This window comes from Allobaculum sp. Allo2, from assembly GCF_022701175.1.
In the GTDB taxonomy this organism is placed as follows: Bacteria; Bacillota_I; Bacilli_A; order Erysipelotrichales; family Erysipelotrichaceae; genus Allobaculum; species Allobaculum fili.
In genome coordinates this window covers 1,702,875-1,758,927 of the sequence record NZ_CP078088.1, presented here as the reverse complement: position 1 = coordinate 1,758,927, position 56,053 = coordinate 1,702,875, and the positions used below count along the sequence as shown (strand labels likewise).

The 56,053-nt window shown below is 50.1% G+C and carries 61 protein-coding genes and 10 pseudogenes (1 of these 71 running past the window's edge); 34 read left to right on the top strand and 37 right to left on the bottom strand.

The features are described from left to right. The 5 genes from KWG61_RS09855 to KWG61_RS09835 form a co-directional block, all read left to right on the top strand. Positions 1-1,236, top strand: partial view of a hypothetical protein gene (locus KWG61_RS09855; protein WP_242743603.1) — the 3' portion only. It extends 189 nt beyond the left edge of the window; 1,236 of the gene's 1,425 nt are visible here — the last part of the coding sequence; its start codon lies beyond the left edge, outside the window; it ends in the stop codon at positions 1,234-1,236. Continuing rightward, positions 1,233-1,412 (top strand): hypothetical protein, encoded by a 180-nt coding sequence (locus tag KWG61_RS09850; RefSeq protein ID WP_242743602.1) that lies wholly within the window; start codon positions 1,233-1,235, stop codon positions 1,410-1,412. Before KWG61_RS09855 ends, KWG61_RS09850 begins: the two co-directional genes overlap by 4 nt. 188 nt (positions 1,413-1,600) lie before the next feature. Further along, the gene (locus KWG61_RS09845) at positions 1,601-2,368 is read left to right on the top strand and encodes a hypothetical protein (RefSeq protein WP_242743601.1); all 768 of its coding nucleotides are present in this window, start codon (positions 1,601-1,603) and stop codon (positions 2,366-2,368) included. Between the two features lie 94 nt (positions 2,369-2,462). Further along, positions 2,463-2,777, top strand: coding sequence for a hypothetical protein (locus KWG61_RS09840; protein ID WP_230267041.1), 315 nt, complete (start codon positions 2,463-2,465; stop codon positions 2,775-2,777). Between the two features lie 491 nt (positions 2,778-3,268). Continuing rightward, positions 3,269-3,799, top strand: a complete 531-nt coding sequence (locus KWG61_RS09835) for a hypothetical protein (RefSeq protein ID WP_230267040.1) — start codon at positions 3,269-3,271, stop codon at positions 3,797-3,799. Positions 3,800-4,642: 843 nt separating this feature from the next. On the opposite strand, the gene KWG61_RS09830 is transcribed toward KWG61_RS09835, so the two are convergent. Further along, the gene (locus KWG61_RS09830; protein ID WP_230267039.1) at positions 4,643-4,876 is read right to left on the bottom strand and encodes a hypothetical protein; all 234 of its coding nucleotides are present in this window, start codon (positions 4,874-4,876) and stop codon (positions 4,643-4,645) included. A gap of 119 nt (positions 4,877-4,995) precedes the next feature. Here KWG61_RS09830 and KWG61_RS09825 point away from each other — a divergent pair, with 119 nt between their 5' ends. The 3 genes from KWG61_RS09825 (at position 4,996) to KWG61_RS09815 (ending at position 6,708) form a co-directional block, all read left to right on the top strand. Continuing rightward, a complete protein-coding gene (locus KWG61_RS09825; RefSeq protein ID WP_242743600.1) occupies positions 4,996-5,433 on the top strand; it encodes a hypothetical protein in 438 nt (145 codons plus the stop codon). A gap of 232 nt (positions 5,434-5,665) precedes the next feature. Further along, positions 5,666-5,917, top strand: coding sequence for a hypothetical protein (locus tag KWG61_RS09820; protein WP_242743599.1), 252 nt, complete (start codon positions 5,666-5,668; stop codon positions 5,915-5,917). 53 nt (positions 5,918-5,970) lie between these two features. Beyond that, positions 5,971-6,708: a flavodoxin domain-containing protein gene (locus KWG61_RS09815; protein ID WP_242743598.1), complete on the top strand. Its 738-nt coding sequence runs from the start codon at positions 5,971-5,973 to the stop codon at positions 6,706-6,708. Between the two features lie 144 nt (positions 6,709-6,852). Here KWG61_RS09815 and KWG61_RS09810 read toward each other — a convergent pair whose 3' ends face one another. The 6 genes from KWG61_RS09810 to KWG61_RS09785 form a co-directional block, all read right to left on the bottom strand. Continuing rightward, on the bottom strand, positions 6,853-7,059 hold the full coding sequence (locus KWG61_RS09810) for a hypothetical protein (protein ID WP_230267035.1): 207 nt from the start codon (positions 7,057-7,059) through the stop codon (positions 6,853-6,855). A gap of 204 nt (positions 7,060-7,263) precedes the next feature. Then, on the bottom strand, positions 7,264-7,875 hold the full coding sequence (locus KWG61_RS09805; RefSeq protein ID WP_242743597.1) for a zinc-ribbon domain-containing protein: 612 nt from the start codon (positions 7,873-7,875) through the stop codon (positions 7,264-7,266). Beyond that, positions 7,872-8,225: a hypothetical protein gene (locus KWG61_RS09800; protein WP_242743596.1), complete on the bottom strand. Its 354-nt coding sequence runs from the start codon at positions 8,223-8,225 to the stop codon at positions 7,872-7,874. The genes KWG61_RS09805 and KWG61_RS09800 overlap by 4 nt, the downstream gene beginning before the upstream one ends. A gap of 95 nt (positions 8,226-8,320) precedes the next feature. Then, the gene (locus tag KWG61_RS09795) at positions 8,321-8,467 is read right to left on the bottom strand and encodes a hypothetical protein (protein WP_242743595.1); all 147 of its coding nucleotides are present in this window, start codon (positions 8,465-8,467) and stop codon (positions 8,321-8,323) included. Positions 8,468-8,600: 133 nt separating this feature from the next. Further along, the gene (locus KWG61_RS09790; protein ID WP_242743594.1) at positions 8,601-9,269 is read right to left on the bottom strand and encodes a Fic family protein; all 669 of its coding nucleotides are present in this window, start codon (positions 9,267-9,269) and stop codon (positions 8,601-8,603) included. Next, entirely contained in the window at positions 9,254-9,703 is a 450-nt protein-coding gene (locus KWG61_RS09785) for a helix-turn-helix domain-containing protein (RefSeq protein ID WP_242743593.1), read from the bottom strand. Before KWG61_RS09785 ends, KWG61_RS09790 begins: the two co-directional genes overlap by 16 nt. 437 nt (positions 9,704-10,140) lie before the next feature. On the opposite strand from KWG61_RS09785, the gene KWG61_RS09780 reads away from it, so the two are divergent. The 4 genes from KWG61_RS09780 to KWG61_RS09765 are packed head-to-tail and all read left to right on the top strand — an operon-like array spanning position 10,141 to position 12,487. Continuing rightward, the gene (locus tag KWG61_RS09780; protein WP_242743592.1) at positions 10,141-11,025 is read left to right on the top strand and encodes an amino acid ABC transporter substrate-binding protein; all 885 of its coding nucleotides are present in this window, start codon (positions 10,141-10,143) and stop codon (positions 11,023-11,025) included. Between the two features lie 9 nt (positions 11,026-11,034). After that, positions 11,035-11,217 (top strand): hypothetical protein, encoded by a 183-nt coding sequence (locus KWG61_RS09775; protein ID WP_242743591.1) that lies wholly within the window; start codon positions 11,035-11,037, stop codon positions 11,215-11,217. Beyond that, the gene (locus KWG61_RS09770) at positions 11,217-11,684 is read left to right on the top strand and encodes an amino acid ABC transporter permease (RefSeq protein ID WP_242743590.1); all 468 of its coding nucleotides are present in this window, start codon (positions 11,217-11,219) and stop codon (positions 11,682-11,684) included. Before KWG61_RS09775 ends, KWG61_RS09770 begins: the two co-directional genes overlap by 1 nt. A gap of 14 nt (positions 11,685-11,698) precedes the next feature. Then, positions 11,699-12,487, top strand: a complete 789-nt coding sequence (locus KWG61_RS09765) for an amino acid ABC transporter ATP-binding protein (protein WP_304504422.1) — start codon at positions 11,699-11,701, stop codon at positions 12,485-12,487. A gap of 117 nt (positions 12,488-12,604) precedes the next feature. Here KWG61_RS09765 and msrA read toward each other — a convergent pair whose 3' ends face one another. The 10 genes and pseudogenes from msrA to efp form a co-directional block, all read right to left on the bottom strand. Further along, entirely contained in the window at positions 12,605-13,168 is a 564-nt protein-coding gene (gene msrA / locus KWG61_RS09760) for a peptide-methionine (S)-S-oxide reductase MsrA (protein ID WP_242743589.1), read from the bottom strand. 270 nt (positions 13,169-13,438) lie between these two features. Further along, entirely contained in the window at positions 13,439-13,651 is a 213-nt protein-coding gene (locus tag KWG61_RS09755; RefSeq protein ID WP_242743588.1) for an HU family DNA-binding protein, read from the bottom strand. 86 nt (positions 13,652-13,737) lie between these two features. Continuing rightward, positions 13,738-14,733 carry an NAD(P)H-dependent glycerol-3-phosphate dehydrogenase gene (locus tag KWG61_RS09750; RefSeq protein ID WP_230267028.1) on the bottom strand — a complete coding sequence of 332 codons (996 nt, stop codon included), beginning with the start codon at positions 14,731-14,733 and terminating at the stop codon, positions 13,738-13,740. A 2-nt stretch (positions 14,734-14,735) separates the two neighbouring features. Next, positions 14,736-16,039, bottom strand: a pseudogene (der, locus tag KWG61_RS09745) (ribosome biogenesis GTPase Der). A 93-nt stretch (positions 16,040-16,132) separates the two neighbouring features. Next, positions 16,133-16,771, bottom strand: a pseudogene (cmk, locus tag KWG61_RS09740) ((d)CMP kinase); the annotation flags it as partial. 50 nt (positions 16,772-16,821) lie between these two features. Next, on the bottom strand, positions 16,822-17,082 hold the full coding sequence (locus tag KWG61_RS09735) for a hypothetical protein (RefSeq protein WP_242743587.1): 261 nt from the start codon (positions 17,080-17,082) through the stop codon (positions 16,822-16,824). Next, positions 16,988-17,209: a hypothetical protein gene (locus KWG61_RS09730; protein WP_242743586.1), complete on the bottom strand. Its 222-nt coding sequence runs from the start codon at positions 17,207-17,209 to the stop codon at positions 16,988-16,990. Before KWG61_RS09730 ends, KWG61_RS09735 begins: the two co-directional genes overlap by 95 nt. 235 nt (positions 17,210-17,444) lie before the next feature. Continuing rightward, the gene (locus tag KWG61_RS09725; RefSeq protein WP_242743585.1) at positions 17,445-17,651 is read right to left on the bottom strand and encodes a hypothetical protein; all 207 of its coding nucleotides are present in this window, start codon (positions 17,649-17,651) and stop codon (positions 17,445-17,447) included. A 101-nt stretch (positions 17,652-17,752) separates the two neighbouring features. Continuing rightward, positions 17,753-17,920 carry a hypothetical protein gene (locus KWG61_RS09720; RefSeq protein ID WP_242743584.1) on the bottom strand — a complete coding sequence of 56 codons (168 nt, stop codon included), beginning with the start codon at positions 17,918-17,920 and terminating at the stop codon, positions 17,753-17,755. A 118-nt stretch (positions 17,921-18,038) separates the two neighbouring features. After that, positions 18,039-18,602 (bottom strand): elongation factor P, encoded by a 564-nt coding sequence (gene efp, locus KWG61_RS09715; RefSeq protein ID WP_230267024.1) that lies wholly within the window; start codon positions 18,600-18,602, stop codon positions 18,039-18,041. An 18-nt stretch (positions 18,603-18,620) separates the two neighbouring features. Here efp and KWG61_RS09710 point away from each other — a divergent pair, with 18 nt between their 5' ends. Further along, positions 18,621-18,989 (top strand): hypothetical protein, encoded by a 369-nt coding sequence (locus KWG61_RS09710; protein WP_242743583.1) that lies wholly within the window; start codon positions 18,621-18,623, stop codon positions 18,987-18,989. Here the strand turns inward: KWG61_RS09710 and gltA are convergent. The 6 genes and pseudogenes from gltA to KWG61_RS09680 all read right to left on the bottom strand — a co-directional run bounded on the left by gltA (position 18,976) and on the right by KWG61_RS09680 (position 25,219). Continuing rightward, complete coding sequence (gene gltA, locus KWG61_RS09705; RefSeq protein ID WP_230267023.1) at positions 18,976-20,361, bottom strand: NADPH-dependent glutamate synthase; 1,386 nt, start codon at positions 20,359-20,361, stop codon at positions 18,976-18,978. The two genes, KWG61_RS09710 and gltA, sit on opposite strands and share 14 nt — an antisense overlap. A 2-nt stretch (positions 20,362-20,363) precedes the next feature. Then, on the bottom strand, positions 20,364-21,206 hold the full coding sequence (locus KWG61_RS09700) for a sulfide/dihydroorotate dehydrogenase-like FAD/NAD-binding protein (RefSeq protein ID WP_230267022.1): 843 nt from the start codon (positions 21,204-21,206) through the stop codon (positions 20,364-20,366). Between the two features lie 317 nt (positions 21,207-21,523). Beyond that, positions 21,524-22,237 (bottom strand): hypothetical protein, encoded by a 714-nt coding sequence (locus KWG61_RS09695; protein WP_242743582.1) that lies wholly within the window; start codon positions 22,235-22,237, stop codon positions 21,524-21,526. Between the two features lie 304 nt (positions 22,238-22,541). After that, positions 22,542-23,056, bottom strand: a pseudogene (locus KWG61_RS09690) (DUF2779 domain-containing protein). Next, the gene (locus KWG61_RS09685) at positions 22,990-23,964 is read right to left on the bottom strand and encodes a hypothetical protein (protein WP_242743580.1); all 975 of its coding nucleotides are present in this window, start codon (positions 23,962-23,964) and stop codon (positions 22,990-22,992) included. The pseudogene KWG61_RS09690 and the gene KWG61_RS09685 overlap by 67 nt, the downstream one beginning before the upstream one ends. A 301-nt stretch (positions 23,965-24,265) precedes the next feature. After that, the gene (locus tag KWG61_RS09680; RefSeq protein ID WP_230267019.1) at positions 24,266-25,219 is read right to left on the bottom strand and encodes a YafY family protein; all 954 of its coding nucleotides are present in this window, start codon (positions 25,217-25,219) and stop codon (positions 24,266-24,268) included. A 752-nt stretch (positions 25,220-25,971) separates the two neighbouring features. Between KWG61_RS09680 and KWG61_RS09675 the strand changes: the two are divergent. Then, positions 25,972-27,589: pseudogene (locus KWG61_RS09675) on the top strand (CTP synthase). A 694-nt stretch (positions 27,590-28,283) separates the two neighbouring features. After that, positions 28,284-28,514 (top strand): hypothetical protein, encoded by a 231-nt coding sequence (locus tag KWG61_RS09670; RefSeq protein ID WP_242743579.1) that lies wholly within the window; start codon positions 28,284-28,286, stop codon positions 28,512-28,514. Positions 28,515-28,743: 229 nt separating this feature from the next. Here KWG61_RS09670 and KWG61_RS09665 read toward each other — a convergent pair whose 3' ends face one another. The 5 genes and pseudogenes from KWG61_RS09665 to KWG61_RS09650 form a co-directional block, all read right to left on the bottom strand. Next, positions 28,744-30,045 (bottom strand): alpha-amylase family glycosyl hydrolase, encoded by a 1,302-nt coding sequence (locus KWG61_RS09665; RefSeq protein ID WP_230267015.1) that lies wholly within the window; start codon positions 30,043-30,045, stop codon positions 28,744-28,746. 239 nt (positions 30,046-30,284) lie between these two features. Next, on the bottom strand, positions 30,285-31,328 hold the full coding sequence (ybaK, locus tag KWG61_RS09660; RefSeq protein ID WP_242743578.1) for a Cys-tRNA(Pro) deacylase: 1,044 nt from the start codon (positions 31,326-31,328) through the stop codon (positions 30,285-30,287). Between the two features lie 4 nt (positions 31,329-31,332). Next, the gene (locus KWG61_RS16300; RefSeq protein WP_256460864.1) at positions 31,333-31,647 is read right to left on the bottom strand and encodes a glutamine synthetase; all 315 of its coding nucleotides are present in this window, start codon (positions 31,645-31,647) and stop codon (positions 31,333-31,335) included. Positions 31,648-31,766: 119 nt separating this feature from the next. Then, positions 31,767-32,225, bottom strand: a pseudogene (locus tag KWG61_RS16295) (type I glutamate--ammonia ligase); the annotation flags it as partial. 591 nt (positions 32,226-32,816) lie between these two features. Next, a complete protein-coding gene (locus tag KWG61_RS09650; RefSeq protein ID WP_230267011.1) occupies positions 32,817-33,050 on the bottom strand; it encodes a hypothetical protein in 234 nt (77 codons plus the stop codon). Between the two features lie 270 nt (positions 33,051-33,320). On the opposite strand from KWG61_RS09650, the gene KWG61_RS09645 reads away from it, so the two are divergent. Beyond that, positions 33,321-33,605: a hypothetical protein gene (locus KWG61_RS09645; RefSeq protein ID WP_242743577.1), complete on the top strand. Its 285-nt coding sequence runs from the start codon at positions 33,321-33,323 to the stop codon at positions 33,603-33,605. Positions 33,606-33,812: 207 nt separating this feature from the next. Here KWG61_RS09645 and KWG61_RS09640 read toward each other — a convergent pair whose 3' ends face one another. From KWG61_RS09640 to KWG61_RS09615, 7 genes are all read right to left on the bottom strand, one after another. Continuing rightward, positions 33,813-34,691 carry a MurR/RpiR family transcriptional regulator gene (locus KWG61_RS09640; protein ID WP_230267010.1) on the bottom strand — a complete coding sequence of 293 codons (879 nt, stop codon included), beginning with the start codon at positions 34,689-34,691 and terminating at the stop codon, positions 33,813-33,815. Positions 34,692-34,727: 36 nt separating this feature from the next. Then, entirely contained in the window at positions 34,728-34,997 is a 270-nt protein-coding gene (locus KWG61_RS09635) for a hypothetical protein (RefSeq protein WP_242743576.1), read from the bottom strand. After that, positions 34,994-35,455, bottom strand: a complete 462-nt coding sequence (locus KWG61_RS16290; RefSeq protein WP_256460863.1) for a family 1 glycosylhydrolase — start codon at positions 35,453-35,455, stop codon at positions 34,994-34,996. Before KWG61_RS16290 ends, KWG61_RS09635 begins: the two co-directional genes overlap by 4 nt. Further along, the gene (locus tag KWG61_RS09630; RefSeq protein ID WP_256460663.1) at positions 35,455-36,405 is read right to left on the bottom strand and encodes a glycoside hydrolase family 1 protein; all 951 of its coding nucleotides are present in this window, start codon (positions 36,403-36,405) and stop codon (positions 35,455-35,457) included. Before KWG61_RS09630 ends, KWG61_RS16290 begins: the two co-directional genes overlap by 1 nt. Before the next feature lie 200 nt (positions 36,406-36,605). Then, positions 36,606-37,373 (bottom strand): glucose PTS transporter subunit IIA, encoded by a 768-nt coding sequence (locus tag KWG61_RS09625; protein WP_242743575.1) that lies wholly within the window; start codon positions 37,371-37,373, stop codon positions 36,606-36,608. Next, complete coding sequence (locus KWG61_RS09620; protein ID WP_242743574.1) at positions 37,340-38,098, bottom strand: PTS transporter subunit EIIC; 759 nt, start codon at positions 38,096-38,098, stop codon at positions 37,340-37,342. The genes KWG61_RS09625 and KWG61_RS09620 overlap by 34 nt, the downstream gene beginning before the upstream one ends. Then, a complete protein-coding gene (locus tag KWG61_RS09615) occupies positions 38,022-38,468 on the bottom strand; it encodes a PTS transporter subunit EIIB (RefSeq protein WP_242743573.1) in 447 nt (148 codons plus the stop codon). The genes KWG61_RS09620 and KWG61_RS09615 overlap by 77 nt, the downstream gene beginning before the upstream one ends. A 645-nt stretch (positions 38,469-39,113) precedes the next feature. On the opposite strand from KWG61_RS09615, the gene KWG61_RS17490 reads away from it, so the two are divergent. From KWG61_RS17490 to KWG61_RS17480, 3 genes and pseudogenes are all read left to right on the top strand, one after another. Then, complete coding sequence (locus KWG61_RS17490) at positions 39,114-39,242, top strand: hypothetical protein (protein ID WP_367614187.1); 129 nt, start codon at positions 39,114-39,116, stop codon at positions 39,240-39,242. Between the two features lie 25 nt (positions 39,243-39,267). Then, positions 39,268-39,978 (top strand): glutamine synthetase III, encoded by a 711-nt coding sequence (locus KWG61_RS17485; RefSeq protein WP_367614186.1) that lies wholly within the window; start codon positions 39,268-39,270, stop codon positions 39,976-39,978. A 37-nt stretch (positions 39,979-40,015) separates the two neighbouring features. Beyond that, positions 40,016-40,132, top strand: a pseudogene (locus tag KWG61_RS17480) (hypothetical protein); the annotation flags it as partial. On the opposite strand, the gene KWG61_RS17475 reads toward KWG61_RS17480, so the two are convergent. Next, positions 40,103-40,237, bottom strand: coding sequence for a hypothetical protein (locus KWG61_RS17475; RefSeq protein WP_367614185.1), 135 nt, complete (start codon positions 40,235-40,237; stop codon positions 40,103-40,105). The pseudogene KWG61_RS17480 and the gene KWG61_RS17475 overlap by 30 nt on opposite strands. A 120-nt stretch (positions 40,238-40,357) precedes the next feature. Here KWG61_RS17475 and KWG61_RS17470 point away from each other — a divergent pair, with 120 nt between their 5' ends. The 12 genes and pseudogenes from KWG61_RS17470 (at position 40,358) to KWG61_RS09555 (ending at position 53,333) form a co-directional block, all read left to right on the top strand. After that, positions 40,358-41,203 (top strand): hypothetical protein, encoded by an 846-nt coding sequence (locus KWG61_RS17470; RefSeq protein ID WP_367614184.1) that lies wholly within the window; start codon positions 40,358-40,360, stop codon positions 41,201-41,203. Positions 41,204-41,258: 55 nt separating this feature from the next. Further along, positions 41,259-42,838, top strand: a pseudogene (gene asnB, locus KWG61_RS09605) (asparagine synthase B). 13 nt (positions 42,839-42,851) lie between these two features. Next, positions 42,852-44,062 (top strand): annotated as a pseudogene (locus KWG61_RS09600) (glutamate synthase subunit alpha); the annotation flags it as partial. 75 nt (positions 44,063-44,137) lie between these two features. Next, on the top strand, positions 44,138-44,737 hold the full coding sequence (locus KWG61_RS17465; RefSeq protein ID WP_367614362.1) for a glutamate synthase central domain-containing protein: 600 nt from the start codon (positions 44,138-44,140) through the stop codon (positions 44,735-44,737). Next, positions 44,619-47,344, top strand: a pseudogene (locus KWG61_RS09590) (glutamate synthase-related protein). The gene KWG61_RS17465 and the pseudogene KWG61_RS09590 overlap by 119 nt, the downstream one beginning before the upstream one ends. Positions 47,345-47,360: 16 nt before the next feature. Further along, a complete protein-coding gene (locus KWG61_RS09580; RefSeq protein ID WP_230267004.1) occupies positions 47,361-48,806 on the top strand; it encodes a glutamate synthase subunit beta in 1,446 nt (481 codons plus the stop codon). 354 nt (positions 48,807-49,160) lie between these two features. Then, complete coding sequence (locus KWG61_RS09575) at positions 49,161-49,496, top strand: RNA polymerase sigma factor (protein ID WP_242743569.1); 336 nt, start codon at positions 49,161-49,163, stop codon at positions 49,494-49,496. Continuing rightward, the gene (locus KWG61_RS17460) at positions 49,406-49,633 is read left to right on the top strand and encodes an RNA polymerase sigma factor (RefSeq protein WP_367614183.1); all 228 of its coding nucleotides are present in this window, start codon (positions 49,406-49,408) and stop codon (positions 49,631-49,633) included. The genes KWG61_RS09575 and KWG61_RS17460 overlap by 91 nt, the downstream gene beginning before the upstream one ends. Beyond that, the gene (locus tag KWG61_RS09570) at positions 49,630-49,917 is read left to right on the top strand and encodes a zf-HC2 domain-containing protein (RefSeq protein WP_242743568.1); all 288 of its coding nucleotides are present in this window, start codon (positions 49,630-49,632) and stop codon (positions 49,915-49,917) included. The genes KWG61_RS17460 and KWG61_RS09570 overlap by 4 nt, the downstream gene beginning before the upstream one ends. Positions 49,918-50,321: 404 nt before the next feature. Then, positions 50,322-50,726, top strand: coding sequence for a hypothetical protein (locus tag KWG61_RS09565; protein WP_242743567.1), 405 nt, complete (start codon positions 50,322-50,324; stop codon positions 50,724-50,726). 388 nt (positions 50,727-51,114) lie between these two features. Further along, complete coding sequence (locus KWG61_RS09560) at positions 51,115-52,011, top strand: NAD(P)/FAD-dependent oxidoreductase (protein WP_230267001.1); 897 nt, start codon at positions 51,115-51,117, stop codon at positions 52,009-52,011. 422 nt (positions 52,012-52,433) lie between these two features. After that, the gene (locus KWG61_RS09555) at positions 52,434-53,333 is read left to right on the top strand and encodes a VWA domain-containing protein (protein WP_242743566.1); all 900 of its coding nucleotides are present in this window, start codon (positions 52,434-52,436) and stop codon (positions 53,331-53,333) included. Here the strand turns inward: KWG61_RS09555 and KWG61_RS09550 are convergent. Next, positions 53,305-53,598 carry a hypothetical protein gene (locus KWG61_RS09550; protein ID WP_242743565.1) on the bottom strand — a complete coding sequence of 98 codons (294 nt, stop codon included), beginning with the start codon at positions 53,596-53,598 and terminating at the stop codon, positions 53,305-53,307. The two genes, KWG61_RS09555 and KWG61_RS09550, sit on opposite strands and share 29 nt — an antisense overlap. An 18-nt stretch (positions 53,599-53,616) precedes the next feature. On the opposite strand from KWG61_RS09550, the gene KWG61_RS09545 reads away from it, so the two are divergent. The 3 genes and pseudogenes from KWG61_RS09545 to KWG61_RS17455 all read left to right on the top strand — a co-directional run. Then, on the top strand, positions 53,617-54,384 hold the full coding sequence (locus tag KWG61_RS09545) for a hypothetical protein (RefSeq protein WP_242743564.1): 768 nt from the start codon (positions 53,617-53,619) through the stop codon (positions 54,382-54,384). Beyond that, the gene (locus KWG61_RS09540) at positions 54,324-54,971 is read left to right on the top strand and encodes a hypothetical protein (RefSeq protein ID WP_242743563.1); all 648 of its coding nucleotides are present in this window, start codon (positions 54,324-54,326) and stop codon (positions 54,969-54,971) included. The genes KWG61_RS09545 and KWG61_RS09540 overlap by 61 nt, the downstream gene beginning before the upstream one ends. Beyond that, positions 54,902-55,963: pseudogene (locus tag KWG61_RS17455) on the top strand (FctA domain-containing protein); the annotation flags it as partial. The gene KWG61_RS09540 and the pseudogene KWG61_RS17455, both read left to right, overlap by 70 nt. Between the last annotated feature and the right edge of the window lie 90 nt (positions 55,964-56,053).

The window sequence follows — 56,053 nt, the reverse complement described above, 5'->3', positions numbered from 1 at the left end:
GCCGAAAGCGAAGGTCTCAAATCGGCGGCAATCACCCTGAGGACCACGGGCGACTCCACAGGAGAAAGCGAGGCGGATATTTCCACACTGTACGGTTCCTTCATGAACAATGACGGCATTATTCTGACCGATATTGAAGAGGCATCTGCCTACGAACTGCGCGATCTCAACGGCGTTCCCTGCGAAGCGTCTTCCAACGAAGCCGATCGTCAGAACGTTCTCGATCAGGATCCAAAACGTCATGGAGAGCTTCCACAGCCGGGCCTGGCCAGTACGTCAACGCGACCATGGAACATGGAGAAGTCATTCTCTATAAAGCAGCCGTACTCTTTGACGGCAAAAGCTGCCCTATACGCTGCAGGGAAAACCGCAGATGCAGTCAGCGAAGACGACTGGGAAACGCTTGTTTCCTACGATGCCTCCACCATTGAGACAGCCCCGGATGAAATCACATTCCTGAAAACCAGACCGTATCGAAACATCCGCGTTCTGTTTGATTCCATTCCAGAAGACGAATACGCCTCGTTCTCCGAACTGAAGCTGTATTCGCTCAAGTCGGTCAATGAACCGATCAAAACCGGATATCAGTACCTGTGCGATCTGGACGATTTGCCCGAAACCATCATTAAAAATCGCACAGCAGACGGTCAGCCGCTCAAGCACGGAAACACCCGCTATTCCAACGGCGTTTCCCTGCCGGCCCAGACGGAACTGACTGTAAATAACTTCACCAGAGAAGACGGCGGCTATGGCGCTTTCGAAGCTGAAGCCTTCAACCCCTCTTCCCAGACGGTCCTTCTGCGCCTGATCGCGAAAAATCAGACGATTTATGAAAAGACGTTTGAACCGGGCGAATCAGCCGCTATCCGTGTTTCTGTTTATCGGTGCCCCGATGTGAAGCTGGAAACCGAAGGGCACGGTTCGATTTCCTTAGGCAATGCCCGTCTTTCCGGCGTACGACGCAAGCTGACACAGGATGGTAAAACTGACCTGAGTGCCCAGTTTATGGCCGCTTATGAATCGCTTGTACCAGGCACTGTGTATGAAGGTGAGCTGGATCTGACGTCCAAAACGGCTCAGAATCTGATGATCACCACATCTCTGATTGCCCCCGACAATACTCTTGTCGATGTCCAGAGCAAACCGCTCACGCTCAAAGCCAAAGAAAAGTCTCCCTTCCCGTGTCCATGTCGATTCCAGAAGATCTCAAAGACGGCAGCGTTTTACGGCTTATGATCTGGAACACGGATACCCTTGCTTGTGGGGGCGACTGCGTCTTTACGACTACGCTCAAAGACGATCAGGGACAGGATGCCGAAGCCGGCAAATATCCACAGCGCAAAACCGCCCTGGAACGTCCAGCGCAAACGGTCGTTGTTCCTGGCGATGAAATGGAGAAAACCGGAACCTGAGGCCGCTGGCCGGCTTCTGGCACGCAGGCAGGAACGCTTTCCGGCTACGAAACGTATGTCGAATCGAATAACTGGCAGAACACTTCCCTCTCCTATACCTTCACAGGAAGCCGCTTTACTCTCTATGCGAAAAAGACGGCAGCCAGAGCGGCTGTGAAGTCTTCGTAGACGATCAGTCGCTTGGAACAGTGAGCACAAAGCGAAACGACGGACAAAATACGTATGAAGCGGTTTTCTCCCATTCATTAGAAGAAGAAGCCGAACATACCGTAAGACTTGTCCCTACCGGCAAATTTGGCTTTGACGCCCTTGAAATTCGTCAAAGCGGCCTCGTTCCCAAACCGGAATATGTGGAAGGTACGCCCGATACGACCCTGTATGGCTCTTCCGATCAGATTCAAAAGAGCAGCGGATGGGGGCAGTGGAAAGATGAAGCGGCCGGCGATTACGAAACGTACAATAACAGCGCCAATGCGACGCTGAGCTACGCCTTTACCGGTACCGGCATTTCCATGATGACCAAGTTTGACGGCGGCAAAACCGGTGCCCATATTTACATCGATGACAAGGACTATGGCGTTGTAAACTGCACAGACAGTACAGATGCCTATCGCAAAGGAATCGATATTCAGTCTCTGCCTTTGGGAACTCACACGGTCCGTCTGGTTACCACCGGCAAATTCGGTTTCAAAACGATTACCACAACGTATGGAACGCTTGAAGATCGCAGCGCGCTTTCCAAAGCCGTTGAAGCTGCGAAAAACCTCAAGGAAAGCGATTATGTAAGCGGCTGGAATTCCCTGCAGGAAGCCCTGAGTGAAGCCGACTTCGCGCTGCGCTCTTACAGCTTCTCTCAGTCAGAAATTGATGAACTGACCGATACGCTCAATGCGGCTATTGAGGCTTTGCGCAGACCGTCTTCCCTTTTGGATCGGATCTTGGAAACAGTGTCGTAAAGGCAATTACCGTTTTGCGCACCAAAGACTACGATCCAGATTCGACGCATAAAGCGCAGTTTACCCAGGCTTTAATGAAGCCGTTGCGGGTCTGTTGGAAGACAATGCCACCCAGGCCAAGACTTTAAATTCAGCCCTTCTTGCCGGTATTGCGGCTATTCAGTATCCCAAAATCGACTTTGTTCTGGACGCCCTGGAAATGACTGTTACTAAAGCAGAAAGCCTGCTTGAGAACCGTACGGAATTCCCAGAGTCTTCGATGGATAAACTGGAAGAGGAACTCTCTAAGGCCAGATCCATTCTTTCTGCACCGCAAAGTCAGATCCAGATCGATGAACAGGCCCAACACATGAACCGCCTGCTGCTGAGTCTGCGCAAAGTCCCGAATTCGAATAATTCTTTGTTCTAGTCTCTCTTGCAACGTTCGCTCAGGATTCAAAACAGCCGTTTCCGATTCTGATCGGTTTTTGAACGGCTTGAGCAGATGGTTTAAAACTTCTGTCTGAACGCGGGTGGACTAAGCCATCCAGAATATGGATTTACCCAGTATTTCTAAGAGTAACGCCGCAGAACAAACGGAATTCCGTTTGTCTGCGGCGTTCTTTCGTGACAAGCGAACAGGGGATCCCCTTCCTCCAGGCGGGTTACGAGGGCGTCATCCAATGGATTTGCGCAGATTTCGATCATGAATGGAAAGAGAAGCAGTCATCCTGATTCGCCGGAACGCCTGTAGACCTTCCATTCGTCTGTACAAAATTGCCCTGTTTTGTGTACATTCCGGCACGGATCGAAAGACCTCCAATCCTCCATATATAATTCGACATGTCTGCTACCCGATTTTTGAAGACGCAAGTCCTTTCAGACATCGCAGGCTGATCGAGATCAAAGGAGAATGGAACAATGAAAACAATTCCGAAAAGTGCTTTACGATTTATGCGGCTGCAGCAAGTCGGTTATGAACATGCACAGGCCGCATTTGAAGAAGATTTTGAAATTGAGGTTCTCACAGGCCGGATTGCCTGTCAGTACAAAAAGCCGTATGACAGCGATCTTCCCAGCGATGAGCGGGCGATTTATTACATTCGACTTCCTTTTGATTCTTCCAAAGTGATTGTTTCCCGCCATCCCGGAATTGTGGAATGGTTTCGAAAGTACAAAGGCATTGTGGATGCCCCGATTGTAGCCACAGCAAGACCAAAAGATGTAAAAGGAAAAATTGTGTATACCTCAGGAATCAATGTCGGTCTGCTCAAATACGCACAGGGCGCCTATATTGTCCGGATTCATCGAATGGCGGATATTGACTTTGATACTATCACCGCTGAGGAAATTGAAGAACTTGGACCGCAGCTCGTGTTTGTACGGGCCGCTGAGACAGAAATTTCAATTGACGCGGATATTTCCACTGCTCCAGAGCTGCCGGCTTTATAAATCGATTCGGATACGCCAAAAGCTGAAAAGCGAATCAGCCCATTCACTCTTTTCAGCTTTTTGTCTGTTAAACTATGGATTTGAAAGCCCGTTCTGCCGAACTCCTTACCGTCTGTATCTCAGAAAGAATAGAGTTTTCAGGGCCTTACCAGTTTTTTATAGAAAGTAAAGGCTGGTCCAGGTTCAGAACGCGGATCGTTTATCAAATGAAAAGTATCCTGACCTGTTCAAGATGTTAACGCACCTCGAAGTTCGTCAAGTAAGGGAAATTGCTGAAACTGATCAGGATTTATACGAGGAGTCCATATGAGTCAAAAGAAAAAGTCTTCCGCAAAGTCTTCCAAAAGAAAAAGAAAAGTGCGAAATTACCCTCCTGGAGCTCTATCGTTCCAAAAATTCGGGATGAGAATCCATCCGTTATCGCTTATGCTGACCGCCTTGGTCTTGCGGATGTAATGAAAGATTACACATGTGATCAAAATGGATATGCGCATTTTGGCGAAATTCATCTGGACAGTTTTGTTCTGAAAAGGAGAAACTGGCAGTCGGAATCCTCATATTTGCGCTTTATGCGTCTGATCTTAAATTTGAATCTGCTTATGAAACATATGCCATCGGTCAATGGACAGTCCATTCTCGTATGGGGACCAGAGGCGCTGCTTTATGCCGGGGCTGCTGTGAAGAGATTTCCTCAATCGCCCATTTATGTACTCGATACTTCCTCATCGGCTATCCCTTTTGAACGGCTTGTTTCCAGGGAAAAATCCTTTCGAAAGATTACGATGATAAGTGAAGGAGAATGCGATCTGATGCAGTTTGATTGTGTCCTAGGCGTAAATCTTTTTAATGAATGGCTTTACGATCGTAAAGTTCAGGATTTTCTTCCTGTTCTCGATCGGGTACGAAGCTATATAAAGGAAATAAAGCCTCGACTGCAATGGCTTGGAAAACGCGTTTCGAAGGGCGGCTGTTACGTGAATCTGCAGGACGATGCGGGATCAATGGCCTATTTAACATTTCGAAGATATCAGCTTGAATATTTTGAGCTCGGCCAGGGATCGCTGCTTTATCAGACAAGTGATAAAGACCAGAAGATGGATCCGTGGTGTAAAAAATTCACTGTGCTTGATGTATCTCTTAAAATCGATGAGCAATCCGTCATTCCTGAGAAAAGTCCGGAAATAGGATCCTTAAATGTGTATGACCGAATTTTTATTTCCCATATGACCCAATTCAGAAACGAACTGATCGATGCGAAAAACAATTCCAAGATCGAATCGGAGACCCCGGCAAATGAAGGAACTATAAACCGATTTATCGTTGAAACGTATTGGGAAGCCATCCGAACTGTAGAACTGGACGTCCTGCTGAAATCCGGAAAGCAGACCAAAATCCGCTCCTCCCTTTCGTTCTGGCAAGAAGAGGAGGGCAGCGAGCCATACTACTGCGTTTCCTTCTGGGAAATTCCTCAGGACAGCTATACGGTATTGACTTATAAAATCAACATCGAAGACCCAGAAAATCCGACAGCCAGACGCAGACTCACTGATCTACATAGAGATGCAATTTATGACCATTTTGAAGACGCAGTCATTCTGAATTCGAAAACGCTTCGCCGTAAGAAACTCGGCTGATCCGCACGCACAAGATCACTGCATATCCTACAGCCTGAAATCTTATATGGATTTCGGGCCTTTTTCTGAAATTTTTCGCCACTGAAAATATTACCCGAAAAAAGATGGAGAGCAGAACGATGGGATGGTATATAATAGGTAACCAGTTACATATAGCGGGTTAAAAGCCAGCTTTTCTAATTCAATACAGGAAGTCGAGCATTTTTACAGGAAGGAAAGGTACAGAAATCTCATGGAACTCAAAGATCGAATCGAGAAGTCCTCTCAAAATCCGGAACTTGCGCAAAGAGCCATCTTCAATCTTCTGTTCATGCTGACAAATCGGATCCAGAATCTCTTTGATGCAGGTATTCCGGAGGTTACACTTCGCCAGTTCATGCTGCTGTCGACTTTGCATGACCTTGAGCAGCCGCTCAGCCTGGGAGAATGCGGCAAGATGCTCGGCTGTTCAAGGCAGAATGTTAAAAGCTCGCGCTTTCTTTAGAAAAGAAGGGCTTCGTCCATATAGAAACAAACCCGGATCGGCCGCGCGCTTTAATGATTCTTCTGACTGATAAAGCGGATGCCTGTTTTGACGGAGCTTTCGCTCCGTATCGCGAGCAGCTTGGCGAACTGTTCACCGGCTTGAATGAGGATCAGACGCTCGCGCTTTTTGAAATGCTTCTCAGCCTGTTAAACGGGGCAGATCTTCTGGAAAAAGCCGCAATGAAAGCACCTGATGAAGAGTCCCCTGTTCCTGCAAAAATCGAAGAAAAGCGCGCAGAAAACAAAAGACAAACTGCCGGAAACCCGACTTTCCGCAGACAAAGGAGAATAAGGATGAAAACAGCTGTCCTCTGCCATTCCCAGACCGGCTTTACAGAGCGGTACGCCCAATGGATTGCAAGCCGGATTGATGGCGAATGCTTCCCGCTCTCCAAAAGCCGAACTATGGATTTGTCGACTTTTGACGTACTGATCTTTGGGACCTGGATGCAGGCGGGAAACCTTCATGCCCTTGCCGACTTTGCCAAAATCCGAAAAAATAATCCAGATCAGCCCGTCTTTCTTTTTGTAACCGGAGCCGCTTCTTCTCCTTTTCCGGATACGCTCCTGGCGCTCGATGAAGCTGGAAAAGCACTGAATACTGCCCCGGAGCGTGTTTTCTATTTTCCAGGCGGTCTGAATTATTCAAAGATGTCTCTGGCGAGCCGGCTGATGTTGAAAATGCTTGCCAGCATGCTCAAAAGAAGAAGGACAAATCAGAGCAGGAAGAGGCCATGTCCAGATTGTTGAGTCAGTCCTGTGATTTCACCGATCCTTCGATTATCGAACCGCTTTTTCAAGCCCTTGACGCTTTAAAACATCCAGAAACACTCCGGATTAATAAGCCGGTTTTCATTGTCTGTTCTTTCGGAGCAGGCGACTCGCCTGCATGTGCTAATTTAAATTGATCAATTTGAACGGATCGTCTTTAATGCCAAAAGAAGAAGGATTATTCCCGAGGATCTCTAATCTGCTATTAATTAAATCTAAAATCTCGTAATAGGCTAACCTCTTTCCTTTAGCGAAATCGCCAGACAAGGATCCCAGTTCACGGTTGTTTTCCAATATCCTTATCACGACGTCTTTAATCAATTCATCCATCACATGACCTCCTTGGGAGCATGAATCTAAGAACATTATGTACGGCTTCTAAGTGTTAAAAACAATATTGTTTGGGAACTGATCTGCTTTGGTGTGAAGAAGACTCCTCTTTCTAATACCCATAACGAGACAAGGCTCAGCCTCCTGTACGGGACTGAGCCTTTCGTTTCGGTTTTGAATGTGATGAACCAGGCGATTGGACGCTTAACTGAGTTTCGTTCCGCAGTTGGTGCAGAATTTGGAACCTGGAGTCGTTTTCGCTCCGCAGTTCGGGCAGAATTTCACTTCAGGTTTTGACGTCCCGCAGTTTGCGCAGAATCGGCCAGTTGCGGTTTCGCCGCAGTTCGCGCAAACCCAGGTCTGGCTATCACTGCTCGGTGCAGGCGCAGCCGCTGCTTTGGCTGCTGCTTCCTGCGCTGCCTTTTCCTGTTCCATTTTCTGGGCAAGGAGCGAGGCGGTCTGCGAATTGCCACCGGCCATATTCATTCCCATAAAGCCGTTTACTGCCCCATTGGCATTGGCTGCAGCGTTTTGCATCGCATTGTTCTGCGCATTGACCATGGAACCGAACGCCATCTGGGAGTTGGAGAGCGTGCGCGCATTTTCCAGCTGCATGACGCGTTCCAGATCTGCTGGGGCAACTTCCGGGTTCAGAGCGACTTTCACGAGTTCAATGCCGCGTTTGTCGAGCCATTCCTGACCGAGCGCTTCGTTGAGCGCGTTGGCAAGATCGGTATCGTGAACGTAAATATCCTGATAGCCATTTACGCAGGCAGGCGCAATGCGGGTCAGCGCACCGGAAATTTTCGGCATCATTTCCACGCGCAGCTGTTCAGTAATTTCTTCCTTACGGTATTTTTCGACGGATCCATCAGCAGATTTTCATAGAACGCTGCCGGGTTGGAAATCCGGAATGTATAGTAGCCATGAACGCCTAAAAGAAGACGTGTACCGAGATATGTATCGATAAAGGGTACTTTGCCGACACCAACCGGGTTTTCGGTGATTTCCTTCAGGTTGATATACACCAGCTGCATGCGGTTTGGAGACTGGCCGCCGTACTGGAAACGGCTCTTCACCAGATTCCAGACATTTTTCCATTCGCGGGTTCCGCCGTTTAATAAGGACGGCTCACGGGACGTATCGTAAATATACTGACCGGTCATTTTTTCATCGTCCGCAATGACGAAATCATGAACCTGACCATTTTCAATGAGCAGTGCGGCCTGGTTGATTCCAACGTTAAAGACGGAGCCGTCAGTTAAGACGTTTGGCGTGCCTTTTTTCCTTTTGCCGTTGCGGGAACGGCCAGGACATCGTTGTTTAATCCTTCCGCAAATAATACTTCTTTGGGCTGATCCGCATACGCTGAAGCGGCTGCGTCAATTCCCCATCTGAGAATTCCCATTCTGTTTCCTCCATAAGGAATCCGGTTCACGTTCAGTCCAGTTCAGACGAAAGGAACACAGGATTTTCGATATTTGTACTATAGCACGGATCAACATTTCAAAAGACGGCTGTAAAGAAGCTTAATAGAGGATTCAGGATTCGTTAAGAAACAAAACCAGAAGACAAAAGCATCCGTATCTGTGGATTCTTATTTCTTCCGGTTTTACTGCTGCATATGCATCAGGAGCGCAGACTTTCCGTCTGTTCAAAGGACGGCAGCTGCCTCTGCAGCGTCTGGGCAATCTTTTTCTTCGGGCCGCCTTGCGTTTTCGTTTGGCCCGGTTTGCGGCAAGAACGGCTTCCATCTTCTCTTCCATCTTGCGGCGGACCAGACGAACCATCCGCTTAGCATTGCGGTCGCTTTCGTATTCTTCTACGGCCTGCTGCCATTCGTCCAGATCCTCCTGTATGAAGACCAAAGGCGGATAGCCGTTTTGCATCAGATCGTAGCAGAGAAGCAGCTGCGCAACACTTTTGTCGGCATTTTCAAAGGGATGAATCGCCAGAAACTCGAGATAAAAGCGCGTAGCCCGTTCAATAGGATGCATTTCCTTTTTCCAGCGCGAGTTCAGATTGAGCAGTTCACTGAGTTTGGGTTCGATCAGATCGAGGGATATGGAACGATCGGCACCCGCACAGATGCGGACATGCACTTTCCGATACTTTCCGCGCGAAAAGGAATGATTGAGATCGGCCAGCGAATGGACCGCGCGAATCATGTTCTGGCTGAGCGTTTTCTTTTCCTTCAGACAGCTGAACAAATAAATCCAGGCATCGTGAACGCCTCGAACGTCGAGATGTTCGGCAAGGGAAAAACTGGTTCGACCTGACCGTCGACCATATGCGAAGCCTGTTCAAAACTGAGATCCGCTCCCTGCTGGGCGCAGATGGAACTGGCAAATTCACAAATAAAGTTTTTCCTGCCGACCGCCTGGGTCAGAGGATCTTCCTGCGGAAGTTCCTTAACCAGCTTCTTGAGCAGATCGAGCCGGGTAAAGTCGTTGTATTTACGCTCTTTAGCCGCTTTATTGCGGCTTACCCTCTCATCTTTAGGCTTTTCTGCGTTTTCCGGAATCAGATAGCGCCTTCCCTGCTGCAGAATTCCGCGGATTCGGCCATTGGAACAGAGATAGCGCACGCGGCGATCGGAGATGTCCCATTTTCTTGATGCCTTCTGTACCGTCATATATTTCATCGGCATCAGCCCTTCCTAATCGGCAATACCATTATACTTTTCGGATGATAAAACCAAACGATGCCTGCCCAATGATCGATGTCAGAATTTACGCTTGAAATCGAATTTCACAATCGATCTCTGAAAATCCAGATGTCTGTATTTTGCCGGATCAGCAAAGCGGGCTCGATAATCCGCCTCACTCTGGCGCAGAGAGAACGGTTTTGGACAGGGAGATTCTTCCTTAAAAAATCCGTCCCCTTTGGGCAAGAGATATGGAGAACGAGAAGAAGTTTGTTATCGTGGGCAGGCGTACTTCTGGACACGCATTGCATTTTGATTGCGTTTCCGTCATAATCCTGAAAACATTTACAGTTTCTGGAAAGACGCGGGATTGTCGTTTTCAAGTGTGATAAACTTTCAAATATTGTGAACAGCCTGTCAAAATCTTCGGACATTTGTCCCTTTGCACAGCCTGTTCCTTTTCATTAGGACAGGAGAAAAATTATGAAAAAACCAACCTGCTTTTATCGGCTCTGGTCGCCGGTTCCCTGCTTGCCGGCTGCTCCGGCAATTCGAATGCTGGTGAGAGCGCAAAAGCTTCCAGCCAGAGCGGAAGCGACGCTTCGGCGAAAACGTTTACGGTAGGCTTCGACGCCGAATTCCCGCCATACGGCTATAAAGACGAGAACGGCGAATACACCGGATTTGATCTGGAACTGGCCGAAGCGGTCGCTGAAATGGAAGGCTGGACGCTCGTAAAACAGCCGATTGACTGGGATTCCAAGGATATGGAACTTTCCAACGGCACGATCGACTGCATCTGGAACGGCTTCACCATGGACGGACGTGAAGACGATTACACCTTCAGCGATCCGTATATTGATAACTCGCAAGTATTCGTCGTACCGGCAGACTCCGATATTCAAAGCGCGGCCGATCTGGCCGGCAAAAACGTCGGCGTACAGAAAGACTCTTCCGCGCTTGCGGCTTTGGAAAGCGAAGATAACGCCGATCTGGCAAGTTCCTTCGCCAACCTGACGCAGTACGGCGACTACAACACCGCCTTCATGGATCTTGAAGCCGGAGGAATTGACGCGGTTGCCCTCGATGTCGGCGTCGCGGATTACCAGATCGCCAACCGTGGAGACGGTGCATTCCGCAAGCTGGATGAGCCGCTGGCTTCCGAAGTGTACGCCATCGGCTTCCTGAAAGGAAATACCGATCTGCGTGACACAGTACAGGCCGATGTCTACACGCTGTATGACGAAGGCAAGGTTCAGGAAATTGCCGAGAAATACGGTCTGACGGACTTCCTTGTCATTGAGGATTATAAGAAATAAGGCTTTGCGATGGACTGGTATACATTTCTGGAAATCGGCAAAAGCCTTCTGGTCACCATTGAAATCTTCGCGCTGACCCTGATCTTTTCCTTGCCGCTTGGCATGATTGTGGCTTTTGGCCGAATGTCCAAAAACAAAATTATAAGTACAATTACCCGCATCTACATTTCCATTATGCGCGGCACCCGCTGATGCTGCAGCTGATCGTCGTATATTTTGGCCCGTACTATCTGTTCCGTATGAAAGTCGGCGCGGACTATCGCTTTATTGCCGTCATTATCGCGTTCTCGATCAATTACGCTGCCTACTTTGCGGAAATTTATCGAAGCGGTCTGCAGGCCCTTCCCAAAGGCCAGGAAGAAGCCGCGAAAGTCCTTGGCTATTCGAGAACCCAGACGTTCTTTCATATCCTGCTGCCGCAGCTGATCAAGCAGGTCATGCCGGCGATTACCAACGAAATCATCACGCTCGTTAAGGATACGTCTCTGGCCTTCGTCATTGCGGTAGCGGAAATGTTTACAATGGCCAAACAGCTTGCCGCAGCGCAGGCGACGATTATGCCGCTGATGATTGCCGGTCTGTACTACTACGTGTTCAACCTGATCGTCAGCTTTGTCTGTGAGCGGATTGAAAAGCATTACGCCTATTACCGGGTATAGAAAGGAGCGCTTTTATGAATTCGAATGAAAACGCCTCGATGCCCGTACTGAAAATTTCGCATCTTTCCAAATCGTTTGGCGAAAACGAAGTGCTCAAGGACGTTTCGCTTCAGGTCATGCCCGGCGAAATCGTCTCGATTATCGGACCGTCCGGATCCGGCAAATCCACCCTGCTTCGCTGCTCCACGCTGTTAGAGACGATGGACCACGGTTCCCTTTATTACGGCAGCGATCCCGTCTGCAAAGCTCAGGGCACAGAAAACGGACCTTCCCAGTATGTCGATAAAAAGACGCTGGCAAGGCTCCACCGGTATTTCGGACTCGTCTTTCAGAACTTCAATCTGTTCCCGCATTACACCGTCTTAAAGAACATTACGGATCCCCAGACGCGCGTGCTCAAGGCGCCAAAAGACCAGGCGAAACAGACGGCTCTGGATCTGCTGGCGCAGTTTGGTCTGGCCGATAAAGCCGATGCCTATCCCTGCCAGCTTTCCGGCGGGCAGCAGCAGCGCGTAGGCGTTGCCCGTGCTCTGGCGATGAAGCCGGAAATTCTCTTTCTGGATGAACCGACTTCCGCACTGGACCCGGAGCTGACTGGCGAAGTGCTGAAAGTTTTAAAACAGCTGGCCAGCGAACACATCACAATGGTCATTGTCACCCACGAACTTGGCTTTGCCAGAGAAGTTTCCGATCGCATCATTTTTCTGGAACACGGCGTGATTCTCGAAGAAGGAACGCCCGAAGAGCTGTTCTCTTCATCCAAAACCCGCGTACAGGAATTTATCGGCAAGCTTTCTTCTTAAGCGGCAAGCCGGCTGTATTCCCTGGATAAAGTAAAAAGCGCGATCTGCGTTGAAGGCATTTCCTTCTTGTGCAGATCCGCTTTTTCTTCGCATAAAATCTAAATCTGGTCAGGCTGTTTAGAAAATTTCATCTTCCTCTGGTGCAGGCATCGTTTTTGCCAGCGATGGATATTCCTCGCGAAGCTCGCGCATGGTAAACAGTCTGCATCCATGCAAAAGCGATCTAGGAATATGGCAATAGCCGCCGGGATTGCGACCGAGATAATTCTGGTGTTCCTCTTCTGCCGGGCAGAAGTTATTGAGCAGTTCTACCTCAATCTGAATGGGTTTGGAATAATGCCTCTGCAAGTCTTCCAGCATGCCCTTCGCGATTGCCGCTTCCTTTGGATCGTTCGTATAAATGCCGGTACGGTAGTTGATGCCGATATCGTTTCCCTGCCGGTTCAGACTGACCGGATCGACAATGGAAAAATAGGAAGCCAGAATCTGAGGCAGCTCAATACAGTCCGGGTATTCAATGCGAATGCCTTCGGTATGTCCGCTTCCCTCGCAGACATCCCGGTAGATTGGATGTTCTCCAGGACCGTTTACATACCCGACTTGCGTGTGCAGCGGGCGAAACTGGCGAAAGAAGGCTTCTACGCCCCAGAAACAGCCTCCGGCCAAAACGATAGAATGCATGATAAATATTCCTCTTTTCCAGCAGGCGATCTAAATACCGAAATTTTTTGCCTCGATACGTAAACGGATCGGGGCAGATACGTTCGTATCTAACGGTCAAAAATTTCTTTCCAAATCGCCTTCTGATGGTGTTCTATGATGTTTTTCCACTTCTTATTATACTAGTTGGTTGATATTATCATCCTTTAACACTTTTTCACCGATGGGTCGCCCATTCAAAGAAAATTTACATTTACCATACAGGCTTGCGCAGACAAAGAAAAACCGGGATTAGTCCTCCCGGTTGTTGCAGCGATTTTTCAGTGTCTGACTGGGTTTGAATTTAGGAAGTTTGGTCGCTGGGATTTCCATACGTTCTTTCGTAACTGGGTTGATGCCCATTCGTTTCTTGCGATCAAAAATAACGAATTTTCCAAAGCCGGTAATTTCAACGGTTCCTTCGGAAATCAGAGCCTCCGACATTTCTTCAAAAAGCAGGTTCACGATCTCCGCAGAGTCTTTTTCTTCAGGTTGAATGCAGAAGAAAGGCTGTCTGTAAGAGAATCCTTGTTTACGTACTTAGGCATGAATTAAAACTCCTTCTTTAAATCTCTAAGCATAAGATCACAGGCACAGTTTTTCGGTTCCTTGCCTTCGAAAAGGATCTGGTAGACCTCTTCGCAGATCGGCATGTCAATTCCGGTTTCTGCGGCGATATCATGAACGACTTTTGCAGTACGAATGCCTTCGGTCGTTTTCTTGTTCGTCTGAAGAAAATGTGTGACGTCATTTTCTTTGCCGATCTGAAGACCGGCCTGGAAGTTGCGGGAATTGATAGAGGAACAGGTAACGATCAGATCGCCGATGCCGGTCAGACCAACAAACGTTTCTGGACGGCCGCCAAAGCGCGTGCCAAAGCGGATCATTTCCTGCAGGCCGCGGGTAATGAGCGCTGCACGGGTATTGTCCTTGTACCCGAGACCGGCAATGATGCCCGAGGCGATCGCCATGACGTTTTTAACGGCGGCGCCAAGTTCGCTGCCGATTTCATCGTCGCCAGTATAAATACGCAGATACTGGTTGGAAAACAGCAGCTGAACGGCTTTCGCGTCGTCTTCCTTCAGGCTGACCGCATCAATGCTGGTCAGCTGACGCTCAATGACTTCTTCCGCGTGGGAAGGTCCAATCAGAGAAACGACCGAGGAAAGACGGTCCGCCGGCATGACGCGCCGGATGACCTGGCTCATGCGCTCATCGCTTCCCGGGTTGAAGCCCTTGGAAACATTGACCGCAATGACGGGTTTCGTTACATGCTCTGCGGCTTTTGAAGCAACCGATTCAATGGCTGCAGTCGGTACCGCAAAGAGGACGACGTCCGCGTCGTTTAAAACGTTCCAGTCCTTTGTGGCGTGAAGGGCCGGATTGAGATCGACGTCCCTGAAGTATTTCGAGTTTTTATGGTTTTGGTTAATGTCCTGAATTTCGGCATCGTCGACGCCGATCAGTTCGACAGGCTGATGGTTGTCACAGAGAACCTGAGCCAGCGCTGTGCCCCAGCTTCCGCTGCCAATCACAACAGTTTTCATTTTTATCTCTTCCTTGCGTGAATTCGAATCGGGGTTCCGATAAATCCGAAAGCCTCACGGAGCTTGTTTTCCAGGTATCTCTTGTACGAGAAATGGAACAGTTCCGGTTCGTTGACGAATATCAGAATCGTCGGAGGCGATACAGAAACCTGCGAAGCGTAGTAAATCCGCAGCTGCTTGCCGTTATGCGGTTTTGGCGGGTTCATCATCTGGGCGTCCATAATAACGTCGTTCAGTACGTTAGTCGGAACGCGCATCGTGCAGGCATCATGGACCTGATCGATCAGCGGGAGCAGCGTATTGACGCGGGCTCCGGTTTTCGCGGAGACAAACGCAATCGGCGCGTAGGAAAGATACTTGAACTCTTCGCGGATCTTTTTCGAGATTTCGTTCATCGTTCTTTCGTCTTTTTCTACGGTATCCCACTTGTTGTAGACGATGATGACGCCTTTTCCTTCATCATGGGCCAGTCCGGCGACGTGCTTATCCTGATCGCGGATTCCTTTTTCTCCGTCAATCAGAAACAGGACGACATCGGCGCGCTCAATCGCGGAAACGGCACGGAGAACGGAATACTTCTCGATGTTCTCCCAGACTTTTCCGCGCTTGCGCATGCCTGCGGTGTCGATAATGACATAGTCGCGGCCCTCGTAGCGAAACGGCGTATCGACGGCATCGCGCGTTGTGCCTTCCACATTGGAGACGATGGCGCGGTCTTCTTTGAGAATCGCGTTGACGAGCGAGCTTTTGCCGACGTTTGGACGGCCGATGACACAGAAGGTCGTCATGCCGTCGTAGACTTTCAGTTTTTATCCGGCAGGTATTTTACAATTTCATCGAGGACTTCGGCAACTCCGGTTCCATGTTCAGCGGACATGGGAATCGGATCGGAAAGACCGAGCGTATAGAAATCGTAAATCGACATGCGCAGGTTTTCATTATCGGCTTTATTTACCGCTAAAACAACCGGTTTCTTCGATTTCTGCAGCTTGCGGGCAATGGCGATATCGTCATCGGTAACGCCTTCGATGGCGTTGACCAGAAACAGAATGACATCTGCTTCTTCAATCGCGATATCGACCTGCATGCCGATCTCATCCGCAAACGCCTGATCTTCCAGCTGGATCCCGCCGGTATCAATTAAATAAAACGGCTGTGTCAGCCACTCCGTCTGTCCATAAATGCGGTCACGGGTAACGCCCGGCGTATCATCGACAATCGACTTGCGCTCGCCGATGATGCGGTTGAAGACGGTAGACTTGCCGACGTTTGGCCGGCCGACTACAGCCACTGTACCTTTCATCATAAAAACACTTCTTTCTGTCTGCCTCGCAGACTTTATGCATTCATTATGCGTGAGCCTCTGCTTTTGCGCAGAGAGTGCCTGATTAATCCATTCGCAGACAACGTCTACGGTTTCCTGGAAATTCAGGCTGCTGGAATCAAGAACACGCGCGTCTTTGGAAACGCGAAGCGGGGCTTCCTTGCGGTTTTTATCGCGCGCGTCGCGCTCGATGATGGCCGCCAGCACCTCTTCGTACGGCTCTTCAATTCCCTTTTCTTCATTTTGAAGCATACGCCGCTTTGCACGGGCTTCCGGCGCAGCGTCCAGATAGATTTTGACGTCCGCATCGGGCAGCACGACATCGCAGATGTCGCGTCCGTCCAGAATATAGCCTTTGGAACGGGCGATTTCCTGCTGCAGGGCCACCAGCCGTATTCGAACTTCCGGCAGTGCGGAATAAATCGATGCCAGACGGCTGACTTCGGGCGTACGTATGATCTGGGAGACATTTTCACCGTTGACGGAAATGCTCTGATCGGCCGGATTCACTTTCAGATCGATGGAACTAAGCGCGTCTTCGAGTTCTTTCGAGCTTTTCGGCTCCATCTGCATCGCGTGCAGCTTCCAGGCCAGAGCCCGGTACATGGCTCCGGTATCGAGATGGATCAGATCATAGATCCGGGCGATTTCATCGGCAACAGAGGATTTGCCGGCTCCGCTTGGCCCATCGAGGGCCACATTGAATTTTTGCATCAGCTATTCAATCCAGAACGCTTTTACGTCTGGATCTCCTCCTTTAAAATCTAGAAAATACCGAGTTTGGACATCCAGAAAATCGTAAGAATAATCAGAATGACGAGAAGGATGACACAGACGATCATGAAAATGGCTGCGCCTTTGGAAACAGGCTGATCTTCCTGATCGTAAACGGAAGCGCGAGGACGGGAATATTCTTCACTTTCGTCTTCTTCATCCTGCGTATGCAGTTCCGGCTTTTTGCTCTGGCTTTGCGGGCGTGTTTTTGCGGTGTGTCGGACGCTTTTCTTCGACTTCGTCTTCTGCATCGAGATCGTTATAGTCTTCATCAAAGAGGCGATCCTGATCGTCGTAGGAAAATTCGGAGCGTTTTGCAGGGGCGGCGATAATGACATCCTCTTCGACGAGAGCGTCGTCATCAAAGGCGCCAGGCACCTCTTCTTCCTCATCGATTTCGACATATTCGTCTTCATCGTCTCTGGATTTTCTGCGGGACTTAAAGAACGGTTTTCTTTTGCGCCGGCTTTTAGGCTTCTCTTCGTATTCTTCTTCGAATGCTTCTGTCGTTTCCTCTTCTGGTTCGGATTCGGGTTTTGCGAAGAAGTCATCGCGGGCAGAATGCTTTTTGAAGCGGACTCGAGTACGCTTAAATCCACTTCAATTTCGCGCTCTACTGGCTCTTGATCTTCCTGGGCGGCTGCTTTTGGGCCGCTTCTTCTTTCTGGCTCTTGCTTCTGGCAGCCAGATCCATGAGATCGGAGCTGTAGAGATTGAGCGTCGTGGAACCTGGAGCGGCGGTTTCCATCTCTTCAAGATGACGGTTTCGCTTATCCGCTTCGGGGTTTCGGTCGCTGTTAATGGTATGCAGAATCTGCATTTGTGTATCGTCACTGACAAGATCGCCGTTGGAGAGGTTGTACTGTTTTACTTCTCCAAGCAGATCTTCAAGAACAGGGTTTGTCGATTGTGCACGACTGTTTACCGGAGCCGCTTTGGCACGGCTTTCGCTTTTGACATCCGGTGCGGCCAGGCGAACGGTCTTTTCATTTTTTGCGCACTTGGCGCGGAAGTTTTCGCTTCGCCATTCTGGTCGCTGATCGTCTGACGCAGATCCTGGTAACGGTCTTTACGGGACAGTCTGGTCATTCATTTCCTCCTTAAGCACGGTTTTCATTATAACAAATTCATAGCAAAATAATTAAAACAAGCCTTTAAATAAAGGCAAAAACCAAAAGAAAAGCCGCGGTATGCGGCTTGAAGAAGACTAGTTTTTCGCGCGTCCGGAATATTTTCCGTCTGCAGTCGAAACAACGATCATTTCGCCTTCGTTGATGAACAGAGGAACTTTCAGCTCAAGGCCGGTTTCCAGTTTTGCATTTTTCTGCGCAGCACTGGTGGTATCGCCTTTTACAGCTGGTTCACATTCAACAACCTGGAGAGTTGCTTTGTCCGGAAGAGAAACACCGATGATTTCGCCTTCGTAGCTGGTTACGTTTACGTTATCGTTTGGCTTAACAAATTTGCGTTCCCATTCCAGGCGAACTGTCGGGATCTCAATCTGTTCGTAAGTTTCGTTATCCATGAAAACCATGGCATCGTCTGTATCGTACAGGTACTGCATTTCGCGCTTGTCGATCATGGCAGGCTCTACTTTTTCACCGCCGCCCCAGGAAAGCTCTACGTTGCTTCCTGTACGCAGGTTGCGGACTTTGGCTTTGACAACCATTGCAGAACGGGCTGTCTTATTCTGAAGGGTGTCCAGAACTACGAAGATATCATCTCCAACGCGAATTGTCTGTCCTGGTTTTAAATCGTTCGAACTGATCATGTCGGTTATGGCTCCTTTGTGATTGAATTTCGGTTTTATTTTAAAGAATTCCTGCCCCTTGTCAACTTTGCATCCTGCCTGCATGAATTTGATTGGCAAATATTTGAATTGCCGATAGACAAAGGCGATTCGTTTCTCCTGCGCTTTTTCGTCTCTTTCACAAGGCAGAAAACGGGTTTAATACCAAACCGGTTCATCCGTTCAGTAAAGCAAGACTGGATCAGTAAAAATCATGCACCCGTATTTGTGCTGCGACAAAAGATACAAAAGAATCGGGAAGAAAACGTGAAAACAGACAGAAGCGTCTGTCCGCAAAAATCCGGACAGGCCTTCTGCCTGCAGTTTGAATCGTTTAAAGCAGAATCGGGAAAACTCAGGCGTCTTTGAGCAGCGCCTTGTCGATGGCTGCGGCGGCTTTCTTGCCGGCACCCATCGCGGAAATAACCGTAGCGGCACCCGTAACGGCATCCCCGCCGGCGTAAATGCCTTCGCGGGTCGTCATTTCGTTTTCGTCAACGATCAGACAGCCCTTGCGGTTGGTTTCCAGACCTTCGGTCGTCGAGCGGATCAGCGGGTTTGGCGAAGTACCGATCGCCATGATCATGCAGTCGGCATCGATCATGAAGCTGCTTCCTTCTTTGGCAATCGGGCGTCTTCTTCCGGAAGCGTCCGGTTCGCCGAGTTCCATTTCGATGCATTCCACCGCATTCACGCAGCCGTTTTCATCGCCGTGGACGGCAACTGGGTTGTTGAGCAGTTTGAAGATGATTCCCTCTTCCATGGCGTGTTCAACTTCTTCCTTACGGGCCGGCAGTTCTTCGAGCGAACGGCGGTAGACGATGTACACCTCGCTGCCAAGACGTCTTGCGCAGCGCGCCGCATCCATGGCGACGTTTCCGCCGCCGACAACGACCGTCTTTTTCGGATGCTGGATCGGGGTCGGCGAATCTTCACGGTACGCTTTCATTAAATTGAAGCGGGTCAGAAATTCATTGGCGGAGAATACGCCCTTGAGCTCTTCACCGGGCAGATTCATGAAGTTAGGCAGACCGGCGCCGGAGCCGACAAAGACGGCTTCATAGCCTTCGTTCATCAGCTCTTCGATCGTTTCGGAGCGGCCGACTACGAAGTTGGTCACAAATTCAACGCCGAGATCTTTCAGCTTGGAAATTTCGTGCTGAACGATGGCTTTGGGCAGACGGAATTCCGGAATCCCGTACATGAGTACGCCGCCCGGCGTATGCAGGGCTTCAAATACGGTAACTTCATAGCCCATGCCGGCCAGATCGCCGGCTGCGGAAAGTCCGGCTGGACCGGCACCGACCACTGCAACTTTATGACCGTTTGGCTGCGGTTTTTCCGGCTTGCCTTCGCCTTTTTCGCGCATATAGTCGGCAACAAAGCGCTCGAGGCGGCCGATGGCCACCGGTTCGCCTTTAATGCCGCGTACGCATTTGGATTCGCACTGCGACTCCTGCGGGCAGACACGGCCGCAGATGGCCGGCAGCGAGCTGGTCAGCGAAATGATGCGATAAGCGCCTTCAAAATCGCCTTCGGCAACTTTCGCGATAAAGTCCGGAATATGAATATTGACCGGGCAGCCGCCGATGCAGGGCTTGTGCTTGCAGTTGAGGCAGCGCTTGGCTTCTTCGATTGCCGTTTCCGGCGTATAGCCTAAAGCGACTTCTTCGACGTTGGTAATACGGATATCCGGTTCCTGAACGGGCATCGGATGCTTGTTCATCTGCATGTTCGGCATGTTCAGTCCCCCTCCTTCCTGTTCAGAAGCCGGCAGGCTTCTTCATAGTCGTGATGCTCTTTTTCCTTATAGGCACCATTGCGGCTCATCGCCGAATCAAAGTCGACTTTATGTCCGTCAAAATCTGGACCGTCGACGCAGGCAAAACGCATCTGGCCATCGACAACGAGGCGGCAGCCGCCGCACATGCCGGTACCGTCGATCATGATCGGGTTCATGGAGACAACGGTAGGAATGTCATATTCCTTGGTCAGAGCGCAGACAAATTTCATCATGATCAGCGGTCCGATCGCGATGACTTTATCGATTTTCTGTCCGTTTTCGATCAGCTCTTTCAGTTTGGCGGTAACCAGACCTTTTTCGCCAACCGAACCGTCGTCGCTCATCAGATAGTACGTATCCGAAACGGCTTTGAACTCGTCTTCGAGAATGACAAGATCCTTATTGCGGAAGCCGACGATCGTTGTGACGTTTTTACCGGCATCGTGGAATGCCTTGGCCGTCGGCAGAGCGATTGCGCAGCCGACACCGCCGCCGATGATCACGACGTTTTCGCCTTCAATTTCCGAAGGACGGCCTAATGGACCGGCAAAGTCCGCGAGTTCATCGCCTTCTTCCAAAGCCATGAGCTTTCTTGTGGAGGCGCCGACCACCTGATAGATGATCGTTACCGTTCCCTTTTCGGGATCGGCGGCAGCGATGGTAAACGGAACGCGTTCACCGTCCTGGTCTGCACGAAGAATAATGAACTGACCGGCTTTCGCGTGCCGGGCAGCGTGAGGCGCATCGACCGTAATCTGAACGACGGTCGGATTGAGCACCTTCTTTTCCAGAATTTTGTACATAATCTTTTCCCTTCGCTAATGTGGTCTAATTATAAGCAAATTGTGTTTTCTCTTCTACACAGGCTCTTCAAAACGAAGCCGCGCAGGCTCTTTTTCATGAAAATTCATGAAAACTTTTGATCCATCCAGACGGTTCGCGTACGCCCGTCGGATTTTCTCACACAAAAAGATAAGCCTGTGCCCAGTCGGGCGCTTTACCAGATCCAATGCCGCATTTACCGCGTTCTTTCGCTGGACAAAGCCATCAAAAACAGAGTCTTTCGGTTGAAATGGCGAAAAGCCGTAGCAATCGTATCGGCAAAGTACCCGGAAACGGCCTATACGTTCCCGTCAGATTTTCTGATCCAGATCGGCCAGTTCAAAATAGGTCGGAAGAAATCCAGGGGCATATCCATTTCGTAGTTGCGATCGCCCAGAAAATCGAGGAACGCCTGTTCGTCTTCCGGGCTGCCTGGATGAGCCAGACAGGTTTCGAAAAGATCAATGGTCCGCAAAGCTTTCTGCAGCGCGGTTTCCATCAGATCAAAGACCGATGCCGTGGTCGCTTCTCCGGATACCGGATGGCGCCATGGACTGTGCAGCAGATTGCATATGTCGACATTGTCTTCGTAATGGGCCGGAATGGAAAAGCCGGTCATCAGAAACTCCAGACGCGTCATTTTTTCCAGCGGGCGCAGCAGCTTTTTCTTAAGATCTTTCGGATCCCGGAAATGGCGTTCAATGCGCCGCCAGTCTTTCAGTACCTCCAGAAAGCTCGAAGGCGCAACGTGTTCGCCATAAATTTCGGCAATCGCCGGAACGTAAATCCGCGCCATGGCGCGTGCGGTCTGCGGCGATGTGGAAAAGCATTCCTTCGAAAAGTCATAGTCGGCAATCGTGAGATTTTTCCGGTATTTGAGCATGGCCGCGTCCAGCATCGATTCAAACTGATGGTGGCGCCAGGAACTGTCGCCTTTGCAGTTGCCTGTTTTCGAATAAATCAGCGGATGCATCGTGGAATCGAGCGCCCAGTGGCAAAGATGGCCGCACACGTAGACGATCAGATCGTCCTGAATGTCCTTGTTTTTTCGTTTTCAATCGAATGCAGCGCGCTTAAGTAAAAGTCATTGACGTGCTCGTTATGAAAGAGTCTGCCGTATTTGCGGATATCGGAAGGCTTGAGAATATCGTAAAAGGATCGCTGTGATGAAAAACAGAAAATCCGGTCCCTGGCTTCCTGTCAGAAACATCTTTCGCTTCGCGTTACACAAAGGATTGTTCAAGCGTTCGAGCACATCGTCCGCAAACAGGGCATGCGTAATCAGATTTGGCATTCTTCTTCCTCCAGTTTCTGTTTCAGGCCATCGGCCAGTTTCTTTCGGCCAGCGTATCGAGCGAGCAGTATTCGCTGATATCTCTGGCCAGCTGCAGCTGCTGCAATCCGCGTTCATTTTGTGCCTGGCGGTATACGTTGACCGCCTGTACGCCGTTGGATACGTCCAGATCGTGATAGCTGACATCCTGGGCAAAGAGCGGCAGCAGCGTTTTCAGAGAACTGTGCGAACGCTGAGCAAGATTATAAAAGCAGCCGCTTTCAAAGGGCAGCGCAAGATCGATCATCCGCTCGCAGACCGATTCCAGCTGTTCTCGATACTCTGGAAACTGCTCGGCCAGCTGACGCAGACGCAGCTTTTCCGCGCCTTCCATATTGAAGACAAGAATGCTTCCCGTCTTTGGCAGATCGCGCAGCAGCGATCGAATAAACGCTTCCCGGCAGTCTCCCGTTTCAAAAAGGCAGTATGGCTTAGCTTTCCCTCTCTGGTCTCGACATGCAAAGAATACTGAAAGCACAGCACATCAAACGGCCGCATGCCGGCATAGGGGAGAGAACGTACGTGTCCCATTCAAAATCCAGATAGGAAAGCGGAAACGTCAGTTTGGAAAACCATTCTTCCACCCCGCCCGCATCCAGAAAATAGCCTTTTGGATTTCTGGCCGCCATGATCTGCGCGTACTGAAAAGGACTGCCCTCGACCGCTTCACCCGGAACCTGATCGAGCGTAACAATGCCTTTTTCCATCATCTGGCCGGCAGCAGCGCAGGAAGAAAGAAGTGCGACGGAATCATTTGGCAGCGTTCTCTTCTGATAGCACTCTTCATAAAAGGGACAGTGGGCGCTCGAACAAAGTTTGGTTTTGCGTACGGCGATTTCATCGAGTGAAAGATCAAGCGCCTGATCCAGCGCTTCTGCCGCCAGATTGAGAAACTTGCCGAAAGGTTCTTTCTGTTCGAGATCTCGAACCATTTCAATGGCTGTCGGCTTGCGAAATCCCCCGCGCGGTTTGCGCAGATGATCGTAGACGGTAAAAATCTCGTCCGCTTTTAAATCTGGATCGCTGATCAGATCGCTGCGCAGACAGATGAAGCGAATGGACGACACATCGATTCCATTGGCCGCCAGAACGGCACAGTCCGCGTACAGCCGATGCAGCATCGTATCTTTTGGGTTTGTTCCATACACGGGATACCAGACGATCCAGAGCGGCTTACCCTGTTCGATGGAGCCTTCCCGATCAAATTCCAGAACCGGAATCGTCGTGCAAATGCCCCGGCTTTCAAAGCGAAGATTTCGCGCCTTGTCGTGATGTCGCAAAATATCAAAGGAACGCTCGCTTGAATCTCCCTTTGTCCACAGGGAGCGGATCGTTTTCAAAAAGCTCTTCCAGGCGGCGGCGAAATTCGTGACCGTCGGGCAGTGCAAAATCATCGACTGCCCCATTCTGATGCCGTATTAAAACTACCTTGCGCAGACAGTTCAGGGCGCCTGCCGCTTCATTGGTGTGAATCATTCGTCGTTTCTCGCTCATAGGCACCATCTCCTCATTTCCTCTTGCCTGATGCGGATGGACTGGAATGAAAGCGAAGCATTCCGTCCTTGTCCAAACGTATGCGAACGGCGGGCGGTCTGGTCAGGCAAAAGGACCCTCTTCTGACTATCATACTCAAAAATAAATCAGGCGGATACACGTCCGCCTGATCGAGAAATAAACAGCAGTAAAAATTCAGCGGGAAAAGTTTGCTTAATCCCTGTAAAGATCCAGGATGGAAGCAAGCTTGTCCGTATATTCCTTAGCCAGCCATTTGGGGGCCAGCAAAATCACATCGTTTCCAAAACGGAACAGATTGCGTTCGATATGCGCCGGATCGTCGCAGAAGAAAGAATAGGTCACCCAGCCTTCGCGCTGTTCGCCGATTTTTGCAAAGCTCTGGCCCCAGCGAATTTCTTCAAAGAAGCGGCACTGTTCCTTGCGCACTTCAATCAGATAAATTTCCTTGTCGGCGCGTGTAAGGGCAGAAGTACCCAGATAATCCTTGAGCTTGAAATCTGCCTGCCGTTCGAATGTCGTATCGAGAAGTTCGAGCTTTAAAAGGCGCGCCGGCGAAATCCGAAACGTTCGGACAGCCTGACGATAATGGTCAAAGCCGACAAAGTACCAGTTGCCGTCCGAGCAGACGACATCGTACGGATCAACGACACGACGGATGGGATCCTTGCTTTCGCGGGAATGGTACAGAATCGAGATCTGCTGGCGACGGAACACCGCTTTGCGGATCCGGCTTAAATCGTCCTTTGCGGATTCAGAGAAATCGTTAATCCGGCTCGGGGTAAAGTAAATCGGCTTTTCCGGATCGCTGACCGGGTTGGACGCGATAATTTCATCAAGCAGTTCCGCACCCTTGGCCGCATACGGCTGATTGGGCGTGGACAGCAGACTGTCTCGGATCGTGGTCAGAATATCGATCGATTCATCGTTATATAAAGGCAGAGGCAGGACGGCTCCGCCTTCAAGCTCATAGCCGCCTCCGGCACCGCGTACCGTTTTAATGGTATAGCCGGCTTGTTCCAGTTCTTTCTTGTATTCACGAATGTTTCTTGGATTGGTCTCGAGAAGCTCTGCAAGTTCAGAGGTACAGACCGTCTGTCGGCTTTTCAAGATCATAAGCATTCGGATGCAGCGGGCAGTTCGGTTCATTCTGTTTCCTCCTCATTCTGTTTTTCCAAAGTTGCATCAGCCGCGCACCTTGGCGGCTGGCTTTGTCTGGCGTTCAGAATCTTGTGTTCTGAATTCCGTATTTTACACGTTTGATCGCAGGTGTCGACTCTATGGCTTTTTCTGTGCATCTCATTTTGCTCAAATCCATGAAATGATCCTTAAAGAAGAACAGAACACTCAAAACGGTTTTCTTTTCAAACGTTCTTCTTTTGCATATTCGTCAAAAAAGCGAAAGAAGAACGTCAGGTTTTCAGCGAAAATCCGTTTAAAAAACGCCTGGATCCGACAGGTAAGCATACCGTCCGAAAAGCAGATTCGTAAACTTTTTCCAAAAAAGAAACTGCTTTTCACTTAATTTCAGTATATCGAACTCCTTAGGATTTCAACTAGTTTCCGAACGAATTTTCGCGTTCTTTTTACGCAAGTTAACAAATTTCTTCTTTTTAAAGTGCGTAAAAGTAACATCTTCGTCAAGTTGTCCATACATAACACGCATAAGCAAAAGATAGGACTAGACTTTGTGTATAATACGTGCACAAATAGTGACAACAAAAGCATTTACAGGATTCACAGAATATATGGCTGTTTTAAGCGATTATGTAAGGGCTTGATGAGGTTTGGAAACCCGCTCATTTTTCTCTCATTTTGCTTTTTCGGGTTCCGCCAATTCTTCTGTTATTTTCAAGGCGTAAAATTGGCAGGTAATTATTTTTTTGCAGGAGGATCTGCCTATGAAATACATTTTCGTTACCGGGGGCGTCGTATCCGGGCTTGGCAAAGGCATCAGCGCTGCCTCGATCGGACGCCTTCTTAAAGCACGCGGCTACAAGGTCACGGCGCAGAAACTGGATCCTTATATTAATGTGGACCCGGGCACGATGTCGCCGTTCCAGCATGGCGAAGTGTTCGTCACCGACGACGGCCTCGAAGCCGACCTCGATCTCGGGCATTATGAACGCTTTATCGATGAAAACCTTCACCAGTACTCCAATCTGACGACTGGAAAAGTGTACTGGAATGTGCTTAACAAAGAGCGCGAAGGCAAATACCTCGGACAGACGGTTCAGGTCATTCCGCACATTACCGACGAAATCAAAACTTCGTCATGCAGGCGGGACGTTATGCGGATGCCGATGTCATCATTACCGAAATCGGCGGTACGATCGGCGACATTGAATCCCAGCCGTTTCTCGAATCGATTCGACAGGTCGCAGCCGAAGCCGGACGAAACAACTGTCTGTTCGTTCACGTCACCTACATTCCCTATATTTCGGGAAGCAAGGAATTCAAGTCCAAGCCGACCCAGCATTCTGTCAAGGAACTGATGAGCTTTGGCATTCACCCCGATCTCATCATTGCCCGTTGCGATGAATCGATTCCCTCTTCGGTTCTAGACAAGATTTCCCTTTTCTGCAACGTCGAACCCGAGTCGGTCTTCGAAAACCGCACGCTCGATTCTCTGTATGAAGTGCCATTGATGCTGGAAGAGCAGCATATTGCAGACGTCATCTGCAAAAGCTCGGTCTCGAAAACCGAACGCCGGATCTGGAAAACTGGAAAGCCATGGTCGATTCCATTCACAAAGCCGATCAGGAAGTCACGATCGGTCTTGTCGGGAAATACGTCGCCCTGCATGACGCGTATCTTTCTGTTGCGGAAGCGCTCCATCACGGCGCCTTCAAAAACGGAGTCCGCCTGAACATCAAATGGATCGATTCCGAACATCTCGACAATTTTGACGAAGTTTTCTCGGATGTCGACGGCATTATCGTTCCCGGCGGCTTTGGCGGCCGCGGCATTGAAGGCATGATTGCTGCGGCGGGCTATGCCAGAGAGCATAAGATTCCTTACCTGGGCATTTGTCTGGGCATGCAGATCGCAGCCATTTCCTTTGCCCGGGACGTCCTCGGACTCGAGCAGGCGAATTCCTTTGAATTTGATGAAAACACGCCCGATGCGATTATCGATTTCATGGCCGATCAGTCCAATGACATTCGCAAAGGCGGAACGATGCGGCTTGGCGCCTATCCGTGCTACATCCATGACGGTACCCGCCTGCATGATCTGTATCAGGCGGACCGTACGAGCGAAAGACACCGTCATCGCTATGAATTCAACAATCTCTACCGCAGCCGCTTTGAAGAAAACAAAATGACGATCGCCGGAACGAGTCCGGACAATTCTCTGGTAGAAGCCATCGAGTATACCGATCATCCATTTTATATCGGCGTGCAGTACCATCCCGAATTCAAATCCCGCCCTACCCGCGTACATCCGCTCTTTGACGGACTGATTCAGGCCGCTGTGAAAAACGCCAGAATGAAATCCGAAGAGCAGGAACAGGAGTAGGAACAGGGGTAAGAGCAAGCGTAAGAATAATTGTAATTTCAGCCGTCTTTGTGACGGCTTTTTCTCTGTCTTCCAATAGGATCCAGAAAGCCCCTCCGTATGTCCGGTATTCGATGACGCTGTAAACGCATGTGATTTTCAGGCCAGTCCGCATCGTATACAGAATGTACCCGCAGGGTGAATCCAGACGGACGCCGCTTTTTGCCGTCACTGCCGGAACACTCGCATACCGTATGCAAAGTGAGGTTGATTTTCGCGAATTTCTTTGCATTTCCTGTTCAAAACGTTACTTTTCCGGTCACGGTTCTTGTTTTTTCGCCGGATGAACATTATGGTGATAAAATTAAATTCATTTTTTACGAATCAATTTGTTCGCCTTTTTCATTTCATTTGTTATAATCACGATTGAATTCCGGCAGATGATGTCCTTTTGGGCAATCGTTTGTGAAAAATCGGATTAACGACGGCTGTATGCCGTCTGGAGGACAGACAAATGAACAAAAAGCATTTGCGGCTCTCACCGCTGCGACTCTCCTTTTCGCAGGCTGCACATCTGGAAGTGCAAACAGCTCCAGCGCAGCCGGTGAAACCAGCAACACCGCTTACGTAGACCACGACGGTCAGGACGTATCCGCAACCGTTACGAAGAAAGACGGAAAAATCACGGGCGTAACCATCGACGAAACCACCGAAGATGGAAAAACAAAAAGAACTCGGTGCCGAGTACGGCATGAAGAGTGCTTCCGGCATCGGCAAGGAATGGAACGAACAGGTTGAATTCCTTGAAAAATACATCGTTGAAAACGGACCAGAAGCCGTTAAACTCGATGCAGACGGCTACGCAGAAGACGAAGACGTGAAGAGCGGATGCACCATTAACCTTTCCGCCATCATGGAAGCCGTTGACGAAGCAGCAGCGAAGTAATTCACTCAAATGCCTGCGCGCAAACTTTTGCGCCGTCAAAAATACGCATAGGAAGTAAAGGCATAGCCACCATACTCGAAAGACTTGGGGAAGTTCTGTTCGGGTTTAGCGTGTGCCTGAACTTTTAAACCATGCATAAACGAAAGCCTCATGACCGATCGCATGTCATGAGGCTTTTTGCGGATTCAAATAGTATTTCGGTCGGGTTTCCTTCTCGCTTTTCGGGAAGTTAAAACCCAAGAATCTTAAAGGAATTGGGTTCGACATGAACCGATCCCTGAATGTCTTCGCTCTCGTCATTCATCAGGTTCGTCATGCGCTGATGGGCTGGAACCGGGATATCGACCGGTTCATCGAGCAGATTGACGGCGGTCCATACGGATTTCCCATCGAGGGAGCGCTGGAACAAGCACCAGGGATTGTTAATCGCGATCTGGGTGTAGTCGCCATACACGAGTTCCGGATGCTCAAGACGGATTTTCGCCAGACGGGCGATCTGATCCGTCAGTTCATTCCATTGAGGAACTTTAACTTCCTTGCGCAGTTCCGTATCGTTCTGGTTTTTGCGGCCTTCCATTCCCCACTCGCTGCCGTAGTAAACAGCCGGAATGCCCGGCATCGTAAAGAGCATCGCATAAATCGCTGGCAGCTGCTTTTTGTTTTCGAGCTGGGAAGCGATTCGGTTGACGTCATGATTATCGACAAAGGAGAGCAGATGCCTGCCGGTATAGAGACACCACGGTTCCTTGCCAAACTGGCGTTTGAAGGAATAGAGAATCTCGTAAAAGTTTTTCGAGTTGAACGAGGAATACAGTCCTTTGTAGCATTCGTAGTTCGTACACGAATCGAGCATCTCGCTGTTTACCCAGGTGTTGTAATCGCCATGGAGCGTTTCGCCAAGCAGGAAAAACTCCGGATTGCGGCTTTTGACATGATGATGAAGCGTACGCAGGAAATCCGGATCCAGGCAATAGGCGACATCGAGACGAAGACCGTCTACGCCAAACGTGTCGATCCAGAAATCGACGACGGAAAGAAGCTCCGAAACGACTTCCGGATTTTTCAGGTTGAGCTTGACGAGCGCGTCATACCCTTCCCAGTTCTGGTACCAGAGATGATCGTCATAGGAATTGTTGCCGTTGAAATCGATGAGAAACCAGTCTTTGTAACGCGAATTTTCCCGGTTTTTCAAAACGTCCTGGAACGGCGGATATTCCCTTCCTGCATGATTGAATACTGCGTCAAACAAAACCGAAATGCCGTTTTCATGATAACGGTCGACCAGATGCTTCAGGTCTTTCTCGTCCCCGAGCCGGGAGTCGACTTTGCGATAATCCGTGGTGTCGTAACCGTGGCTGACGGATTCAAACAGCGGATTGAACAGAACCATGTTCATGTTCAGCTTTTTGAGATGATCCGTCCACGTTTCAAAGCGGCCAAGCCGGTGCGTCAGCTGGCGGTCGTTTTCAAATGGAGCACCGGCAGCGCCAAGCGGATAAATCTGATAAATGTTGCTGGAAAATGCTTTCATACATAAAACATCCTTTCTCTGAAAGTGTATCCGCTCAAACCCGTACTTTCCAATCCCAGACAATCATTTGGAAAGCAATTCAAACAAAAAATACAAATTGATTTATCAACAATCCGCAGTACAGTCTTCCTATATCCAAACCAAGAAAAATCCGGTCCAAAACAAAGAAAAATCCGGATCTTTCTCTTTCGGGAGAAGCCGGATGTATGTTTCTGTTTTTCAGCTGCCTGCGGGCAAAGCTAGTCTTCGCAAAGATCTGCCGGTTTAACCTGGAAGGTTTCGATCAGATCGTTCGGATTGATTTCAATCTGCACGCCGATCTGACCGCCGGAAAAGAAAATCGGATCGTGAGAGAGGGCGCTCTGATCAATAAACGTTGCAAACTTCTTTTTCATGCCAAGCGGCGAACAGCCGCCATGTACATAGCCGGTCAGCGGAAACAGTTCCTTTTGCGCGATCATTTCAATCTTCTTGGTTCCCACCGCTCTGGCGGCTTTTTTCAGGGAAAGATGGGCGTTTGCCGGCAGCATGAACACGTAATGTTCTTTATCGTGTCCGACGGTAACGAGCGTTTTGAACACCTGCTCTTCGGTTGTATTTAGCAGATGGGCTACCGTCTGTGCATCCGCAGCTTCGGAAAGCTTTAAATCATGCGGAACATAGTCAATTTTATGCGTATCAAGCTGACGTATCGCGTTTGTCTTTTTACTTTCACTGGAAATTCGCTCCAATCTGGCAAGGATCTGCCTTGCGGCGGCCACTTTGGTCATCGAATGATCCATCGCCGTTTTCAAAATGTACTGGTGGGCTTTCTCTTCCGACCAGCGGCACTTCAAAGCCAGTTCGATTTTGACCTGACTGATGAATTTTTCATCCTGTGCCTTCTTTTTCTCCCGCATCAGCGACTGGGAAAGACGTCTTGCCTCATCAATGGACTTGCGCAAATACGCAAGAACCTGAACCAGAATGGTCCGCGCCGTATTGACGGGCAGAACCAGAATCGGGACGCTTCGCATCTGATAAGACAGCGTATCGACCAGCTCGGGTGAGCAGAGGATCAGACCGGAAATCTGATGCAGCGCGCAAAGTTCCAGAACAAGAGAAGAAATCGCAGACTGGCGTCTTTCCACTTTCACTGCGATCAGATCGACCGATGAGGAAGCCAGATAGCGTCTGGCGCTGCTGCTGTCCATGCGCAAAACGGCATTCCAGCCGCAGTTTCGCAGCAGGTCTTCACTGAGCTGCGGCAGCTCATCGAGGATGAGCAGAGTTCTCACGGACACAGCATTACCCTCTGGTTTTATACGCCTGAATTACGGCCGGATCGATATAGTGCTCAACAAATGCGGACTGATCCGCCAGAATCTGCGCTTCCAGGCGGCTTGCGGCGACTTTCTGGATGGGAACGTCTTCAATTTTGAGATTTTGCCGCAGGCCTTCCATACCCGCAAACAGCACAAGAGCAAAGGTCAGATACGGATTGGCCTGCGCATCGGGAAGGCGGACTTCCAGCACGTCATGCGATAGCGGCGGAATGCGGACCATGACGTTGCGAATTCGATCCGAAAAATTAAAGCGCTTAGGTGCCGTCGCATACGCCAGACGCGTATACGATTCGGCAGAAGGGCAGAGAAAAGCTGAACGTCCGGCAAATAGCGCAGCAGTCCGGCGATAAAGGCGCCCTGTTTATACAGACTGTCCCCGAGAAAACGGATCTGCACGTGCATCGCACTTCCCGGCTGATTTTGGAGCGGGTTTGGCGAAAAATCGGCATAGAGACCATTGGAATTGGCAGTCGTACGGACAATCCACTTAAACAGAGACGCTTCATCGGCAGCATCGAGCGGTTCTGAAAAATGAAAGTCGATCTCATTTTGTCCCGGACCGAGCTGATGGAACGATTTATGCGGATCCAGCCCCATTTCTTCAAGCAGCAGACAGATCTCACGGCGGATATTTTCCCCGCCATCTAAGGGCGCCACATCCATATAGCTTCCCTCATCAAAAGGAATCTTCGTTCGCTTTCCCTTTTCGTCGCGTTCAAAAAGATAAAACTCAAATTTGGAGGCCATGAGCAGATCCAGATCGAGAGCATGCGCCTGATCGAGGGCATTTTTCAGCAGGGTGCGCGGATCCGGTTTATATTTGCGGCCGTCAATATGATACAGATCGCAGACCATATGAATCACGCCGTTTTCCATGGAACGCCAGGGCAGAAGAATCATCGTCGAGGCGTCCGGCTTAATGACCAGATCTTCCCCGTTTGTGCTGTTTCCAAAAACCTGCAATCCGTCGATCGTAATTCCCTTCTCAAACGCCTTTTCAGCTGTACAGGCATGATCGAGACATTTCTCTGTACCCCAAATAAATCGTAGTAGGCCAGGCGGATGAATTTTACGCCTTCCTCTTCCACATACTGCAAGACATCATTCTGACTGAACATAAAGATTCCTTCCTGTTCGGTATGAACCGGCTGAACGATTCAAATTCTCATTTTGTATCGAAAATCCGCTTTTGGCGCTCGAAGCAGGAGCCGATTTCAACAGGCGGATTTGTTTTTTATACGCTCTTTCAAGTATAGACAGTCGGCGCAGAGATTATCAAAGCTTTCTGTACAGTTCAAAAACTCACCATCCAGAGGGCGGTTTATTTCTGAACTTGAAATCGATTTCCTGCATTATTCCCTGTGCGAATTTGGAAGCAAATAAAAAAGATGGCCAAATTCTTTTCCAAACGGACCATCCAGTCGAACCGGAACTTTACCTGGACGGCTAAATCTGTGGGCTCTTTGCAGCGCCTTCGGAATGTTCCAGCCGCTTCTGGTAATTCTGGATAATCTTTTCCAGCGTAATTTTCTTCATTTCCTTTTCAAACTGCTGCTGAAATTCGTCAAAGCTGTCCTGCAGAGCCAGACAGAAAGGAACAGAAAGAATGACTTCTTTTTCCGCAGTGAGCGACTGGCAGAAAGCGGCCGACTGGATCCGGCAGGCGTACGGTCTTGTCATCTATGCAGCCAACGGCTTTTCCATGAGTGAAAACCTTGCGATCCTCCGTCCTTCTGGCTGGTTCAGTGAAAATTTTGCCGACTTTATTCAGAAATACGGCTTTCAGACTCCTTTGCAGGGCTTGAACTATCCTTTCCCAAGTCCAGCGAGTTTAATGCGTTTTATACCCGGCTGCTCAAAGGCATTCACTACGAGAAGCCAGTCTCTCCGATTCTGCCTACGCTTCGACAAATTACACAGAATCGGCCAGACTATATCCTGACCACAAACGTGGAAGACCGCTTTGCGCAGGCAGGATATCCTGAAAATGGAATCTTTTATCTCGAAGGCCGCTTTACCCATCGAGCAAATCTTGAATACATACCAGAAGAAGATCTGTCCTCCATCCATTCTCCTATGGATCTGGAAACTGCTTTTAAGACCGCTCACCGCCCAGATGCCGTGTGGTTATCCGCAAAGCTGTCTGATCGAGATGAATCATCAAAAAATGTTGTCAGCCCCTGTTTCCTCTGTTCGAGAGCTCGATATGACCGGCAATTTGCAGGAAAATCTTGAACTTCTTCAAAATGAACTGCAACGATAAACATCGCTTTTTCAAATACAGACCAAACCGGAAGCCTTCATCACCGGGAAAGAAGGACTTCCGGTTTATTTCAGGCAGTATTCGATTATGAGCTGCATCGGCAGGTGCCATCGTTTTTAAGGCAAGCCGCCGAACCCGCTTTCCTGACTGCTTCGTCAGCATAAGTCAGACTATTTTCTTTATTCGGGCAGTCGACTGTTTCTACGGATATCTTCAAGCTGTCTTGCGGTCTGAATCTTGTTTCGATCGTTCTTTTCATAGTGTCTGGCAAAGAAGCCGGCATAAAGAACGTTCAGCAGATAGGATACGGACTGCTCGCTCGCAAATGTTGCAATCTTGGTATAGAGATGTTCATCATCTGGAATGGTCAGAACGTTTGTGAAATTTTCGCGAAGATAATTATTTCCCGCGCTGGTCAGAACGGCGGTGGGAATTCGGGCGTCCTTAAGATACGGAACGATCGTCATCGGTTCCGCATCGGAATTGTTTCCGGCGTAGGAAATGAGAATGGCCATATCCAGACTGGACAGCGTTCTGGCGGTAATGCCCATTTCCCTGGGGGTACATACTTGCACGGGTTTCTGCATCGTCATCATTTTTCTGGCAAAAAGATACGCACTGTACGTATGGGGTGAGATACTGAAAACCGCAATCCGTCTTGCCCGCTCCATTAAGGAGACAATCCGGCTGACCATGTTCAGATCCAGCGTTTCCCGGGTATCTTCGATGGTCTGAATCATCGTTCTGGCCAGCGCATCCGTGATGGAGTTCAAATCCGAATCCGCCTGAAACGGATAGTTGACATCGACCCGTTCAGGATGGACCTGGGCCGTGTACAGCTCGGCGACCACGTCGTCTCGAAAATCGCGCCAGCCCGCATAGCCAAAGCTCTGCGCAAAGCGGACTACGGTCGGTTTGGAGACAAAGGCAAACTCGGCTATGTTTTCCAGAGAAAGCTCATGAAAATCGGTTCGATGTTCAAGAATGACCGATGCAATGCATCGCCTCGTATTAGAATACTTCAGAGCAGCTTCTTCAATTTGCTGGATGAGTTTCATGCTGTCCTCCCGCCTGCCTCTGCAGGGGATGTATTTTCATCTTAACAAGTCAGAAAATTGAATAAAACCTCTTACGGTCCATTTGGTTCCTTTCTCCTGCTCGTGCAAAAGATCATCCGATTCTAGTGGAAAGCTGCTTTTCCCTTTTTCTATCTCCAGTTTTCTATCTCCAGATTCCGTTGTTGAAAAAGAGCAGGAAGACATATTCCAGAGAAATGGCTCTTCCCGCTCTTTTCGATTAATCTTATAACCTTTGCCTTTGATCTTTCGTTTTTCTGATTCAGATATCTGCTGGTTTACAGTCACTTGGACTGGATCAGGCTTTCTCCGTTGGTCTGAATGACATCCCGGTACCAGTAAAAGCTGTCCTTTGGAATTCGTTTCATATCCTTGAGATCTTTTTCATCCCGATTGATATAGACGAAACCGTAACGTTTCTGATAGCCCTGGTGGGTGCTGACCAGATCCATAAACGACCAGGGGCAATAGCCCATCAGCTCAACGCCATCCTGAATGGCCAGAGCAGCCTGTTTTAGATGCTTTGCATAATAGTCGATTCGATAGCTGTCGTGAACATGGCCGTCATCTTCCAGAAGGTCTCGGGCACCCATACCGTTTTCCGTAATCAGCAGCGGCATGTGGGCATGGGCATAGAGGCGGCGCAGCGTCGTACGAAGACCGACGGGATCAATTTTCCAGCCAAATTCGGTCGATGGAAGGCATTCGTTTTCTTCTGCACGGTAAACGCCTTCTTCCCCGACCATCACCTGCTGATCGCCGTTTCGCGGCTGGCGGTCATGTCCGTCATTTTTGGTGCGCTGACGGTAGCGGTCGCGTAGTAGTTCACGCCCATGAAATCCGGTCTGGCTTCGCGAAGAAGCTCCATATCCCCTTCCTGAATTTCCGGCTGCCAGCCATGGTCTTTGAGATACTCCCAGGCCAGCGAATTGTACCGTCCGTGTGCATACATATCGATGTACAGCCAGTTGCGCAGCGTTTCCCAGTTATCCGCCGCAATGGAATCTTCAGGGGCACACGTCTTGGGATAGACGGCAATGATATTCGGGGCAGCTCCGATGTGGGCTTCCGGATCGATCGTTCGCAGTCTCTGAATGGCTCTTGCTGAAGCCAGAAACATGTGATGGTTTTGCTGGTAAAGCTCTTTCTGACTCGGTACACCGCGGGGATTCATCGCGCTTGGATGCAAAATCATGACATTCTGCTCGTTGATCGTCAGCCAGTCCTTAATCTGATTCTGGAATTCCTGAAACAGCAGGGCCGCATACGCTTCGAAGGCATCGATCGTCTCCCGATTGGACCAGCCGCCGTTTTCGTCAAGCGCCAGAGGTAGATCGAAATGATACAGTGTGGCGATCGGGCGAATGCCGGCAGCGCAGAGTGCGTCGACGAGTTTGTGGTAAAAATTCAGACCTTCCTGGTTGATCTTCCCTTTTCCTTCGGGGAAAATCCGGCTCCAGGAAAAGGAGAAGCGATAGGCTTTCAGCCCCATCTCCTTCATCAGCGCCACGTCCTCCAGGAAGCGATGGTAATGATCGCTGGCTACGGAGAAATCGGACGTTTCTGCCGGATGGTGAAGATCCTGTACCGACAGACCTTTTCCGTCTTCGGCTGCAGCGCCTTCTACCTGATAGGCGGAGGTGGAAGCGCCCCAGAGAAAATCTTCGGGGAACGCAGGTTTTTCATGATAGAACATATGGATTTCCTTTCTGGATCGATCGGGTTAAACCGATTTGCACGTATAGAGAATTCCATTGGGAAGACAAATTGAATTCTGATTTTCTTCCCAACGGAATCAAGAGTCTTTTGATTTTGAATTCATTCCGTCGATTTCTGACAGGATGAAGCACCTTGCAGCCCGTTATCTATTCGTAAACGCAAGGTTTTCTACAACTTCTACGTCTTCAAATTCGGGGTATTTGTGACGATAACCATCGTCTGGGTTGGATAGCCGGCTTTTGCGATCGCGTCTTTATCAAATTTCAGAAGGGTCTGTCCCTTTTGGACGCGCTCACCCTGTTTTGCGAGAGCGGTAAAATGTTCGCCGTTCAGTTCCACGGTGTTAATGCCGACATGAATCAGAACTTCAATCCCGTCGTCGCTCATAAGGCCGATGGCATGGGCGGTCGGGAAAAATACCGAGATTATTCCGTCAAACGGAGCTTCAACAATTCCCTTATCTGGCTCAATCACTGCGCCTTTCCCAAGAAGGCCTTCAGAGAACGCTTCGTCTTTTGCTGTACTTAACGGTGCGATCGTTCCTGGCGTGCAGGCTTCAACGATGGCTTTGGATGGTTTTGCGGCTTTGGGAGCCATTTCAATTTCTTTTGAACTCGTTTTGGAAGCAGACGTTTCTTTGCGGTCTTCTTTTTCGGAAGAAGCTTTTGCGTTTTTCTTTTCAAAGCGGATGGCCAGAATCCAGGTCAGGATGGCTGAGGAAACGCATGCGATAACAATTGCGATCAGAATGTTGTAAAAGAACATCATGGTATTGTCGCCGATATACAGCAGGACGGCGGACAGACCGCTCGATCCGGTTGCGAAGCGGTGGGTATGGGTAAGGCCGGCATACAGTCCTCCAAGCGCACCGCCGATCATGCTGGCGTAGAGAGGATATTTCTTTGGAAGGTTTACGCCGTATAAGAGCGGTTCGGTAATGCCCATGTAGGCAGTAATCGTACCGGCTGTGGCAATCTGTTTTTCCTTGCGTTTTTTTCACGGAAGGCAACGACTGCACCGGCGGACGCCTGCGCCATATTGGAGCAGACGCAGCCGGGACCGAAAATGGAATCGTAGCCAAGCGTACCCATCTGCATGATACCGAGCGGTGCGATGCCATTGTGAATACCAAACATGACCATGACAGGAAGCAGACCGCCAACGAGAACGGCGGGTGCCCAGGCTGCATTTTCCGCAAGGTAGTTGAAGATCACGCCAAGCCAGGAACCAACAATGTTTCCAAGCGGTCCAATGATAGAGAGCGCCAACGTGCCCATGATGATCATCGTGAGCATCGGAACGAAGATCAGATTGACCGATTTTGGCATGATCCGATTCAGCCATTTTTCAACATACTTCTGAACAAGAATGATCAGAATGATGGGAACGACGCTGTTCGCGTAATTGACCAGCTGGAACGGAATGACTTCAAACAGACTGACCGGCACTCCGGCAGAGACCAGTCCGGTCCAGGTCGGATGCATGAGAATGAGCGCGGTTACGCACGCCAGAATCGGATTGCACTTCAGTTTCTGAGCTTCCGTAAACGCCACCAGAACCGGCAGGAAATAAAACGCGGAATCGGCGAACATGTTAAGCAGAATGTACGTCTGCGAATCGTTTGTAATGAAATGGAACACGGTGAGCAGAGCCAGAACGGCTTTGATCATACCGGCACCGGATAAAGCGGGAATAATGGGCTGGAATACGGAGGAGACGAAGTCGATGACCGTATTCATCGCCCCTTCTTCTCTTCTTTTTTCCTTCGTCCTTCCCGGAAGCTGAAGACAGATCCGCAAGCTTTTCTACCTCTTCAAAAACGTCCGCGACATGTGTCCCGATAACGACCTGATACACGCCGGCATTTCGAATGACCCCGGCTACGCCGTCCATGTTTTTAATGGCTTCATCATCCGCAAGCTGTTCATCCGCCAGACTAAAGCGAATACGGGTCTGGCAGTGATATGCGGACTGGATATTTTTCTGGCCGCCAACCTTTTCAATAATGTCTGCGGCAAGCTGCTCGTACTTTTTCGACATATCTTTCTCCCTGTTTTCAAAATGAATCGAGATGATCGGGCCCTGGTTTTCTCTTTTCCCTGTTGCACTTGAAAGATACCATCCCTAAATTCTTTTCGATACCGCTTTCAGACCGATTGAAATGCCGTTTCACAATCACGGAGGTTTCTTTCCATTGGGATGAAATCCGCTGAAACGAACGGGCCAAAACCGGCCAGAATGGCTGGAAGCCGCATAAATTCGCTGAACTGTCTCCTGTCGTGTAATCCGCCAGACAGCCGAAAAATGGTCTGAGCCGGCCTTTGTGGATTTGCGTTGATCTGCATTGCTCTGGATCGGACGGCAGAAAAATGCCTTTTGTCCTTTTGCTGCCGCCATCCCGTTCCTCACGTTTCCCGTTTTCAGGCGATGGAACGAGAACTCTTGAAAGCAGGCTTTCGTTTTCAGAAAATTGGGAAAACATTCAATTGTAATCGTTTACATTGCAGATCCTGTGTCCGGAACGCTTTTTCCGTTTCCGTTCTTGACCATGCGCTTTTTGATCTTGTATTCTTACACCAGCGAAAAGGCAAAGACGCCAATAAGCTTCAACCCACGTTCACTCCGATTAAGTGGCGAGTTGCAGCTGGAGTGTCTTTGCCTTTTTCTACTATAAGGAGATGGATTATGAATACGAACGTCGCAGAAATCTTTGGTGAAAAGGTCTTTGACGACCAGAAGATGCGAGAGCGTCTGCCAAAAGATACGTATCGAGAACTGAAAAACGATCGACCAGGGCCTTCCGCTGAACCGTAAAATCGCCAACGCCGTCGCCCATGCCATGAAAGTCTGGGCCATTGAAGAAGGCGCGACCCATTTCACGCACTGGTTCCAGCCGATGACCGGCATTACCGCTGAAAAGCACGATTCCTTTATTACGCCGGACGGAGACGGAACCGTCATTATGGGCTTTAAAGGCTCCGAGCTCATTAAAGGCGAACCGGATGCTTCCTCTTTTCCAAACGGCGGTCTGCGTGCCACGTTTGAAGCCCGCGGCTATACCGCATGGGACCCCACCAGCAATGCATTTATTAAGGAAGGCGTTCTTTGCATTCCTACCGCTTTCTGTTCCTATACCGGACACGCTCTGGATAAGAAAACGCCTCTGCTGCGATCAATGGAAGCGATCGGAAAGCAGACCAGGCGGATTCTTCGCCTGTTTGGAATCGATGATGTCGCCTCCGTCAAAACGACCGTCGGTCCCGAACAGGAATATTTTCTCGTCGACCGCGATCTGTACAACCAGCGCAAGGATCTGATCTTTACTGGACGTACCCTCTTTGGCGCACCGGCTCCAAAAGGGCAGGAAATGGAAGATCATTACTTTGGAACGATTCAGTCCCGCGTAAAATCGTTCATGGACGAACTGAATGTCGAGCTGTGGAAACTTGGCGTCATGGCAAAACCCAGCATAACGAAGTGGCGCCCGCTCAGTTTGAAATCGCACCGATTTTCTCGACCACCAACCTGGCGACCGATCAGAACCAGCTGACTATGGAACTGATCCAGCGTATCGCCAAAAACATAACCTGGTTGCTCTGCTTCACGAAAAGCCTTTTGAAGGCATTAACGGCAGCGGCAAGCACAACAACTGGTCCCTCTCCACCAATACCGGACTAAACCTTCTCGAACCCGGCGATACCCCGTACGAAAACCTGCAGTTTCTGACGTTCCTGGCCGGCATTGTCAAAGCCGTCGACGAACACCAGGATCTGCTCCGCCTTTCGGTAGCCACCGCCGGAAACGATCACCGTCTGGGTGCAAACGAAGCGCCTCCGGCTATCATCTCCATCTTTACCGGCGACGAACTCGCGGAAGTCATCGAAGCGATCAAAGCCGATGCCGATTACGGAAGCAAGGACAAGCAGTTCATGAACATCGGTGCCCGCGTTCTGCCTAAACTTCCCGTTGACACGACCGACCGCAACCGCACATCCCCGTTCGCGTTTACCGGCAACAAGTTTGAATTCCGTATGCCCGGCTCCGCCCAGTCCATTGCCGGCATCAATATGATTCTGAATACGGCGATCGCCGATTCGCTGATGCAGATTGCCGACGTGCTCGAACAGGCCGAAGATCTTCCTTCCGCTCTGCACAAGCTGCTTCGTGACATTTTCACGAATCATTCCCGCATCATCTTTAATGGCAACGGCTATTCCGACGAATGGGTCGAAGAAGCCGAACGCCGCGGCCTGCTCAATCTCAGGACCACGCCGGAAGCCATCCCGTATTTAAAACGCCCCGAGAATATTGCGCTCTTTGAACGGCATCACGTTCTGAGCGAAGAAGAAGTTCTCTCCCGCTATGAAATCCTGATGGAAGAATACGTTCATCTGCTGAACATCGAAGCCAGAACGATGATCGACATGGCCGGCCAGGAAATCCTTCCTGCCGTCAGTGCCTATCAGAAATCGCTTGCCGATACCGTTCTAGTCAAAACCCAGGTGGGTCTGCCCGCCGATCAGGGCTACGAAGGCACGATGCTGGCGCGCGGCAATTCCGAACTGACCAAAGCGTTTGCAGCGCTCGAACAGCTCAAGGCCGATCGCGATACGATGGATCATCTGGAACCGATCGAAACTGCAGCCGACTATGTCCGCGAAGTAATCCTCCCGGATATGGAAGAGCTGAGAAAGCATTGCGACGCGCTCGAAACCATGACGGACCAGAAATACTGGCCGTTCCCTGGCTACGATCGACTTCTGTTTGGACTCTAATTTCACAAGCGGCTCTGCCGCTTGTTTTCTTTCACCCATTTTTAAGGAGAATCTTATGTGCACAGTTTTTTCCGTACAGACTTATCATCCGAATGCTGATGCAATCGAAGCGGCTTTGAAGAAAACGGAAACCCGCGGACCGGATGACACGAAGGTCGTTGTACTCGATGGCGCAGTGCTTGGATTCCAGCGGCTGTCCATTATGGGCCCTGACGCTTCAGGCATGCAGCCCTTCTTTCTTGGCGAAAATGCGCTGGTCTGCAATGGCGAAATTTACGGGTTTCGAAAAATCAAAAGCGAACTGGCGGCCAGAGGCTATGCCTTCCATTCCGATTCTGACTGCGAAATTCTGCTTCCTCTTTACGAAGAATACGGCACCGGGATGTTTGAACAGCTTGATGCGGAATTTGCGTGCGTGATTTACGATGGCCAGTCGAAATCGCTGATCGCTGCCCGCGATCCGATCGGCATTCGTCCTCTGCATTACGGCTATACCCCATACGGCGAAATCTGCTTTGCCTCAGAAGCCAAAAACCTGGAAGGGCTGGTCGAAACGATTTATCCCTTCCCGCCCGGACATTTTTACAAAGACGGTCAGTTCATCTGTTATCGTGACATGAGTCAGGTGGATGCCGTGATTGACGATGATCTTGAAACGATCTGCAAAACCATTCATGACCGGCTGATTGACGGCGTGCTGAAACGCCTGGATGCGGATATGCCCGTCGGTTTCCTCCTTTCCGGAGGACTCGATTCCTCTCTGGTCTGCACCATTGCCGCCAGACAGATGGACCGTCCGATCGAAACGTTTGCGATCGGCATGGAAGACGATGCGATCGATCTCAAATACGCAAGACAGGTCGCTGAATTTATCGGAAGTAATCATCACGAACTGATCATGACCAAAGAGGAAGTGCTCTCCTCTCTGGAAGAAGTCATTGCCGAACTGGCTACGTTTGATATCACAACGATCCGCGCGTCCATGGGTATGTATCTCCTCTGCAAAAGATCCGGGAAATGAGCGATATCCGCGTGCTTCTGACCGGTGAGATTTCCGATGAGCTGTTCGGGTACAAATACACCGACTTCGCCCCCTCCCTGAAGAATTCCAGAAAGAAAGCGAGAAGCGTGTACGCGAGCTGCATATGTATGACGTTCTGCGAGCCGACCGGTGCATTTCCACCCATTCCATGGAAGCCCGGGTCCCCTTTGGAGATCTCGATTTCGTCTCCTACGTAATGGCCGTCGATCCGGCCAGAAAGATGAATACGTACGGCATCGGCAAATACCTTCTGCGTCATGCTTTTGAAGAGGATCATCTGCTTCCTGAGTCCATTCTCTTCCGTCAGAAAGCCGCGTTCCGGATGCGGTCGGCCATTCGATGGCCGATGATCTCAAAGCGTATGCCGAAGAACGATATACCGATGAAGAATTCGAAGAAAAGAGACAGCAGTATACGCATGCGATGCCCTTTACCAAGGAGTCGCTGCTGTATCGCGAACTGTTTGAAAACACTATCCAGGCCAGTCGCAGATGATTGTCGATTTCTGGATGCCCAATAAAAACTGGAAGGGATGCGATGTGAAAGATCCCTCCGCCCGCGTGCTTTCCAACTACGGGGAAAGCGGAAGCTAGAAAGGAAATCCTTATGAATGAATTCCTGAAAGAACACGATGCCTGCGGCATCGGTACCGTCTGTCAGATGGACGGTACGCCTTCCCATCACGTTGTCGACCAGGCGCTCCATATTGTCGAAAAGCTCGAACACCGCGCCGGAAAAGATGCCAGCGGAACGGTAGGCGATGGAGTCGGCATTCTTCTGCAGGTCAGCGATACCTTTTTCACCAAGGCCTGCCGGCAGATCGATATCGACTACGTCCCCAATGGCCGTACCGGCATCGGCATGTTTTTCTTTCCGCAAAATGAACTCGAACGAAACCAGGCCAAAAAGCTGTTTGTGACGATGGCCCGCAAGGAAGACTGTACGTTTCTGGGCTGGCGAAAGGTGCCCGTTCAGGAAGAAATTCTTGGCGAACCCGCAAAAGAATGCATGCCCTCCATCTGGCAGGCGTTTCTCAAAGCGCCAGATACAGTAAAGACGCGCAAGGACTTTGATCGTCTGCTCTATGTGCTTCGCCGCGAGTTTGAAAAGAGCTGTCCGCACACATACGTCGCGTCGCTTTCCTGCCGGACGATCGTCTACAAAGGCATGTTTTTAGTGGATCAGCTGCGGCGGTTTTATCTGGATCTGCAGTCGGAAGACTATCAGAGTGCTATCGCAATCGTGCATTCCCGCTTTTCGACCAACACAAAACCAAGCTGGAAACGCGCGCATCCCAACCGGATGATTGCGCACAACGGCGAAATCAACACAATTCGCGGCAATGCAAACCGCATGCTGGCGCGTGAAGAAAGCATGACGAGTCCGCTGATCGACACCCAGTATAAAAAGTCCTTCCCGTCATTAATCCGGATGGATCCGATTCAGCCATGCTCGACAATACACTCGAATTTCTGACGATGAACGGCATGGATCTGGCCAAGGCGGTTGCAATCTGCATTCCCGAACCGTGGAAGCATGTCCCGATGGATCCAAAGCGCAAGGACTTTTATCACTACTACGCGACCATGATGGAACCCTGGGACGGTCCAGCGGCCATTCTGTTTTCCGATGGCGAAGTGTGCGGGGCAGTTCTTGATCGAAACGGTCTGCGTCCAGCGCGCTACTACATCACCAAAGACGGGCAGTTCATTCTTTCTTCGGAAGTCGGCGTACTCGATATTGAACCGGATCAGATCGTCGAAAAATCGCGGCTGATGCCCGGCCGAATGCTGCTGATCGATACGAAGGAAGGCCGCCTGATTCCTGATGAAGAACTGAAAGCGCGCTACGCCAGTTCTCACCCGTATGGCGAATGGCTGAGCCTGAAACTCATGCATCTCGAAGATCTCAAATCGCGCGATCGAAAACCGCAGATGCACGAGCAGAAACTGCGCGACGAACTGTACCGCAATTTCGGCTACACTTACGAAGATGTGAACGATCAGATTTTGCCGATGGCCAGAGAAGCAAAAGAACCGATTGCTTCCATGGGAACCGATGTTCCGTTAGCGCTGCTCTCGAAACTTCATCCCACGCTCTTTCATTATTTCAAGCAGCTGTTCGCGCAGGTCACCAATCCGCCGATCGATTCGCTGCGCGAAAAAGTCGTTACCGATACGACCATCTATATTGGTTCTTCTGGAAATCTTCTCGAAGAAAAAGCCGGCAACTGCGCACTGCTGGAAATCAATCATCCCATTCTCGATGCCAGCGACATGGACAAAATTCGCAGTCTCAATCAGCCGGGACTGAAATCCCGCGTCATTTCCCTGCTCTTTACAAAGGAATGCCCTCAAGGACGCGCTCGATCAGCTGTTTATCGAATGCGACCGGGCATACCGAGACGGCTGTTCGATTCTGATTCTTTCCGACCAGGGCGTGGACGAAAGCCATATGGCGATTCCGAGTCTGCTTGCGGTTTCGGCCCTTGAACAGCATCTGGTCGCTACGAAAAAGAAGACGGCCATGTCGATTCTTCTCGAAAGCGGCGAGCCGAAAACGGTCCATGAATTTGCGGCTTTGCTCGGTTTTGGTGCCAGCGGCATTTATCCGTATCTCGCCCACGAATGCATCGAAGAGCTGATCGACAAGGACATTCTCGATAAGGAACCTTCCAAAGCCATCGAAGACTACAATCAGGCGGTCCTTTCGGGCATCGTCAAAATTGCCGCCAAAATGGGCATTTCCACCCTCCAGTCGTATCAGGGTGCTCAGATTTTTGAAGCCGTAGGTATTTCCAAAGACGTTATCGACGCGTACTTCACGAATACGCAGTACGAAATCGGCGGTATTGGTCTGAAGGAAATCGAAGAAGATCTGCTCTGGCGCCACGCCCGTGCCTTCGATCCGCTCGGATTGCGCGCCAATACGTCTCTCGATTCGATCGGCTTTCATAAGCTGCGCTCGGGCAAAGGCAAGGAAGACCACCTGTATTCTCCAGAAGCGATTGTTATGCTCCAGAGCGCAGTGCAGACCGGGGATTATGACTTGTTCAAAGCGTATTCGAAACGGATTCATGACGAAAATGCACCCCATAACCTGCGCAACCTTCTTTGTTTTGAGGGAAGCCGTCCATCGATTCCGCTGGAAGATGTCGAACCCGTTGAATCGATCGTGAAACGCTTTAAAACGGGGGCCATGTCGTATGGGTCCATTTCTCAGGAAGCGCACGAATGCATGGCGGAAGCCATGAACCGTCTGGGCGGCCGTTCGAACTCCGGGGAAGGCGGCGAACGGCCCGAACGCTATGGAACCTTGCGCAATTCCGCCATTAAGCAGGTTGCTTCCGGCCGCTTTGGCGTCGATTCCGCCTATCTCTGCTCCGCCAGCGAAATTCAGATCAAGATGGCGCAGGGCGCCAAGCCGGGCGAAGGCGGTCATCTGCCAGGCGGCAAAGTGTATCCGTGGATCGCGAAAACGCGCTGTTCCACGCCAGGCGTAACGCTGATTTCTCCGCCTCCTCACCACGATATTTACTCGATTGAAGATCTCGCCCAGCTCATTTTCGATTTGAAAAACGCGAATCGAGACGCCAGAATTTCCGTCAAGCTCTGTTCGGAAAACGGGGTAGGCACCGTCGCCTGCGGTGTCGCCAAGGCCGGTGCGGCGGTCATCCTGATTTCCGGCTACGACGGCGGTACCGGCGCTGCCGGCCAGAGTTCGATCCATCATGCAGGTCTTCCCTGGGAGCTCGGTCTCATTCAGTCGCATAAGGAACTGAGTGCCAATGGTCTGCGTCAGCAGGTGATTCTCGAAACGGACGGCAAGCTCATGAGCGGAATCGATGTCGCCATCGCGGCGTTACTTGGCGCGGAAGAATTTGGCTTTGCGACGGCTCCGCTCGTATCCATGGGCTGCCGCATGATGCGCGTCTGCTCACTCGATACGTGTCCGTTTGGCATTGCGACTCAGAACGAAGAACTGCGCAAGCGCTTTAAGGGCAAACCGGAATACGTCATGAACTTCATGCGTTTTACCGCCATGGAACTGCGCGAAATCATGGCTGAACTGGGCTTTGCGACGCTCGATGAAATGGTTGGTCAGGCGGCCAGCTGTCTGAAAGTCCGAAATACGCAGGCACTCGAACGCGCCGAACTTGCTCATCTTGATGATCTTCTCAAAGGCATTGAACCGATCCATCATCAAAGCGGTCAGGCGTTTGATTTTCATCTCGAACAGAGTCTGGATGTGGATGTGCTCCTTCCTGCGCTGCGCAAAAATCTGAAACGCAGAAAAGCGTGTGAGATGGATGTCGACATCTGTTCGACCAACCGCACCTTTGGCACGATTCTTGGCAGTGAAATGACCCGCTCTTTAGCCAAAGGCGAAACGCTGGACGAAGATCTGATTACCGTACGGGCGCATGGCGGTGCCGGACAGTCCTTTGGCGCGTTCATTCCGCAAGGGCTCCGCCTGGAATGTGAAGGCGATGCCAACGATTACCTTGGAAAAGGTCTTTCTGGCGGTACGCTGGCCATTTATCCGCCAAAAGTTTCCGGCTTTAAACCGGAAGAAAATGTGATCATCGGCAATGTGGCGCTTTATGGAGCCACTTCGGGCAAAGCGTTCATCAACGGAAAGCCGGCGAACGCTTCTGCGTTCGAAACTCTGGCGCCGTGGCGGTCTGTGAGGGCTGCGGCGATCACGGACTCGAATACATGACTGGCGGAACGGCCGTGGTTTTAGGTCCGGTCGGCAAAAACTTTGCGGCCGGCATGAGCGGCGGCATCGCCTACGTGCTCGATCGAGAGCATGAGCTGTATCTCCATGTGAACCCGGAACTTGTCGATCTGGAAATGCTGGAAAGCAAAACCGATATTGAGGCCCTTGAAGCCATTCTTAAAGACCATGTGAAAGCGACCGGCAGTCCTTTAGCCGCATCGCTTTTAAAGGACTATCGGACGAAGCTCGATCAGTTCAAGAAAATCGTGCCGCGCGATTACCAGAAAATCCGCACAGATATCAAGGCGCTTGAAGATCTGGGCTACAGCGAACAGGAAGCCGCTCTCAAAGCCTTTGAGATGGCCTATCCGCACTAGAAAGGACGATGTCACTATGGAAAAGAACTTTGGATTTCTTGAATACACCAGGCAGGATGACCCGATTCTTCCGGAATCCGAACGTTTGAAAACGTTTGGCGAATTTCATCGTCCCTTAGACGAAAGCCGAAGAAGAGAACAGGCGGCGCGCTGCATGCACTGCGGCGTTCCGTTCTGTCAGTCCGCGATTTCCCTGAACGGAATGACGACAGGCTGTCCGCTTCACAATCTCATTCCGGAATGGAACGAACAGCTCGCCCTCAAAAACGATCAGTACGCCCTCATCCGGCTTTTGAAAACGAACCCGTTTCCTGAATTTACCAGCCGGATCTGCCCTGCGCTCTGTGAAAAGGCGTGCATCAACGGCATCGATTCACAGCCGACCACGGTTCATGACAACGAGTTTTTCATTATTGAAAACGGGTTTAAAAACGGCTGGGTCAAGCCGGCCGAAATTGAGGAACAGACCGGAAAGCGCGTGGCGATCATCGGTTCCGGTCCTTCCGGTCTGAGCTGCGCAAACTATCTCAATCGGCGCGGTCACTTTGTGGATGTCTATGAAAAGGACGATCGTCCTGGCGGACTTCTGATGTACGGCATTCCCAACATGAAACTCGACAAGTCAGTCGTTGAACGGCGCATCCATCTGCTCGAACAGGAAGGCGTGGCTTTTCTTTGCGGCGTAGAAGCCGGCAGGGACATTTCCTTTGAACAGCTAAAAACGCAGTACGACGCGATCGTTCTGGCAGCCGGCAGCATCGTGCCGCGCAGTCTGAATGGAGTCGACACGGCGCTTGGCGGCGTATATTATGCGGTCGATTTTTTGCGGCAGACGACTAAGGATGTTCTGGCCGGTACCGATTTTCTGATTTCGGCCAAAGACAAAAACGTGATTATCGTCGGCGGCGGGGATACGGGAAATGACTGCACAGGAACCGTTCTTCGTCAGCACTGCAAATCCGTTACTGCTCTGGAAATGATGCCCAAGCCGCCGCTGCACCGCGCTGAAAACAATCCATGGCCGGAATGGCCCAAAGTCCTGAAAACCGATTACGGGCAAAAAGAAGCTATAGAACGATTTGGAGAAGATCCGCGTCGTTTCCAGACGACGATCGCCTCCATTACCGAACAGGACGGGCATATTGAAAGCGTAACGACCGTAGAAGTTGGTCCGGGCTTTAAACCGATTGAAGGTACAGAACAGACGCTTCCCTGCGATCTGCTGCTGATCGCGGCTGGATTTGTGGGCGTACCGCAGTCTCTGGCCAGCGAATTTGATCTGCCGCTTACCGCTCGAAACACCATCGAAACAGAAGCCGGCGGAAAACGCGTATCTGACGCGCTGTTCGCGTGCGGCGACTGCCGTCGCGGCCAGTCTCTGGTCGTCTGGGCGCTGATGGAAGGCCGGGAGTGTGCCAGAGAAGTCGATGAATACCTCATGGGCTACTCGAATATCGAATAGACTAAGTCAAAAAGAATGGTGAAAAAAGAAGGATGAAAAAGATGAATGGCTGATCGGCAAAGCGCGGAACTGACGAGAAGGTCTGCGCCTTCCCGATCGGATTCCTCCATTCCTCTTGCGCAAATCCTGTTCCACAAACCATTTCCATTTTCAGGAGGATCAATTCGTAAACTCGATTCGTCCTCCTTTTTTTCTTTCTGGATTCGTTTTGCATTCCATATACGGGATTTCTAAGACAGCAGGATGGCGGTATGATTGATTTCCTCAGACAAATTTCAAATTTTGAAAATAAATCTCTCCTGAATGTAACAAAGTACAGCGTTCCTGCGTCTTATAAGTGAAAGGAGGAACACGATGAATCAGGATCTTGATCAGATGTACAGAACCTATTCCCGCAAGGTGTACTTGTATCTGCTCTCGCTCAGTCAGAATCCAGCTTTATCCGAAGACCTGATGCAGGAAACCTTTCTGAAGGCGGCTCTGAAAATCGATACGTTCCAGGGAAACAGTTCCCTTTCCTCATGGCTTTGCTCGATCGCAAAAATCTGTACTGCGATGCTATGCGGCGGCAGAAGAATCATGTTCCATTGGCAGAAGAAATGTTCTCCTTCGATCCGAAACAAAGGGATCTGCGCATTTTTGGATGCCTGCATGAGCTTTCTGAACCGTACCGGGAAATCCTGTATCTGAGAATTTTCTGTTTCATGAGCTATCGGGAAATCGGAGAAATACTGGGCAGAAGCGAAACGTGGAGCCGGGTGATGTTTTATCGAGGCAAGGAAAAGCTTCGCGAATTATGGCTAAGGAAAGAGGGGAATGTAAAATGATGAATTTACCGGAGAACAATCCAGATAAAAGGAATGCGAATACAGAAAATTCAATGAATATGGAGACGGCTTTCGACAAGGAATTCGTTGATTCCAATACGCAATGTGAACTGGTACAGGATCTTCTTCCTCTTTACGTGGAAGGACTGACCAGCCCGTTAAGCAGTGCGTTTATCCAGAGACATATCGATCAGTGTCCGAAATGCAAAGCCGAATGGGATGCGATGCGTCAACCCGTCCCAGAGATCCCGGACGTACAGGACATTCCTGTAAAAACGCCCTGAAAAAGACAGGGCGTACGCTTCGAAAAATCGGGTGATCGTCACCGTTCTGATCCTTCTCTGTCTGGTTCTTGGCATCGGGTCCGGCGTTCTGTTTTTCACGGCAGCCGTCTGGAGGTACAGGATGTCTACATCCGGTCGCAGTATCAAAGCGAGGATGGAAACTCCACCGTTCTTGTTATAGCCGGTACGAGTCCTTCCATCGGATTTGTAAAAGCCAGATCGCCTGCGACGCCAGCAATGAAAACTGCGAACTGACGCTCTATGGCGGGAGCGGCCTGCTCAGCCAGAAAGAAACCGTTGAAGTCGACTTTCCGCAGTCCGTCCAGCAAATTACGCTTAAGGGAGAAGTCATTTACCGGGATGGGGAGATTATTAATGCGATGGGCCGCTATTACGCTCCGTATATGAACGGATCTCCAGGCGACACTCAGCGAATGCCGCTGTGCTGGCCGAATTTCACGGTGGATCACAGGCCCGTCTCTTTCACAATGGACTACACGGAAGATCCACAATCTCGAATCTGGATATGGAAAACGGAAGACTGCACCCTGAATCAGTTTTCTGAATCCGAGGTTCATTCCTGGAAAGACCGCTGCAAAATCATACTGGCATTAACCCCTGCTCTGCAGGAAATCCGCGTACAGGATAAAAACGGCGACAGTCTGTCGGTAAGCAGAAAAGATCTGGAAAGTCTTTTAACTGAAGAACAGATCCAGAACGGATTTGCGAACGAAGCCGAACTTCAGCGCTTTTTAAACGAAATTGCGCCAGCAGATCCAGAACAGATTCACGAACGAAGTCGAACTTAGCGCTTTTTAACGTAATTGCGCCAGCTGCGTAAACAATTGGATTGAAGGCAATCTATTTCAACGCGAAAACGCCAGACGGAAAAGACGGATCTCGCTTTTCTCTCTGGCATTTTTATGTATTCGTTACCCTTCCCCATTAAAACCAGGTATTCGATTATTTCGAACCAGGAAGGCGATGGAATAAACATAGAATTTGAGTCTGATTCTTTCTTCCCCGCTCCCTTTTTCATTCCTTTGCAGGTCAAAACAGACATGAGCAGATTACAAGCTCCACCTGTTCCCCGCTTATAAAATATAGATGAATCTGCTCCCGGCAAAACTTCTTCTCGAGCTGACCGCTCAGGATTCTTATTTTTGCGGGTTTGGGGGCAGAAGCGGAGGTTTATTTATGTACGATATGATTATTGTCGGCGCAGGTCCTGCGGGAATCAGCGCTGCTGTTTATGCGAAAAGCCGCGGCAGGGACGTTGTTGTCCTGGATGAAAACGGTGTAGGCGGCCTCATTAAGAACGTCTCCTGCATTACCCATTACGAAGGCGTTCTGGACCAGGAAACCGGTGCAGAATTTGCGAAGCGCATGCAGGATCAGGCAGATCGCTACAACGTGGAAGTCGTTGAGGAAAAAGTTATCGATACAAAACTCGATCAGCCAATGAAAACGGTAGTGACCGAGCAGAATACATATACCGCTCCCGTCGTAATCATTGCGGCCGGCGGAACAAAGAAGAAACTGGGCATTCCCGGTGAAGACAATCCAGGCATGTATCTGAACGCGCCGAGAGATGCCAAAACGTATGCCGGTAAAGATGTTTATGTTATTGGCGGTGCAGACGGGGCCGTGAAAGAAGCACTGTATCTTTCCGAATTTGCGAATAAGGTTTATCTGGTCTGCATTGAACCGGCTCTGGCCTGTATTGCTGAGTTCCGTGAAAAAGTCGCCGATAACGACCGCATTGAAGTCATTGCCCACAGCGCCCTTACTGAAGTGAGCGGAAACGAACAAGTCGACACTCTCACCCTGACCGATCTGAACGATGGATCGGAGCGTATTATTACCGATCCAGGTGCCGGTATTTTCGTTTATGCGGGTGCCATTCCAAATTCCCCGCTTTTCAAAGGCGTGAAAACCGATGAAGCCGGCTACATTCTAACCGATGAATCGATGGAAACCAATCTGGACGGCGTTTATGCCATCGGAGATATTCGGGCGAAAAAAGTGCGTCAGGTTGTAACCGCAGCAAGCGATGGAGCCATTGCGGCGATTTCTGCCAGTCTCAAAAACTAAGGATTCGGACATTTGCCGAGCGGATTTGAAATTTCAAATTGCTCGCTCTTCCATTGACGAAAAGACGAATCGGAAGAACTGAACATTACTCGTTCACGTTCTTCCGTTTTTTCATCGAAGTACAATGTCATTAAGTTAACCGAATGGCATTGACGTAACACGTTCAGTTTGCTGAATAATTCAACATTTTGACAGTTTCTTACTGTTTCGGATCATAATGTCTCATTTAAATATCTTAGTCACCGCAACGGATTGTATTTTTCAAAATGATACATTTCAGATGAGAGCATGTGGACAGCCATGACAGTAAGGGAGGCTTTTATGAAGCGGTGGAACAATCAAAAACATGTATATGGTAAAGATCAGTCCCAAAGGTCTTTTACAAAAAGCGAAGGCAAAAACAATCCGGTTTCCTGCACTGGATGCTTTCCTGGCTGGTCATTTTTGCGCTTTGTCTGGGATACGGCGTTTCCATCGTTCCCTCTCATGCGCAGGAAACGAACTTCTCATCCGCAAAGGTTTCGCAGACTATGGAAACGACACAGCAAGCGGATCACGATGCAGAAGGATCCTCGCCTTCGGCCGGCAGCTTTGCAGGCGGTGAACGCGTTCTGACGCCCCGCGAAGCGGCAAGCGGCTGTAATGCCGATCATACGATTTCTTTTTCCATGTCCGCAGATCCGTACAGTTCTCTGCAGACGTCCATGTCGAGGATCGGGGAAATTCTTGTTTCCAAAAACGTCCAGCTGCATACGGCCAGTCAGCCGGAAGATTCCTCGTTTGACGTATCGCTCTCCGCGCTTTCAAGCTGGACGAACGTTACCGGTCTTTTAAGCAATCCGGTAGATGTTGTCATGGTTCTCGACACTTCTGGAAGCATGATAGCCAGCTATAACGATTCCGGAATGACGCGTATTGAAGCCATGAAAGATTCCGTGAATCTGTTTATCAACAGTCTGGAAAAATCAAACAGCGAGATCGGGGAGAATTCCCTGAAATCCAATCTCGGAATTATTACGTATAACGATGATGCAAAGGTGGAAATCCCTTTGACCAGCGATATACAGTCCCTTCGGAACTGCGTTAACGCGCTTTCGGTCCAAGGCGTTACCTACTGCAACCTTGGCCTCCAGGAAGGCGAGAAAATGATTCAGGAATCCCAGCAGGACGGCCGCAGCAAGATCGTCATCTTTTTACCGACGGCATGCCCTCGAACGGTTACGGTTTCACCCGTTCCATCGCCAACGAAGCGGTTTCGGCGGCCAGCAGCATTCGAAAATCCGGAGCCAGGATCTATTCGATCGGCATTTTCCTGGTGCTGATCCCAATGTCGACGTTGCGCTGGTCAATGGCCAGGAAAATACAAACCGCTTCATGCAGGCGGTTTCTTCGAACTTTCCGGACGCCACCCTGTATTCCGAAGACCTCGGGCCGCGCTCTTCCGATCAGTATTATATGAGCGCCGACAATCCAGCCGATCTGGAAGCCGCCTTTGACTTTGTTTTCCAGACGATGGACGGCGGAAGCGGCTATCCGACCCAGACCGATCCGAACGCTCCAGAAAGTTCCGGGTATATCACCCTGCACGACGAAGCCGGTGAGTGGATGCAGTATGACGATCCCATCCTTTCGGTAAACGGGCAGGAATATTCTCCTGTCTCGCAAAGTGCAAATGGAAATGTTGTTTTCTATCGCTTCTCTGGGCAAGTGCCGACTAACGCATCAGGCGTCATGGCCAATCTGTCCGATATCAAGGTGACGATCACCAAAGGACAGCACGGAATTGGCGATATTCTCGAAACCCAGATTCCGGCAGTCCTTCTTCCACTTGATGTGTATGCGCGCACGTCCCTGCCGGAAAAAGAAAACATGAGCGATTCGGCACAAGTCACTTATGCGATTCCGATTTCCGTGCAGACAACGGCGAGCCTGAATATTTCTATGAAAGATGCTTTAAAAGGAATCAAAAACGATAGCTCGCTGGAATCGGTCAACTGGTTGAACACCCATGCCCAAAGCTCGACCGCGCGGCAAATCAGCATGTACAGTTTCTTTTCCAATCAATGGGAAAGCCGTCGCGCAGCCTGGGCTTCCTTTACCCCTGCAGCGGAAAACGAGTTTTATAATGCCGAACATTCTGATCCTACAGCGTTACAGACCGCGCTTAAAGAAAACAATCCGACCGAAACCGAAAAAACCTTACGACACTGGAAAAAGAGAGCGAAACAGACGGTTCATCCTATCGTCTGTATCTTGGAAATAACGGACGGCTCGATCTCTCTCTCGACCATTCCGTCACCATTTCAAAAACCGTGCTTTCCCAGGACGATTACCCCGCTCCCGATACGGTATTTACTTACGAAGCCACACTGACTCAGCCGGATGGAACTCCCTTTACTGGAGAGATCGATATCGAAAATACGGAGCATCAGGACGATCAGCTGTCGTTCACAAACGGAAAAGCATCGTTCAGACTTTCCAGCACACAGTCCATCCGTCTTAAAAATGTTCCTTTGTATTCTTCCCTTCAAATCGAAGAAACCCCTGTTCCGGGTTTCACCTGCTCGGTTCATACGATTCATGGAAGTCAAACGGAGGAAAGCGACAGCAATTCCTCAGAAGCCCTTGAATTCATCCCGGGTACGCGCGCATCCATTCATTTTGTGAATACGTATTCCCTGAGCCCATTAACGCTGACGCCGGATCAGAGTTATCTGCGCGGCGAAAAAGTCCTCACCGGCAGAAACTGGCAGAATGGCGATTCCTTTACTTTTGAAGTCCGTGCCCTTTCCCCGGCGAACGCCCCGCTGCCGCAAAAGCGAATGCGGTCGTTCAGGAATCGGACGCTTCGAGAGCGTTTGACTTTGGATCGGTTACGTTTGATCGTCCCGGTCAATACATTTACGCGATCTATGAAAAAGAACCGGAAGAATCTCTTCCCGGCGTCTCAAATTCCCTGAGCGTGTATGCGGTGCAGATCACGGTAACCGATGGCGGCAACGGAACGATGCAGGTCGGCCCCCAGATTATTCAGCTGCGAAATGATCAGGGCGAATCGGTTCAGAACGCAGTCGGTTCCGCCGTATTTACCAATGCGTATAATGCGCAGGAAACCCAGTACAGTCCTTCCATCACCAAACAGATTGCAGCGTTTCCAAACGGTTCAGACAGCGAACAAAGTGGCATAGCCGCCCCTGACGCATTTACGTTTTCCTTTACCCTTCACGCACTCAATGAAGACGCTCCGATGCCTGCGGGAACTTCCAATGGGTCCGTTCAGGCTGCCAATGCCGGATCGCTAGTGCAGTTCCCGGCGATTTCCTTTGATTCTTCACACATCGGCAAGACGTACCATTACGAGATCAGCGAAGATCCAATTGAGTCCCTCAACCCGGCTGTTCCTGGCATGTCGGCAAGCAATCAGAAGATTCTTCTGGACGTGGTGGTTACCCGAGCACTGGTGTACGGCACGGAAACCGTAGTCTGCACGCCACAGTATTTTACGCAGGATCATCAGCCTCTCACTCCAGAGCAGGCCGTGCTGACCAACCATTACGAGTATTCCCCAGCCATCGCATCGATCCAGGGTGAGAAAACGTTGCAGGGACGCGATATGGCAGCCAATGAATTCTCGTTTACTCTTTCCGGTGCAAATCCGGAAACGATCCAGGCGATTGCAGACAAAAGCATTCAGATCTCGGATCCCGTCTATTCTGGAGCTGCAGAAAACGGCACTCCAGCCGACTTTTCCTTTGAAAACATTCAGTTTTTAAAGCCGGGACGCTACTTCTTCCAGATTCAGGAAGATCCAACCCATTCGCCGGCCATTGAACAGGATGCGAGTCTTCATTATGTGATGGCCGAAGTAGCTCTTGATACGCGAACCGCCAGTTTGCAGGCGCATATTACGTATCTCAATCACGCCGACTACGACGCGAACGCGCTTCAGTTTGAAAATCTCTATGCGCCGCAGTTCGATGAACAGAGTGCCGTTTCCCTAACTGGAGGAAAAATTGTTCTCTCCTCCACAGCGGATTCTGGA

Coding starts and splice junctions, on each gene's coding strand:
- msrA (WP_242743589.1), bottom strand. CDS start 13,168: ATGCATTCTATCGTTTTGGCCGGAGGCTGTTTCTGGGGCGTAGAAGCC.
- KWG61_RS09775 (WP_242743591.1), top strand. CDS start 11,035: ATGGACTGGTATACATTTCTGGAAATCGGCAAAAGCCTTCTGGTCACC.
- KWG61_RS17465 (WP_367614362.1), top strand. CDS start 44,138: ATGCATCTCGAAGATCTCAAATCGCGCGATCGAAAACCGCAGATGCAC.
- KWG61_RS09615 (WP_242743573.1), bottom strand. CDS start 38,468: ATGTCGAAAAAGTACGAGCAGCTTGCCGCAGACATTATTGAAAAGGTT.
- gltA (WP_230267023.1), bottom strand. CDS start 20,361: ATGCCGAACATGCAGATGAACAAGCATCCGATGCCCGTTCAGGAACCG.
- KWG61_RS09630 (WP_256460663.1), bottom strand. CDS start 36,405: ATGTTCTATCATGAAAAACCTGCGTTCCCCGAAGATTTTCTCTGGGGC.
- KWG61_RS17460 (WP_367614183.1), top strand. CDS start 49,406: ATGTTCTCCTTCGATCCGAAACAAAGGGATCTGCGCATTTTTGGATGC.
- KWG61_RS09665 (WP_230267015.1), bottom strand. CDS start 30,045: ATGAAAGCATTTTCCAGCAACATTTATCAGATTTATCCGCTTGGCGCT.
- KWG61_RS17470 (WP_367614184.1), top strand. CDS start 40,358: ATGAACATCGGTGCCCGCGTTCTGCCTAAACTTCCCGTTGACACGACC.
- KWG61_RS09735 (WP_242743587.1), bottom strand. CDS start 17,082: ATGCAGAAGACGAAGTCGAAGAAAAGCGTCCGACACACCGCAAAAACA.
- KWG61_RS16290 (WP_256460863.1), bottom strand. CDS start 35,455: ATGGTCGGGGAAGAAGGCGTTTACCGTGCAGAAGAAAACGAATGCCTT.
- KWG61_RS09625 (WP_242743575.1), bottom strand. CDS start 37,373: ATGGGCATTACCGAACCGCTCTTATACGGCGTAAACCTTCCAAAGAAA.
- KWG61_RS09575 (WP_242743569.1), top strand. CDS start 49,161: ATGAATCAGGATCTTGATCAGATGTACAGAACCTATTCCCGCAAGGTG.
- KWG61_RS09650 (WP_230267011.1), bottom strand. CDS start 33,050: ATGACAAGACCGTACGCCTGCCGGATCCAGTCGGCCGCTTTCTGCCAG.
- KWG61_RS09680 (WP_230267019.1), bottom strand. CDS start 25,219: ATGAACCGAACTGCCCGCTGCATCCGAATGCTTATGATCTTGAAAAGC.
- KWG61_RS09815 (WP_242743598.1), top strand. CDS start 5,971: ATGATTCTTCTGACTGATAAAGCGGATGCCTGTTTTGACGGAGCTTTC.
- KWG61_RS09725 (WP_242743585.1), bottom strand. CDS start 17,651: ATGCAGATTCTGCATACCATTAACAGCGACCGAAACCCCGAAGCGGAT.
- KWG61_RS09810 (WP_230267035.1), bottom strand. CDS start 7,059: ATGGATGAATTGATTAAAGACGTCGTGATAAGGATATTGGAAAACAAC.
- KWG61_RS09850 (WP_242743602.1), top strand. CDS start 1,233: ATGATCTGGAACACGGATACCCTTGCTTGTGGGGGCGACTGCGTCTTT.
- KWG61_RS09580 (WP_230267004.1), top strand. CDS start 47,361: ATGGAAAAGAACTTTGGATTTCTTGAATACACCAGGCAGGATGACCCG.
- KWG61_RS09720 (WP_242743584.1), bottom strand. CDS start 17,920: ATGACCAGACTGTCCCGTAAAGACCGTTACCAGGATCTGCGTCAGACG.
- KWG61_RS09750 (WP_230267028.1), bottom strand. CDS start 14,733: ATGAAAACTGTTGTGATTGGCAGCGGAAGCTGGGGCACAGCGCTGGCT.
- KWG61_RS09545 (WP_242743564.1), top strand. CDS start 53,617: ATGCAGTATGACGATCCCATCCTTTCGGTAAACGGGCAGGAATATTCT.
- KWG61_RS09640 (WP_230267010.1), bottom strand. CDS start 34,691: ATGAAACTCATCCAGCAAATTGAAGAAGCTGCTCTGAAGTATTCTAAT.
- KWG61_RS09800 (WP_242743596.1), bottom strand. CDS start 8,225: ATGACCGGTCAGTATATTTACGATACGTCCCGTGAGCCGTCCTTATTA.
- KWG61_RS09820 (WP_242743599.1), top strand. CDS start 5,666: ATGGAACTCAAAGATCGAATCGAGAAGTCCTCTCAAAATCCGGAACTT.
- KWG61_RS09795 (WP_242743595.1), bottom strand. CDS start 8,467: ATGGGAATTCTCAGATGGGGAATTGACGCAGCCGCTTCAGCGTATGCG.
- KWG61_RS09685 (WP_242743580.1), bottom strand. CDS start 23,964: ATGGGGCAGTCGATGATTTTGCACTGCCCGACGGTCACGAATTTCGCC.
- KWG61_RS09570 (WP_242743568.1), top strand. CDS start 49,630: ATGATGAATTTACCGGAGAACAATCCAGATAAAAGGAATGCGAATACA.
- KWG61_RS17485 (WP_367614186.1), top strand. CDS start 39,268: ATGAAAGTCTGGGCCATTGAAGAAGGCGCGACCCATTTCACGCACTGG.
- KWG61_RS09670 (WP_242743579.1), top strand. CDS start 28,284: ATGGAAAAACAAAAAGAACTCGGTGCCGAGTACGGCATGAAGAGTGCT.
- KWG61_RS09785 (WP_242743593.1), bottom strand. CDS start 9,703: ATGAAATATATGACGGTACAGAAGGCATCAAGAAAATGGGACATCTCC.
- KWG61_RS09620 (WP_242743574.1), bottom strand. CDS start 38,098: ATGATCAAAGCCGTTCTGGCTCTGCTCACCGTGTTCCATTTCATTACA.
- KWG61_RS17490 (WP_367614187.1), top strand. CDS start 39,114: ATGAATACGAACGTCGCAGAAATCTTTGGTGAAAAGGTCTTTGACGAC.
- KWG61_RS09835 (WP_230267040.1), top strand. CDS start 3,269: ATGAAAACAATTCCGAAAAGTGCTTTACGATTTATGCGGCTGCAGCAA.
- KWG61_RS09700 (WP_230267022.1), bottom strand. CDS start 21,206: ATGTACAAAATTCTGGAAAAGAAGGTGCTCAATCCGACCGTCGTTCAG.
- KWG61_RS09765 (WP_304504422.1), top strand. CDS start 11,699: ATGAATTCGAATGAAAACGCCTCGATGCCCGTACTGAAAATTTCGCAT.
- KWG61_RS09805 (WP_242743597.1), bottom strand. CDS start 7,875: ATGATGCCGAAAATTTCCGGTGCGCTGACCCGCATTGCGCCTGCCTGC.
- efp (WP_230267024.1), bottom strand. CDS start 18,602: ATGATCAGTTCGAACGATTTAAAACCAGGACAGACAATTCGCGTTGGA.
- KWG61_RS09560 (WP_230267001.1), top strand. CDS start 51,115: ATGTACGATATGATTATTGTCGGCGCAGGTCCTGCGGGAATCAGCGCT.
- KWG61_RS09770 (WP_242743590.1), top strand. CDS start 11,217: ATGCTGCAGCTGATCGTCGTATATTTTGGCCCGTACTATCTGTTCCGT.
- KWG61_RS09565 (WP_242743567.1), top strand. CDS start 50,322: ATGAACGGATCTCCAGGCGACACTCAGCGAATGCCGCTGTGCTGGCCG.
- KWG61_RS09555 (WP_242743566.1), top strand. CDS start 52,434: ATGCTTTCCTGGCTGGTCATTTTTGCGCTTTGTCTGGGATACGGCGTT.